53 protein-coding genes and 5 tRNA genes (1 of these 58 running past the window's edge) are annotated in these 57671 nt (G+C 59.8%); 11 read left to right on the top strand and 47 right to left on the bottom strand.

The annotated features are described in order from the left end of the window. The 3 genes in view from rpmI to thrS are tightly spaced (at most 60 nt apart) and all read right to left on the bottom strand, a layout consistent with a single transcriptional unit that may run on beyond the window. Positions 1–154, bottom strand: the 5' portion of a protein-coding gene (gene rpmI, locus V8J63_RS21570) for a 50S ribosomal protein L35 (protein ID WP_002553160.1). Its footprint begins 41 nt before the window's first position; the window shows 154 of its 195 coding nt (coding positions 1–154); the start codon lies at positions 152–154; the stop codon falls past the left edge of the window. A gap of 60 nt (positions 155–214) precedes the next feature. After that, positions 215–766, bottom strand: a complete 552-nt coding sequence (gene infC / locus V8J63_RS21565; protein WP_169432615.1) for a translation initiation factor IF-3 — start codon at positions 764–766, stop codon at positions 215–217. Then, positions 766–2688, bottom strand: coding sequence for a threonine--tRNA ligase (gene thrS, locus V8J63_RS21560; RefSeq protein WP_024012407.1), 1923 nt, complete (start codon positions 2686–2688; stop codon positions 766–768). The genes infC and thrS overlap by 1 nt, the downstream gene beginning before the upstream one ends. 370 nt (positions 2689–3058) lie before the next feature. On the opposite strand from thrS, the gene V8J63_RS21555 reads away from it, so the two are divergent. Beyond that, the gene (locus tag V8J63_RS21555) at positions 3059–3361 is read left to right on the top strand and encodes a hypothetical protein (RefSeq protein WP_016774048.1); all 303 of its coding nucleotides are present in this window, start codon (positions 3059–3061) and stop codon (positions 3359–3361) included. 290 nt (positions 3362–3651) lie between these two features. Next, positions 3652–3864: a cold-shock protein gene (locus V8J63_RS21550; protein ID WP_003179963.1), complete on the top strand. Its 213-nt coding sequence runs from the start codon at positions 3652–3654 to the stop codon at positions 3862–3864. Positions 3865–3929: 65 nt separating this feature from the next. Here V8J63_RS21550 and V8J63_RS21545 read toward each other — a convergent pair whose 3' ends face one another. Continuing rightward, positions 3930–4247: an I78 family peptidase inhibitor gene (locus V8J63_RS21545; protein ID WP_016774047.1), complete on the bottom strand. Its 318-nt coding sequence runs from the start codon at positions 4245–4247 to the stop codon at positions 3930–3932. Between the two features lie 166 nt (positions 4248–4413). Continuing rightward, positions 4414–4716, bottom strand: coding sequence for a hypothetical protein (locus tag V8J63_RS21540; protein WP_016774046.1), 303 nt, complete (start codon positions 4714–4716; stop codon positions 4414–4416). Between the two features lie 131 nt (positions 4717–4847). On the opposite strand from V8J63_RS21540, the gene V8J63_RS21535 reads away from it, so the two are divergent. After that, positions 4848–5048 carry a hypothetical protein gene (locus V8J63_RS21535; RefSeq protein WP_016774045.1) on the top strand — a complete coding sequence of 67 codons (201 nt, stop codon included), beginning with the start codon at positions 4848–4850 and terminating at the stop codon, positions 5046–5048. A gap of 34 nt (positions 5049–5082) precedes the next feature. Here the strand turns inward: V8J63_RS21535 and V8J63_RS21530 are convergent, their stop codons facing one another. The 8 genes from V8J63_RS21530 to V8J63_RS21495 all read right to left on the bottom strand — a co-directional run bounded on the left by V8J63_RS21530 (position 5083) and on the right by V8J63_RS21495 (position 12695). Continuing rightward, on the bottom strand, positions 5083–6111 hold the full coding sequence (locus V8J63_RS21530; protein WP_016774044.1) for a nucleoside hydrolase: 1029 nt from the start codon (positions 6109–6111) through the stop codon (positions 5083–5085). 31 nt (positions 6112–6142) lie between these two features. Then, a complete protein-coding gene (gene rbsD / locus V8J63_RS21525) occupies positions 6143–6547 on the bottom strand; it encodes a D-ribose pyranase (RefSeq protein ID WP_336464600.1) in 405 nt (134 codons plus the stop codon). Beyond that, positions 6544–7461, bottom strand: a complete 918-nt coding sequence (gene rbsK, locus V8J63_RS21520; RefSeq protein WP_110598888.1) for a ribokinase — start codon at positions 7459–7461, stop codon at positions 6544–6546. Before rbsK ends, rbsD begins: the two co-directional genes overlap by 4 nt. Positions 7462–7485: 24 nt before the next feature. Beyond that, positions 7486–8505: a LacI family DNA-binding transcriptional regulator gene (locus tag V8J63_RS21515; RefSeq protein WP_336464599.1), complete on the bottom strand. Its 1020-nt coding sequence runs from the start codon at positions 8503–8505 to the stop codon at positions 7486–7488. A 3-nt stretch (positions 8506–8508) separates the two neighbouring features. Further along, on the bottom strand, positions 8509–9486 hold the full coding sequence (locus V8J63_RS21510) for an ABC transporter permease (protein ID WP_123443190.1): 978 nt from the start codon (positions 9484–9486) through the stop codon (positions 8509–8511). Then, a complete protein-coding gene (locus tag V8J63_RS21505; protein WP_039762077.1) occupies positions 9483–11036 on the bottom strand; it encodes a sugar ABC transporter ATP-binding protein in 1554 nt (517 codons plus the stop codon). Before V8J63_RS21505 ends, V8J63_RS21510 begins: the two co-directional genes overlap by 4 nt. 55 nt (positions 11037–11091) lie before the next feature. Next, on the bottom strand, positions 11092–12048 hold the full coding sequence (locus V8J63_RS21500; RefSeq protein WP_024012403.1) for a sugar ABC transporter substrate-binding protein: 957 nt from the start codon (positions 12046–12048) through the stop codon (positions 11092–11094). A gap of 197 nt (positions 12049–12245) precedes the next feature. After that, positions 12246–12695: a hypothetical protein gene (locus tag V8J63_RS21495; RefSeq protein ID WP_016774037.1), complete on the bottom strand. Its 450-nt coding sequence runs from the start codon at positions 12693–12695 to the stop codon at positions 12246–12248. A gap of 336 nt (positions 12696–13031) precedes the next feature. Here V8J63_RS21495 and V8J63_RS21490 point away from each other — a divergent pair, with 336 nt between their 5' ends. From V8J63_RS21490 to V8J63_RS21480, 3 genes are all read left to right on the top strand, one after another. After that, the gene (locus tag V8J63_RS21490; protein WP_041478548.1) at positions 13032–14120 is read left to right on the top strand and encodes an asparaginase; all 1089 of its coding nucleotides are present in this window, start codon (positions 13032–13034) and stop codon (positions 14118–14120) included. A 197-nt stretch (positions 14121–14317) separates the two neighbouring features. Beyond that, positions 14318–14587 carry a DUF1654 domain-containing protein gene (locus V8J63_RS21485; RefSeq protein ID WP_016774035.1) on the top strand — a complete coding sequence of 90 codons (270 nt, stop codon included), beginning with the start codon at positions 14318–14320 and terminating at the stop codon, positions 14585–14587. 4 nt (positions 14588–14591) lie between these two features. Then, positions 14592–15281, top strand: coding sequence for an endonuclease (locus V8J63_RS21480; RefSeq protein WP_024012402.1), 690 nt, complete (start codon positions 14592–14594; stop codon positions 15279–15281). Between the two features lie 82 nt (positions 15282–15363). Here the strand turns inward: V8J63_RS21480 and V8J63_RS21475 are convergent, their stop codons facing one another. Next, entirely contained in the window at positions 15364–15729 is a 366-nt protein-coding gene (locus V8J63_RS21475; protein ID WP_122506441.1) for an SPOR domain-containing protein, read from the bottom strand. A 250-nt stretch (positions 15730–15979) separates the two neighbouring features. On the opposite strand from V8J63_RS21475, the gene csrA reads away from it, so the two are divergent. Next, positions 15980–16174: a carbon storage regulator CsrA gene (gene csrA, locus V8J63_RS21470; protein WP_003179932.1), complete on the top strand. Its 195-nt coding sequence runs from the start codon at positions 15980–15982 to the stop codon at positions 16172–16174. 219 nt (positions 16175–16393) lie between these two features. Here the strand turns inward: csrA and V8J63_RS21465 are convergent, their stop codons facing one another. Both V8J63_RS21465 and V8J63_RS21460 read right to left on the bottom strand, forming a co-directional pair. Next, positions 16394–16849 (bottom strand): DUF2214 family protein, encoded by a 456-nt coding sequence (locus V8J63_RS21465; protein WP_336464598.1) that lies wholly within the window; start codon positions 16847–16849, stop codon positions 16394–16396. A gap of 465 nt (positions 16850–17314) precedes the next feature. Next, positions 17315–17391 (bottom strand) — tRNA-Val (locus V8J63_RS21460). A 183-nt stretch (positions 17392–17574) separates the two neighbouring features. Here V8J63_RS21460 and V8J63_RS21455 point away from each other — a divergent pair. Next, complete coding sequence (locus tag V8J63_RS21455) at positions 17575–18858, top strand: NAD(P)/FAD-dependent oxidoreductase (RefSeq protein ID WP_130926926.1); 1284 nt, start codon at positions 17575–17577, stop codon at positions 18856–18858. A gap of 129 nt (positions 18859–18987) precedes the next feature. Here the strand turns inward: V8J63_RS21455 and V8J63_RS21450 are convergent, their stop codons facing one another. From V8J63_RS21450 to leuC, 23 genes are all read right to left on the bottom strand, one after another. Continuing rightward, complete coding sequence (locus V8J63_RS21450) at positions 18988–19959, bottom strand: XdhC family protein (protein ID WP_123443188.1); 972 nt, start codon at positions 19957–19959, stop codon at positions 18988–18990. A gap of 1 nt (position 19960) precedes the next feature. Beyond that, positions 19961–21196 (bottom strand): c-type cytochrome, encoded by a 1236-nt coding sequence (locus V8J63_RS21445; protein ID WP_130886969.1) that lies wholly within the window; start codon positions 21194–21196, stop codon positions 19961–19963. A gap of 2 nt (positions 21197–21198) precedes the next feature. Next, positions 21199–21738, bottom strand: coding sequence for a (2Fe-2S)-binding protein (locus tag V8J63_RS21440; RefSeq protein WP_016773947.1), 540 nt, complete (start codon positions 21736–21738; stop codon positions 21199–21201). Continuing rightward, positions 21731–24562, bottom strand: coding sequence for a xanthine dehydrogenase family protein molybdopterin-binding subunit (locus tag V8J63_RS21435; RefSeq protein WP_130886971.1), 2832 nt, complete (start codon positions 24560–24562; stop codon positions 21731–21733). Before V8J63_RS21435 ends, V8J63_RS21440 begins: the two co-directional genes overlap by 8 nt. A gap of 477 nt (positions 24563–25039) precedes the next feature. After that, positions 25040–25116: transfer RNA gene (locus V8J63_RS21430), tRNA-Asp, on the bottom strand. A gap of 93 nt (positions 25117–25209) precedes the next feature. Continuing rightward, positions 25210–25286, bottom strand: a tRNA-Asp gene (locus tag V8J63_RS21425). A gap of 55 nt (positions 25287–25341) precedes the next feature. Beyond that, positions 25342–25417 (bottom strand) — tRNA-Val (locus tag V8J63_RS21420). Between the two features lie 176 nt (positions 25418–25593). After that, positions 25594–26370, bottom strand: coding sequence for an SDR family oxidoreductase (locus tag V8J63_RS21415; RefSeq protein WP_130887041.1), 777 nt, complete (start codon positions 26368–26370; stop codon positions 25594–25596). Beyond that, entirely contained in the window at positions 26367–27578 is a 1212-nt protein-coding gene (locus tag V8J63_RS21410; RefSeq protein ID WP_016773944.1) for an O-succinylhomoserine sulfhydrylase, read from the bottom strand. The genes V8J63_RS21415 and V8J63_RS21410 overlap by 4 nt, the downstream gene beginning before the upstream one ends. A 68-nt stretch (positions 27579–27646) precedes the next feature. Beyond that, on the bottom strand, positions 27647–29152 hold the full coding sequence (gene purF, locus V8J63_RS21405; protein WP_016773943.1) for an amidophosphoribosyltransferase: 1506 nt from the start codon (positions 29150–29152) through the stop codon (positions 27647–27649). A gap of 41 nt (positions 29153–29193) precedes the next feature. Next, positions 29194–29754 (bottom strand): CvpA family protein, encoded by a 561-nt coding sequence (locus V8J63_RS21400; protein ID WP_016773942.1) that lies wholly within the window; start codon positions 29752–29754, stop codon positions 29194–29196. Positions 29755–29852: 98 nt separating this feature from the next. Next, entirely contained in the window at positions 29853–30515 is a 663-nt protein-coding gene (locus V8J63_RS21395; RefSeq protein ID WP_024012393.1) for an SPOR domain-containing protein, read from the bottom strand. Continuing rightward, positions 30499–31806 carry a bifunctional tetrahydrofolate synthase/dihydrofolate synthase gene (gene folC / locus V8J63_RS21390; RefSeq protein ID WP_130887042.1) on the bottom strand — a complete coding sequence of 436 codons (1308 nt, stop codon included), beginning with the start codon at positions 31804–31806 and terminating at the stop codon, positions 30499–30501. The genes V8J63_RS21395 and folC overlap by 17 nt, the downstream gene beginning before the upstream one ends. Beyond that, positions 31803–32723, bottom strand: a complete 921-nt coding sequence (accD, locus tag V8J63_RS21385) for an acetyl-CoA carboxylase, carboxyltransferase subunit beta (protein WP_016773939.1) — start codon at positions 32721–32723, stop codon at positions 31803–31805. The genes folC and accD overlap by 4 nt, the downstream gene beginning before the upstream one ends. A 199-nt stretch (positions 32724–32922) precedes the next feature. Next, positions 32923–33555 carry a phosphoribosylanthranilate isomerase gene (locus V8J63_RS21380; protein WP_056784388.1) on the bottom strand — a complete coding sequence of 211 codons (633 nt, stop codon included), beginning with the start codon at positions 33553–33555 and terminating at the stop codon, positions 32923–32925. Positions 33556–33619: 64 nt separating this feature from the next. Continuing rightward, the gene (gene truA, locus V8J63_RS21375; protein ID WP_016773937.1) at positions 33620–34444 is read right to left on the bottom strand and encodes a tRNA pseudouridine(38-40) synthase TruA; all 825 of its coding nucleotides are present in this window, start codon (positions 34442–34444) and stop codon (positions 33620–33622) included. A gap of 267 nt (positions 34445–34711) precedes the next feature. Then, positions 34712–37372: a FimV/HubP family polar landmark protein gene (locus V8J63_RS21370; RefSeq protein WP_336464597.1), complete on the bottom strand. Its 2661-nt coding sequence runs from the start codon at positions 37370–37372 to the stop codon at positions 34712–34714. 209 nt (positions 37373–37581) lie between these two features. Beyond that, complete coding sequence (locus V8J63_RS21365; RefSeq protein WP_125927227.1) at positions 37582–38592, bottom strand: aspartate-semialdehyde dehydrogenase; 1011 nt, start codon at positions 38590–38592, stop codon at positions 37582–37584. A 247-nt stretch (positions 38593–38839) separates the two neighbouring features. Next, the gene (asd, locus tag V8J63_RS21360; protein WP_016773934.1) at positions 38840–39952 is read right to left on the bottom strand and encodes an aspartate-semialdehyde dehydrogenase; all 1113 of its coding nucleotides are present in this window, start codon (positions 39950–39952) and stop codon (positions 38840–38842) included. A 66-nt stretch (positions 39953–40018) separates the two neighbouring features. Further along, positions 40019–41101 carry a 3-isopropylmalate dehydrogenase gene (leuB, locus tag V8J63_RS21355; RefSeq protein WP_016773933.1) on the bottom strand — a complete coding sequence of 361 codons (1083 nt, stop codon included), beginning with the start codon at positions 41099–41101 and terminating at the stop codon, positions 40019–40021. Between the two features lie 55 nt (positions 41102–41156). After that, positions 41157–41924 (bottom strand): class I SAM-dependent methyltransferase, encoded by a 768-nt coding sequence (locus V8J63_RS21350; protein ID WP_336464596.1) that lies wholly within the window; start codon positions 41922–41924, stop codon positions 41157–41159. Positions 41925–42019: 95 nt separating this feature from the next. Beyond that, a complete protein-coding gene (gene leuD / locus V8J63_RS21345) occupies positions 42020–42664 on the bottom strand; it encodes a 3-isopropylmalate dehydratase small subunit (protein ID WP_073474092.1) in 645 nt (214 codons plus the stop codon). Positions 42665–42676: 12 nt separating this feature from the next. After that, positions 42677–44095 (bottom strand): 3-isopropylmalate dehydratase large subunit, encoded by a 1419-nt coding sequence (gene leuC, locus V8J63_RS21340; protein WP_016773930.1) that lies wholly within the window; start codon positions 44093–44095, stop codon positions 42677–42679. Between the two features lie 139 nt (positions 44096–44234). Between leuC and V8J63_RS21335 the strand changes: the two genes are divergently transcribed. The 3 genes from V8J63_RS21335 to V8J63_RS21325 all read left to right on the top strand — a co-directional run bounded on the left by V8J63_RS21335 (position 44235) and on the right by V8J63_RS21325 (position 50253). Further along, a complete protein-coding gene (locus V8J63_RS21335; RefSeq protein WP_336464595.1) occupies positions 44235–45125 on the top strand; it encodes a LysR family transcriptional regulator in 891 nt (296 codons plus the stop codon). Between the two features lie 63 nt (positions 45126–45188). Then, positions 45189–48467, top strand: coding sequence for a PAS domain S-box protein (locus V8J63_RS21330; RefSeq protein ID WP_024012383.1), 3279 nt, complete (start codon positions 45189–45191; stop codon positions 48465–48467). 94 nt (positions 48468–48561) lie between these two features. Then, positions 48562–50253, top strand: a complete 1692-nt coding sequence (locus V8J63_RS21325; RefSeq protein WP_197890957.1) for a molecular chaperone HscC — start codon at positions 48562–48564, stop codon at positions 50251–50253. On the opposite strand, the gene V8J63_RS21320 is transcribed toward V8J63_RS21325, so the two are convergent. The 8 genes from V8J63_RS21320 to V8J63_RS21285 form a co-directional block, all read right to left on the bottom strand. After that, positions 50250–52940 (bottom strand): DUF805 domain-containing protein, encoded by a 2691-nt coding sequence (locus V8J63_RS21320; protein ID WP_336464594.1) that lies wholly within the window; start codon positions 52938–52940, stop codon positions 50250–50252. The two genes, V8J63_RS21325 and V8J63_RS21320, sit on opposite strands and share 4 nt — an antisense overlap. Beyond that, positions 52937–53632 (bottom strand): DUF1266 domain-containing protein, encoded by a 696-nt coding sequence (locus tag V8J63_RS21315; protein WP_130902130.1) that lies wholly within the window; start codon positions 53630–53632, stop codon positions 52937–52939. Before V8J63_RS21315 ends, V8J63_RS21320 begins: the two co-directional genes overlap by 4 nt. Positions 53633–53820: 188 nt before the next feature. Further along, a complete protein-coding gene (locus V8J63_RS21310; protein WP_016773925.1) occupies positions 53821–54267 on the bottom strand; it encodes an Hsp20 family protein in 447 nt (148 codons plus the stop codon). 119 nt (positions 54268–54386) lie between these two features. Then, entirely contained in the window at positions 54387–55346 is a 960-nt protein-coding gene (locus V8J63_RS21305) for a tRNA dihydrouridine synthase (protein ID WP_016773924.1), read from the bottom strand. 174 nt (positions 55347–55520) lie between these two features. Continuing rightward, the gene (locus V8J63_RS21300) at positions 55521–55964 is read right to left on the bottom strand and encodes an acyl-CoA thioesterase (RefSeq protein ID WP_125927219.1); all 444 of its coding nucleotides are present in this window, start codon (positions 55962–55964) and stop codon (positions 55521–55523) included. A gap of 46 nt (positions 55965–56010) precedes the next feature. Then, entirely contained in the window at positions 56011–56844 is an 834-nt protein-coding gene (locus V8J63_RS21295; RefSeq protein WP_130927896.1) for an alpha/beta fold hydrolase, read from the bottom strand. A 30-nt stretch (positions 56845–56874) separates the two neighbouring features. Then, positions 56875–57414 (bottom strand): TetR/AcrR family transcriptional regulator, encoded by a 540-nt coding sequence (locus tag V8J63_RS21290; protein ID WP_016773921.1) that lies wholly within the window; start codon positions 57412–57414, stop codon positions 56875–56877. A 181-nt stretch (positions 57415–57595) separates the two neighbouring features. Then, positions 57596–57671, bottom strand: a tRNA-Glu gene (locus V8J63_RS21285).

Genomic DNA, 57671 nt, shown 5'->3' with positions numbered 1-57671 from the left:
ACGGATGCAGCAAGCTGCTACCGCGCAGTTGACGCTTACGCTTGGTCGACATTTTAGTCAGGATGTGGCTCTTGAAAGCGTGCTTGTGCTTGATGCCGTTAGCAGTTTTCAGAAACCGCTTGGCAGCACCACTTTTGGTTTTCATTTTTGGCATGTTCGGATACTCCGCATTCAGTTGATAAACATAATCAGAAGGCCTGCCGTGCCCTGTTGATTACTTCTTCTTTTTCGGGGCGATGACCATGATCAGCTGGCGTCCTTCCATCTTAGGATGCTGTTCGACCGAACCGTACTCGAGCAGGTCTTGTTCAACCCGCTTGAGGAGTTCCATCCCCAGCTCCTGGTGGGCCATCTCACGGCCGCGGAATCGCAAGGATACCTTGGCCCTGTCCCCGTCACTCAGGAAACGTACCAGGTTGCGCAGTTTTACCTGGTAATCCCCTTCCTCCGTCCCTGGACGAAACTTGATTTCTTTAACCTGAATCTGCTTCTGGTTTTTCTTCGCCGCGGCAATCTGCTTCTTCTTCTCGAAGATCGATTTGCCGTAGTCCATCACCCGGCAAACAGGCGGGACTGCATCTGCGGAGATTTCCACCAGATCAAGCTTTGCTTCTTCAGCGATACGAAGCGCTTCATCAATCGAGACGATGCCAATCTGCTCGCCATCAGCGCCAATTAACCGAACCTCGCGTGCCGAGATATTCTCGTTGATCGGGGCTTTCGGTGCAGCTCGTTTATCTTGTCTCATTTCACGCTTAATAATAATTACTCCGAATCTGGGCGACCACGCCGGGAAACCGCTTGCGCGAGAAACTCAGCGAACTGGGCGACGGGCATCGAGCCCAGGTCAGCACCTTCACGAGTACGCACAGCGACAGTCTGCATCTCGACTTCCTTATCTCCGATAACCAAAAGATAGGGAACCTTGAGCAAAGTATGCTCGCGGATTTTAAAGCCGATCTTTTCATTTCTCAAGTCGGACTTGGCACGAAATCCGCTTTCGTTGAGAGTTTTTTCAACCTCTGCAACAAAATCTGCCTGTTTATCAGTGATATTCATGATCACCGCCTGGGTTGGCGCGAGCCACGCAGGGAAGGCACCTTCGTAGTGCTCGATCAGAATCCCGACGAAACGCTCGAACGAACCGAGGATCGCGCGGTGCAACATCACTGGGTGTTTGCGGCTGTTGTCTTCGGAGACGTATTCAGCGCCCAAACGGACAGGCAGGTTAAAATCGAGCTGCAAGGTACCACACTGCCAGACGCGACCGAGACAATCTTTCAGCGAAAACTCGATCTTCGGCCCGTAGAAAGCACCCTCGCCCGGCTGCAGATCGTACGGCAGGCCAGCAGAATCAAGGGCCGCAGCCAATGCTGCTTCAGCGCGATCCCACAGCTCATCGGAGCCGACACGTTTTTCCGGACGAGTGGACAGCTTCATCTCGACTTCGGTAAAGCCGAAATCGCGATAGACGTCCATGGTCAGCTTGATGAACGCAGCGGACTCGGCCTGCATCTGCTCTTCGGTGCAGAAAATGTGCGCGTCGTCCTGGGTGAACGCTCTCACACGCATGATGCCGTGCAACGCACCCGATGGCTCGTTACGGTGACAGGCACCGAACTCGGCCAGACGCATCGGCAACTCGCGGTAGCTTTTCAGGCCCTGATTGAACACCTGCACGTGGCACGGGCAGTTCATCGGCTTGATGGCGTAGTCGCGGTTTTCCGACTGAGTGGTGAACATGTTGTCGGCGTAGTTGGCCCAGTGCCCGGATTTCTCCCACAGGCTGCGGTCGACGACTTGAGGAGTCTTGATCTCAAGGTAGCCGTTGTCGCGCTGGATCTTGCGCATGTACTGCTCGAGCACCTGGTACAGAGTCCAGCCGTTCGGGTGCCAGAACACCATGCCCGGCGACTCTTCCTGAGTGTGGAACAGGCCCAGGCGCTTGCCGATCTTGCGGTGATCGCGCTTCTCGGCTTCTTCGATGCGCTGGATGTATGCCGCCAGTTGCTTCTTGTCGGCCCAGGCAGTGCCGTAAACGCGCTGCAACTGCTCGTTCTTGGCGTCGCCACGCCAGTAGGCGCCCGACAGTTTGGTCAGCTTGAAGGATTTCAGGAAACGCGTGTTAGGCACGTGCGGACCGCGGCACATGTCGACGTATTCTTCGTGATAGTACAGACCCATGGCCTGCTCGTTCGGCATGTCTTCGACCAGGCGCAGCTTGTAGTCTTCGCCACGGGCCTTGAACACTTCGATCACTTCGGCGCGCGGAGTGACTTTCTTGATGACGTCGTAATCCTTCTCGATCAGCTGCTGCATGCGCTGTTCGATGGCCGCCATGTCTTCCGGCGTGAAAGGACGCTCGTAGGCGATGTCGTAATAGAAGCCTTCGTCGATGACCGGGCCGATTACCATCTTCGCGGTCGGGTACAGCTGTTTGACCGCGTGGCCAACCAGGTGCGCGCAAGAGTGGCGAATGATCTCCAGCCCCTCTTCATCCTTTGGCGTAATGATTTGCAGGGTCGCGTCGCTGCTGATGATGTCGCTGGCGTCGACCAGTTGGCCATTGACCTTGCCGGCGAGCGTGGCCTTGGCCAGACCTGCACCAATGGATGCGGCGACCTCGGCTACGGAAACCGGGTGATCGAATGAACGTTGACTGCCGTCGGGAAGAGTAATAGTTGGCATGGCGCCTCCTCTCCTAGTGGTGACCCCTACCAAAGGTCACGTGGGTTGGGATGAGCCAGTACAAGATCCGATCCAGGCCATTCAATGACGAACGCCTGCCTTACAGCGGCAGGAGCCTTGCGGCCAACCGGAAAACCGAACCAGAGTGACTGGGATTCAAATCGGAAAAAATCGCACGCCGACCGCTTCGGGACTGAAGGTCATCCGAAGCCTGAGAACGCTTGAGCCCGGCATGCTAGCACAGATGAGCGGTCGCTCACGCCCTGATTTGGCAGAAGGCGAAATGTCCGATTTTATGCCAGAGTGCTGAACTTGATCGGCCCTTGCGCCCTCAGATAACAAGACATTGAACCACAAGGAGCATCCTCGCATGCGTCTGAAAAGCTTATTCGCCGTCGTCGCCCCCGTCGTCCTGCTGCTGCCACTGAGCGCCCATGCCGACTGGCCGAAAGGCGAGCGCGAAAAGTACATGGCCCAGTGCACTCAGGCTGCGACCCAGCAAATCGGTGCTGCTGCGGCGAAATCCCACTGCGCTTGCGGAGCTGACGCCATCAAGTCCTATCCGGCCAGCGACATTCAGGCGCTGATGGACAACAAGGCGACTCCTGAATTGCAACAGAAAGCCCTTGGCCAGATCGCCAAATGCAAGGCAAATACCGCCCCGAAAAAATAAGAAAACCGGGTATTAATATCGGCTGAAAGGCGGAAAAAAGTGCTGGAAATGAGCCTTTTCAGACGATTTATGCAGGTTTTACAGGTTTTTTTATCGTCTTTACGTTTCGCTGAAAGCCTTTCAAACCGGGGCTTTCAGCAGAAACGGGTGGTAAAGAAAACACGACTGATTGGCAAACAGCACGTCCGGGGGGCTCCCAAAGCGAACATTTCGACTATGATACCCGGGTGTGCCCAGTTGGCCTGAGCAGCACAGTACTACTGAAAATATATGTTTCTTGGAGATACACCATGTCTAATCGCCAAACCGGCACCGTTAAATGGTTCAACGATGAAAAAGGCTTCGGCTTCATCACTCCTCAAGGTGGCGGTGACGACCTGTTCGTACACTTCAAAGCTATCGAATCCGACGGTTTCAAAAGCCTGAAAGAAGGCCAGACCGTCTCTTTCGTGGCTGAGAAAGGCCAAAAGGGTATGCAAGCTGCACAGGTTCGCCCAGAGTAATTTCTCGGCGCACTAAAAAAACCCCGTCCTGGTGACGGGGTTTTTTATGCCTGACACAAAAGGACTCAGCCGCAGTTGACGCGAGTAACTACCAGGTTGTTGTCGGTGTTCAGGTTCAGGCGATCGGAGCGGTATTCCAGGGTGATCATGTCGTTTGGCTTGAGGAAGCGCGCATTTTGCGCCCCAGCCTTGGCACGTGCCTGATCCAGCAATTCAGGGGATGCCTTCTTGCCGATGGCGAATTGCGCTGCCGATGCTTCGCAGCGGCTGTTCCCCGATTCAGCAGCCACGGGTTCCTTTGCCGACTCGCTGGAGGTTGTGCTGCAACCAGCCAACAGCGCAGCGGCCATCAGTGCACCCAGTGTCGCGAACTTCAAAGGCATGAAGCCTCCTTGTTTTCAAATGTTTAAGCAGAGATCGTGCGACCGCCAATGCGGCGTTTGGTTTCAAGGCTCAAGCCATGCCCTGCCCCACGAGCGGAAAAATGCCGAGTTTGCCTGAGCTGCGCGCGGCGACTCAGCAAACAATCGTGACTGAATATTAACGACCTCAATAAACGTCGATGTAGTCATACGGCGGATTCGGCCAGTTGTCCTTGAGCGCGTTGAAAATCTGCATCACCCAGACTTCATCGCTGGCTGCGACGTTGCCCACATAGCCGGAGCCCTTTGCCCAGGTTTCCAGGCGAAACAGCAGACCGTCGATATCCTGCCCACCGGTCACGGTGGACAGATAGGCGATGCCGTCTTTGGTCACGCGCAATTGGTTGTGTACGTCGTCACTGGCTGAGGCGAGCAATTGGCGCACGGCATCGAGTGTGAGGCCGTCAGGGCTATTCAGATCGATCTGCACAACAGGGTCCTTGGTAAGCCGGAAAAGACCAAGTGTCGCATAGCGCTCCGCTCATGCCTAAGTCGCAGTGCCAAACGCCGCGCAAAATGGTTAACTCGAAAAACAGACACCCCGACCTTTCGAGCCTCCTCATGACCAGTGTAAGCATCGACGCCGCCATCAACGCCAAATGGGCCGAAGGACACAGCTCTTACAGCCCCGGCACGACGGAAGAACTGGCGCTGATCGGCATCGATTTACTGGTCAAGGAGTTGGGGATAGAAGCGGCGCAGCATTTTATCAATCAGGTATTTGAACGCTATCCGATCGGCCAGGCCGAACAGCCGCAGTGAAAACCCGCAGGCAAACTGCCTGCGGGTCGACGACTTATTTCAGGCGTTTCAGGCGCTCGGTCAGCAGATCAAAGAATCCCTGGGCGTCGCCATTTTCGACCCAGAATGCATTCTTCGGCGCTTTCAGGCCGTCATACCAGTCAACGATGGTCTGGCCGAATGTCGGTCCTTCACGGCTATCCACGACGACGTTGACCGCCCGACCGGTAAACAACTCGGGCTTGAGCAGATACGCCACAACGGTGGCGTCATGCACCGGGCCGCCGGGAATGCCGTAGTGCTCCATATCGCCCTTGATGTATTCGTTGAGAATGTCGCCGACGATCTTGCTCGCATTGTTGTTCAGCGCGGCGATCTGCTTCAGGCGCGCGTCACTGGTCAAGATCTTGTGGGTCACGTCCAGCGGCAGATAGGTGAGTTTCACCCCGCTCTTGAGCACCACCTCGGCAGCCTGCGGATCGGCGAACAGGTTGAATTCAGCCACAGGGGTGATGTTGCCACCGTTGAAATGCGCCCCGCCCATGATCACCACTTCCTTGATGCCCTGAACGATCTCCGGTTCCTGGATCAACGCCAGAGCCAGGTTGGTCTGCGGGCCGAGCATGGCGATGGTGATGCTGTGCGGTTTGGCCGATTTAAGAGTGTCGATCAGATAATTGACCGCATTACCTTTCGCCAGGCCTTTCTTCGGTTCGTGAACCGTGACGCCCGACAAGCCTTCCTTGCCATGAATGTTCTCGGCGTAGATCGGCGTGCGCATCAGTGGCTTCGGTGCGCCAGCGTAAACCGGCACGTCTTCGCGCCCTGCCCATTCGCGAGCCAGCCGCGCGTTACGCGAAGTCTTGTCCAGGCGCACGTTGCCAGCGACGGTGGTCAAGGCTCGGATATTCAACTCATCCGGCGAAGCGAGGGCAAAGAGCAAGGCGACCACGTCGTCAGCGCCCGGATCGGTGTCGATGATCAGGTCGATCTTTTCCGCCGCCTGAGCGCCGGTCGCAGTTATCACGGACAAAAGCAGCAGACCCCGAAGCAGTTGATGGAGTTTTTCAGCATAGCGTTGCATAGCGCATTCCTTGTGCAGGTGAAATCGGAAATCAGAATGTAACCCCGGCGACCAGAACGATGTTGCAGTACGGCTGACATTCTCCTGTACGAATGATCGCCCTGGCTTGTCGGCTCATTACCTTGAACTGCTCGTGAGTGAGCAGATCCCTACGGCCCAGCGCGCCCTCTTCGTTCATCGCGTCCAGATCGGCCAGCGCCGAGGGCTGCTTATCGAAGATCTCTTTGGCCAACACATGGCTTTCCACCTGCATCTCGCTGAATACAACTTTCAGCGTGCTGACGAAATCAGGGATGCCATGGGTCAGTGCCAAATCAATCAGCTCGACACCAGGCGGCACGGGCAAACCGGCGTCGCCAATCACGACCATGTCACCGTGGCCAAGCGAAGCGATCAGTCGCGACAGCGCGACGTTGAGTAATGGAGTCTTTTTCATGCGGGTCTAAACGCCTGTACTTCGGACATGGTTGGAATCGACGGTTGTGCACCGGCACGGGTAACCGACAGTGCAGCGGCGATCTGACCGTAGCGGATCGCCTCGTCCTCGGATTTGCCATCGGCCAGCGCTGCGGCGAAACCGCCGACAAAGGTGTCGCCTGCGGCCGTGGTATCGACCGCCTTCACGGTCGGCGCGGGGAAGTGTTCGAAGCCCTTGCCATTGGCGAACAGCGAACCCTGCGCGCCCAACGTGACAATGACTTTACCGGCGCCCATGGCAATCAATTGAGTGGCAGCCGTTTCTGCCGACTGCAACGAGTCGACAGCGAGCCCGCTCAACGCGGCGGCTTCGCTCTCGTTAGGAATCAGATAGTCGATCGCCGCGAACCAGTCTGCCGGCAAAGGACGGCTCGCCGGCGCCGGATTGAGGATGACGGTCTTGCCCAGTTCACGTGCACGCTTGAGCGCATGCCCGACCGTCGCATCGGGAATCTCGAGCTGACAGATCACCACATCGGCGGCTTGCAAAACCGCATCAAAACGGTCAATTACTGCTTCCGTCATTGCGCCGTTGGCACCGGCGACAATCACAATGGCGTTCTGGCTGTTGTCATCCACCACAATCAGCGCCACGCCACTGGAATCTTCTACGACGCTGACAGCCTGGCAGTCGATGTGCTCGGCGAGCAAGGCATCGCGCAATCGCACACCGTAGTCGTCATTTCCCACACAACCGATCATCGCCACCTGCGCGCCCAGACGAGCAGCGGCAACTGCCTGATTGGCGCCCTTGCCGCCCGACACAGTGGCAAAGGAATGACCGATCAGCGTTTCACCGCCGCGCGGCAGCCGTGGCGCCCGGGTGACCAGGTCCATGTTCAGGCTGCCTATTACCACTACATTTGCTGGCATACATCACTACTCATCAATTCGGTTTCAGCGATATTCGGTGAACACGCCGGACAGCGGCGCGGTCGATTCGCGCAGGACAATACTCGGGGTCACGATGCGTTGATCAGTGCCCGATTCCGGCGCAGCAATTCTGCGCAACAGCACTTCGGCGGCCATCTCGCCCAGTTGCAGGATCGACTGGCCGACCGTGGTCAGCGCCGGATAGACATAACGACTCATCTGAATGTCATCGAAGCCGATCACCGACAGCTCGGCCGGCACCCGAACATTCCGTTCAGCCGCCGCACGCAGCACACCGATGCCAATCATGTCGTTGCCGGCAAAAATCGCACTGGGCGGATGGCTTTCAAGCAGCCGGGCAGCGGCGTTGTAACCGCCGGTGCTGGTGAAGTCGCTTTCGAGCATGCGCTCCTCACGCACCTCGATTCCCGCTTCTCGCAGCGCTCGGCAATAACCGGCCTGACGCATTTGCGCCACGCTGGTACTGGCCGGACCGCCGATCATGGCGATGTCGCGATGCCCCAACTCGAGCAGGTGACGGGTTGCCAGATAAGCACCGTATTCGTGGTCGATGCGCACCAGATCGGCATTTACACCTTCCAGGCCCCGGTCGACGATGACCATCGGCGTCTTCACGCCTGCCAGCCCTTGCGCCAGACCAGTGTCACCGCCGGCGGAGGCGACGATCAAACCGTCGATGCGCTTTTCCAGCAACACACGCAAATAACTGCGCTGCTTGTCCGGGTTGTCGTCGGAGTTACAGAGGATCACGCAATAGCCGTTGCGCTCGCAGTAATCCTCGATTCCGCGCGCCAATTCAGCGAAGTACGGGTTGAGACTATTAGGTACCAGCAAACCGATGGTCGCGGTGGTCTTGGCTTTCAGCGAGCGCGCCACGGCACTGGGAACGTAGTCGAGGCTCTTGATCGCCGCCTCGACTTTGCGCCGCACTTCCTGACTGACCGGGCGGGTGTTGTTCACCACGTGCGACACGGTCGTGTAGGAAATGCCCGCGAGCGCCGCTACATCCTTGATCGTTGCCATGGTTCAGCCCCGGCGACTGGCGCGTTGACTGCGATAGGTGTCGAGCACCACAGCGATAACGATTACCGCGCCGGTGATGATGCGCTTGGTCGGCTCCGTCGCACCAATCTGCGCGAGACCGGCTGCCAGAACGGAAATGATCAACACACCAAAGAAAGTACTGATCACCGAACCGCGCCCGCCCATCAGGCTGGTGCCGCCGATTACCACCGCTGCGATCACTTGCAGTTCCAGGCCCGAACCTGCGTTCGGGTCAGCCGCTTCCAGACGCGAAATCTGAAACAGTGCGGCAATGCCTGCCAGCAGCCCCATCAGGCTGAACACCAGAATCTTGTAGGGCTTGGGATTGATCCCGGCCAGCCGCACGGCTTCTTCGTTGGTGCCGATGCCGATCAGGTAGCGGCCGAAAACCGTGCGGGTCAAAACTGCCTGCGCGATGAAGATCACCAGCAAAGCGATGATGAACGACGGGGAAATGCCGAACGCGATCGGATTCGACAGCCAGGCGAACGCATCGCCAATGTAGGCAGTGCGCGACCCGGTCATCTGATACGCCACACCGCGGGCCATTTCCAGCACGCCGAGGGAGACGATGAACGACGGAATCCGCCAGGCCACGGTGATCGAGCCAGTGATGGTGCCGGCCAGAGCCGCCACCGCCATGCCGAGCAGCGCCGCTGGCAAAACGCTCCAGCCCCAGCCGAGAATCGCAACGCTGACCGTCGATGCGGCCAGCGCGAGGACCGAGCCGACGGACAAATCGATGCCGCCGATGATCAGCACAAAGGTCATGCCCACCGCCAGCACCATCAGGTCGGGAATCTGGTTGGCCAGGGTGCTGAAGGTGTTGTACGAGAGGAAATGGCTGCTCAGGACCGAGAACAGAGCAATCATCGCCAGCAAGGCACCGGCCAGGCCCAGATAAGTACCCAGGCCGAAGAAATTGCCACTACGTTTAATGGCAGAAGATGCAGGTTTCATGGGAGATCCCTAGGCGCTGCTTCATTGAGCAACGCATCACGTTTCTGGTAGCCGGCGAAAGCGGCGGCAAGCAAATCATCCTGGGTCCAGCTGTCGCGCTCGAAGGTGTCGATCAGACGTCCCGCCGAGAGCACGCCGATCCGGTCGCAGATCAGCATCAACTCACGCAAGTCACTGGACACCACGACCAATGCCTTGCCCTGGCGGGTCAACTCGCCGAGCAAACCGTAAATGTCGAACTTGGCACCGACATCGATTCCGCGAGTGGGCTCGTCGAACAGCAGCACCGAACAGTCGCGCTCCAGCCAGCGGCCGATCACGACCTTCTGCTGATTGCCGCCGGACAGTTCCGAGACCAACTGCGTCGGGCTAGAACTGCGGATACGCATGGCTTCGATCTGACGCTGCGCCAGGGAAATTTCGTCGCCGTTGTTGACGAAACCACCACTGGAGATTTCCGGCATGTTGCCCAAGGCGATGTTGGCGCTGATCGACTGACTGAGCAGCAGCCCTTCGCCCTTGCGATCCTCGGTGATCAACGCGATGCCATTGCGTACGGCATCGACTGGCGAGCGGACACTCACGACCTTGGCCGGGGAGCCGAGCGCGATGGTGCCGCTGTCGGCAGCATCGGCACCGAATATCAGCCGCAGCAATTCCGTGCGCCCTGCCCCGATCAATCCGGAAATACCGAAGATCTCCCCGGCACGCACTTCGAAGGAGACGTCGCGGACTTTGTCCGAACGCGTCAGCCCTTTGACCGTCAACGCCGGAGCGCCGATCTTGCGCGGCCCCATGTCGATGTGTTCGCCCAGTTCGCGACCGACCATCAAGGTGACCAGTTGCTCGCTGTTGTAGTTGGCCATCGGCTCGACGCAGACCAGATTGCCGTCACGCAGCACAGCAATACGCTGCGCCACCCGCGCCAGTTCTTCGAGACGATGAGAGATATAGATGATGGAAACGCCGCGAGCCTGCAATCGGGTGATCTGCTCGAAGAGCATTTCGACTTCGCGCGCCGTGAGCATCGCGGTCGGCTCATCGAGGATCAGCACGTGGCAATCGCCAATCAGGTTGCGCGCGATTTCGACCATCTGTTGATGCCCGATACCCAACTCGCCAACCAGCGTGTCCGGGTCGATCGCGTCGAGGCCGACCTGCGCCATGGCTTCGATCGCCGCCTTGCGCAACTGCTTGCGGCTGATCCAGCCCGCGCTGCTCGGCAGATTATCCAGAAACAGGTTTTCCGCCACCGACAGCGTCGGCAACAGATTGAGTTCTTGCATGACCATGCGCACGCCAAGCTCTTCAGCCTGGGTACGGCTGCCCGGACGATAGTCCTTGCCGTGGAATTGCATCTGGCCGGTGGTTGGCGTGACCAGACCACCAATGATCTTCGACAGGGTACTTTTGCCGGCACCGTTTTCGCCGGTCAGCGCCAGTACTTCACCGCGCATCAGCGTCAGATCGATGCCGGTGAGCACCGGTTGCGCATAGGTCTTGCCGATACCGCTGACCGAGAGGACAGCGTTCGGGGCGGAAACTGACATAGAAATCTCCATGCGCTCGCCCGGACGGACGAGCGCCGTTGTGTCGCCAGATGACTTACTGGGTGACCAGTTCGACCGGTGTTTCGATCACGCCGTTGGCACCGCTGTCGACTTTCTCGCCTTTGATGATCTTCAGTGCGGTTTCGATGCCGAACACGGCCTGCTTGGCTGCAAACTGGTCAGCAGTGGCCAGCACGCGGCCGTCCTTGAGCATTGGCTTGATCGCATTGATGTTGTCGTAACCGACGACTTTCACCTGCCCAGCCTTACCAGCGGCACGGACTGCGGAAACGGCGCCGACCGCCATGCTGTCGTTACCGGCCAGCAGTGCTTTGACATCCGGGTATTCACTGAGGATCGAAGCGGCAACCTTGTTGCCCTTGTCGATTTCCCAATCACCGGATTGCAGCGAGACCACTTTGATCTGCGCGGCTTCCATCGCGTCCTTGAAACCGGCCGTGCGCGCCTGTGCGTTGGTGGTAGTGGACACGCCTTCGATGATGCCGACCTCGTCGCCCGCCTTCAGTTGCTTGGCCAGGTATTCGCCAACCAGACGTGCACCTTTGCGGTTGTCCGGGCCTACGAAAGGCACGTTGATGTTTTTACTTTTGACTACGGCGGGATCGAGCTGGTTGTCGATGTTGATCACCGTGATACCGGCGTCTACGGCCTTCTTGATAACCGGCACCATGGCTTTGGAGTCAGAAGGCGCGATCACCAGTGCATTCACCTTGGCCAGGATCATCTGTTCGACGATGCGAGTCTGGCCGGCGGTGTCGGTTTCGTCTTTGATACCGTTGGAAATCAGATCGAAATCGGCGGAGTGTTCTTTCTGGTAGGCTTTGGCGCCGTCTTCCATGGTCAGGAAGAATTCGTTGGCCAAGGATTTCATGACCAGCGCGACTTTGGGTTTTTCTGCGGATTCGGCGAAAGCCGAGGAGACAGGTAGTGCGGCGGCTGTGGCAGCCAGCATAGCGACAGCAAGAAGACGTGCGGCGAATGGCAGCTTCATGGGTTCACTCCGATCTTATGATTATTGTGAGCAACGTTTGCGCTGACGTAAGCTACGTCACGGCTCCGGGAGAAAATCCCTTCCAAGCCGCGCAAACGTTTGCGTAGACCGAACTATGAGAATCCCGCCGGCATTTGTCAACAATCCGAAATCGTCTTTTGTTGTAGGCCGAATCGCCGAATTGGCAATTTGGCGCTTCAGGCAGTCGTATTGACCAAGCCGCCGCTGGGAGCGCTTTTCGACATCTCCTTGACCAACGCACCCGCCACTTCCGCCAGTGCGGCGCTGGTTTGCGCGATCTGGCCCTGAATCGACATCACTGCCTGGGATTTCGCTTCGGGAGTCGGATAGCTTGCGGCCTGAGCCGCAGCCAGTTGCTGCTGCTGCTCCTGAAGTTGCTTTTGCAATTCCTTCATCCGCTTGAGCAGTGTCTTGACGGTGATGCTGAGATTGCTGTCAGCCTCGGTTTCACTGTTTTCCTGCACAGGACCACCACCGGTTCTGACCTGATTCTTCTCAGTCTTCTCGGTACCCAGCGCCTGCGCCGAAGCCTCATTGGTCGCGTCGTTCAGGGTGTTGATCGTGGCTGCAGTTTTACCGCCGATGGTGACTGCAGCGGGATTGGCAAAACCGACCGTCAATGACATGTGAACTCCTAAGATTTGGTTTCCTTGAGGACGCATCGGCCTGGGAGCACATTTCTTTAGCAGGGATTTGTCACCCGCCTGGCTTTTCAGAGATTGCCTATCGGCGAGCCGAACAAGAATCCCGCTGTCGTTCGGAATCCCGGATGGGTGGGTCCTCAACGATGCTCCAGCCACCGACAAATATTGATTTAAATCATTGGGTTAAACATTTTCCGCCAGCACATTACGCATGGTATGAATCCTGCTCCCGTCCTTGCACCTCAAGCATTCAGATCGGCTTGGGGCGCATCTAGATGAACCTGCATCAGCACCGTCTCACGACTAGAGAGAAAAATAATGAAATCTGCTTTCAATACCTTGATTCCGGGCGCATTGGCCCTCCTCCTGCTCTTACCTACTGCCCTTCAGGCAAAAGAAGCCGAAACCCAGACGAAACTGGCCAACGTCGTCGTCCTTGCCACAGGCGGCACCATCGCTGGCGCCGGCGCCAGTGCTGCCAACAGCGCCACTTATCAGGCAGCAAAAGTCGGTATCGAACAACTGATTGCTGGCATTCCCGAGTTGAGCAAACTGGCTAACGTGCGTGGCGAACAAGTCATGCAGATCGCTTCGGAAAGCATCACCAACGACAACCTGCTGCAATTGGGTCGTCGCGTTTCCGAACTGGCTGACAGCAAGGACGTGGACGGCATCGTTATCACCCACGGCACCGACACCCTCGAAGAAACCGCTTACTTCCTGAACCTGGTCGAGAAAACCGACAAGCCGATCATCGTCGTCGGTTCGATGCGTCCGGGCACTGCCATGTCGGCAGACGGCATGCTCAACCTGTACAACGCCGTCGCCGTGGCGAGCAGCAAAGAAGCGCGCGGCAAAGGTGTGCTGGTGACCATGAACGACGAGATCCAGTCCGGTCGCGACGTCAGCAAAATGATCAACATCAAGACCGAAGCATTCAAGAGCGCCTGGGGTCCACTGGGCATGGTGGTCGAAGGCAAATCCTACTGGTTCCGCCTGCCGGCCAAGCGGCACACCATGGATTCGGAATTCGACATCAAAAACATCAAGAGCCTGCCTGACGTAGAAATTGCCTATTCCTACGGCAACGTCAGCGATACCGCCTACAAGGCATTGGCGCAAGCCGGCGCCAAAGCCATCATCCACGCCGGCACTGGCAACGGTTCGGTATCCTCTCGCGTGGTTCCATCCCTGCAAGCCCTGCGCAAGGATGGCGTGCAGATCATTCGCTCGTCCCACGTCAACGCTGGCGGCTTTGTCCTGCGTAACGCCGAACAGCCTGACGACAAATACGACTGGGTTGTCGCTCACGATCTGAACCCGCAAAAAGCCCGCATCCTGGCGATGGTCGCGCTGACCAAGACCAACGACAGTAAAGAGCTGCAACGGATGTTCTGGGAATACTAATTGAACATCGCCTGATCACGTCTCGATCGGGCAATTGCGCATCACCTGCCAGCTTGGCAGGTGGTGCCCCGCTTACACCCTTCCAATACTTTTCCCACAAAAATCTCGACAAGCCCTACACCAAAACCGGAAACCCGCTGTCAGAGGATTTTCTTGAATTTTAAGCAGTTGCGAAATCGCTTACAGTTAAATACTGTATGCACGTACAGCTTAATAAGGATAACCTCGTGGCCACCTCTCCTGCTGCTCCTGACGCTTACGAACGCATGGGTATGCGCGTTCAGAAAATCATCAATTCCCCCACCGCACAAAAAGCCAAAGCCGCACTGATTTTCCGTCTGCCGGATGAGCCGATGGATGACTGGGAGCGCTTGCTCGAGGAAATCGACGAGAACGACAACGTTACCCTCGCTTATCGCGATGACGGTGGCGTGCAGATTTTTTGGGTTGTGCCGAAGGAAGATTGACTCAATGAGTGTCCGCTGTGTTGCTTTGCTGTTGTTGTTTTTCGCCATGGGCGCCCAGGCTGGCGCCCCACGTACATTTTCCGAAGCCAAGAAAGCCGCGTGGAAACTTTATGCACCGCAATCCACGGAGTTTTACTGCGGCTGCAAGTACACCGGCAACAAGGTCGACCTGAAGGCTTGCGGCTATGTGCCTCGCAAGAACGCCAAGCGTGCATCGAGAATCGAATGGGAGCACATCGTGCCGGCCTGGCAGATCGGCCATCAGCGGCAGTGCTGGCAGCAAGGCGGACGCAAGAATTGCACGCGTTACGATCCTGTTTATCAAAAGGCCGAAGCTGACTTGCACAATCTGGTGCCGAGCATTGGCGAGGTCAACGGTGACCGCAGCAACTTCAGCTACGGCTGGTTGCCGGTGCAGTCCGGCCAATATGGCTCCTGCCTGACGCAGGTCGACTTCAAGGCCAAGAAGGTCATGCCCCGCCCTTCGATTCGCGGCATGATCGCCCGCACGTATTTTTATATGAGCAAACAATACGGACTGCGCCTATCGAAGCAGGATCGGCAGTTGTACGAAGCGTGGGACAAGACCTATCCAGTGCAGGATTGGGAACGTCAGCGCAACCAGAGCGTGGCGTGCGTGATGGGGCGCGGCAACGAGTTTGTCGGCTCGGTAAATCTGAAAGCCTGCGGCTGATTGCAGCGGAAATAAAAAGGCCTCGAGCGTTATGCTCGAGGCCTTTTTAATGTCTGTTCAGCGTGTTTTGAAGGCGCTTCGCTTATGGCGTTAGCGGATGCTCGATCACCACCGATTCGATATTTTGTTTCTTGGCTTTTACCAGCGCTGCATCGACCTGCACCTTGCGCGCCTCGGCGTCAGCCTGGGAATTGAACGGACCGATCAGAATTCGTGTTTTACCGCTGCCGTCCTTGACGACCGTCGGAACGAAAGCATGCTCGATCAACCAGCCGCTCAGGTCACTGACGGCCTGAGGGGTCTCGCCCCGAACTTCCAGATCCCACTGTGGCGCGGCGGCCGCCGGCGCTGCCGCTACCTTTGCCTCAGGCTTTGGCGCATCTACATTCTTGCCTTCACCGCAGCCTGCCAATGCCAGTGCCGCTACCAGCCAAACCAATTTGCGCACAACGCTTCCCTCGGAATTCGTAAAGCGGCGATCTTATCATTCAAAAATACTTCGCGAGCCCCGCAAAATGGGCACAAAACAACGAGAATGATGATTGCAGCCTCTGTATAGTTACGCCCTGGGAATTAATGCCGCTTCTGCGCGTCAGAAAGAGGCACCCAAACCGTGAGACTTCGCACTAATCTATAGATACCACCGACCTCTGCACTGTCTGAATCAGGTGCCCTACAAAGCAATCAAGGAGAAGACCATGCTGATACTCACCCGCAAAGTCGGTGAAAGCATAAACATTGGTGATGACATCACGATCACCATCCTCGGAGTCAGCGGCCAACAAGTCCGCATCGGTATCAACGCTCCGAAAAACGTGGCAGTGCACCGTGAAGAAATTTACCAACGCATCCAGGCCGGCCTGACCGCTCCGGACAAGCCGCAAACGCCCTGAGCCACTTTGCATTACGTAGCCAGTCCTATTGCCGTCGCGCAAGACTGGCTAAAGATTCACGCGCCGTTTAGCCATCCGCATTTCACCCCGCTGGGCACGGCGCCTGAAGCATGCTGACTCCTTTCACTTGCCCCTCCCTCCTTTCTTGCGCCGATATTACCTTTCACTCCTGGAGCTGGCTGTCGGACGTTTCCGATAGAGCACGGCGAATTTCGCCTTCTAAGCGAATATCACGCCACGCGCCATGCCTGTCGCCGCGACCATCATCAGGATCAGCAGCAGCGCTTCAACATGACTGATTCGCGCGTACAACTTCGCACGTCCGCTATCAAGCGCCGCACCGCGCGAGGATGCGATGCGCCATTTGATCAGCGTAATCATCGGTGCCAGCTCCATCAGCAGGATCAGCAAGAACAGCGTCATCTTCAGATGAAACAGCGGCTGATGCAGGTAATAGTCAGAGCCTTTCTCGTAACCACCAAACGCACGCATTGCTCCGGTGATAAGCAGCGTCAAAGCTGAAAGCCCCCAAAGGTTATCCGCGAGCAGAACGCGCTTGACCTCTCCCGTGCCCGCCGAGAGCTTTCGGAAAGCTGTGCCGCGCGTCAGCGCCGCCCAGAAAGCCAAGGCAAACGCGAATAGATGAATAGCGGCCAGGACCCACTGACTCAGCATCGACGCACTCCCTTATAAAGAGTTGAAAATCGGCCAGTCAGTAGTAGACGAAAAAACCGCGCCTCGCTTGGAGGTGATGGAGGAATAGGCGCCCAAACGCCAAATCGCAGGCAAAAAAAATCCCAAGCAGCTGATGGAAGCTTGGGATTTAAAAATGCATAAACCGTGGTGGTGAACGCGGAACGCATGTTACTTAAATTCCCAACATGCAACAAGGCTTTTTCGATAACCGGTTGGAGAAAAAGAGCTGTAAGCCTTTGGATATTCAGGTGTTTTCAACAACGAAATGGAAGAAGAATGCACCAAAATGGCGCTTGATCATTTTGCGCAAACAGTAATGAATGGAGAGCTGATCAGAGCGAAGCGGAAAAGACCGGGACCAAGCGTTGCGCAAATCGCAGACAACAAAAAAGGGCTCACCTTTCGGTGAGCCCTTCCAGACCGCCCAGCAGAGCGGATTTTGTTTGGTAGGCGCGATTGGACTCGAACCAACGACCCCCACCATGTCAAGGTGGTGCTCTAACCAACTGAGCTACGTGCCTGCTGTGAGGCGGCATTCTACGGAATTCCGGAGGGGTGTCAACACCTTTTTTTCACCTAACCCTATGAATATGCAAAATATTTAATTTCGCCTCAGCGACGAAGAGTTTCCGGTGGCTGGCGGAGGTTTTTCAACTCGGGTAGGATCGACGCACTCGTAAAATATATTAAACAGAGGCGGCAGGATGGCGAACACCCAATACCCAGAGTCTTATTACGCTGCGTCGGCCAATGCCGTACCACCACGCCCTGTGCTGCAGGATGATGTGGAGACGGACGTCTGTGTGATCGGCGCCGGGTATACCGGGCTGTCGTCCGCCCTGTTCCTGTTGGAGAACGGTTTTCGCGTAACCGTGCTGGAAGCGGCGAAAGTCGGTTTTGGCGCCTCGGGCCGAAACGGCGGGCAGATCGTCAACAGCTATAGCCGCGACATCGACGTCATTGAACGCACGGTCGGCCCCAAGCAGGCGCAACTGCTCGGCGAAATGGCCTTTGAAGGTGGCCAGATCATTCGCGAGCGCGTGGCCAGATACAATATTCAGTGCGACCTGAAGGACGGCGGTGTATTCGCCGCCCTTTCCGCCAAACAAATGGGGCACCTGGAATCGCAAAAGCGCCTGTGGGAGCGCTTCGGCCACACCCAGCTGGAATTGATGGATCAACGCCGCATTCGTGAAGTGGTGGGTTGCGATCAGTACGTCGGTGGCATGCTCGATATGAGCGGCGGCCACGTCCATCCGCTGAATCTGGCGCTCGGAGAAGCGGCGGCAGTCGAGTCTCTCGGCGGCACCATCTATGAGCAATCACCTGCCGTGCGCATCGAGCGCGGCGCCAATCCGGTTGTGCATACGCCGCAGGGCAAGGTCAGGGCCAGGTTCATCATCGTCGCCGGCAACGCCTACCTCGGTAATCTGGTACCGGAACTGGCGGCCAAATCGATGCCGTGCGGCACTCAAGTGATCACTACCGAGCCACTGGGCGATGAGCTGGCGAAGGCGCTATTGCCGCAGGATTACTGCGTAGAGGACTGCAACTATCTGCTCGACTACTATCGCCTGACCGCCGACAAGCGCTTGATCTTCGGTGGCGGCGTGGTTTACGGCGCTCGCGATCCGGCGAACATCGAAGCGATCATCCGCCCGAAGATGCTCAAGGCTTTCCCGCAACTCAAGGATGTGAAGATCGATTACGCCTGGACCGGCAACTTCCTGTTGACCCTTTCGCGCTTGCCGCAGGTCGGGCGCCTGGGCGACAACATCTATTACTCGCAGGGCTGCAGCGGTCACGGTGTCACCTACACGCACCTGGCGGGCAAGGTCCTCGCCGAAGCGTTGCGCGGTCAGGCCGAGCGCTTCGATGCCTTTGCCGACCTGCCGCACTATCCCTTCCCCGGCGGGCAATTGCTGCGCACACCGTTTGCCGCGCTGGGTGCTTGGTATTACGGGCTGCGCGATAAGTACGGCCTATAAACACCATTGTGGCGAAGGGATTTATCCCCGTTGGGGGTGCGCAGCGCCCCCTCTTGAGCAGGAGGGAACTGCTGCGCAGTCCAACGGGGATAAATCCCCTCGCCACAGTAGATTCAGCAAGGCTTAGGATCAGAGCTGATCCCGAGCGATCCCGCTACGAATCCGCAGGATATCCGCCAGCACCGCCAGCGCAATTTCCGCCGGTGTCTTGCTGCCGAGGTTGAGGCCGATCGGCGCATGAACCCGCGCCAGCTCTGCCTCACTCAAGCCACCAATGCGGCGTAAGCGCTCGAAGCGTTTCTGCGACGTCTGCTGCGATCCCATCACACCGATGTAAAACGCTTCGGTGCGCACCGCTTCCATCATCGCCAGATCGTCGATGCGCGGATCATGGGTCAACGCCACTACCGCCGTATCGCGATGACAACCACCGTCGGCAATGAACACCGAAGGCAACTGTCGACGGATTTCCACGCTATTGAGCACCACGCCTTCAAGCACTTCATCACGCGGATCGCACAGAATCACTTCGAAGCCAAGCCCTACCGCGAACTCGGCACAGGCCTGCGCCACACTGGAGTACCCGGCGAGCAACAAGCGCTGTGCTGCACCGACACGAATGCGCACCCGATCGATCTCACGCTCGATCCGCGCGCCCTGCTCGCGATCAGCAAACAGAGTGCGCGCACCGCTGGCCAGATCAACTTCGCGAAGCAGACGACGCTGACCCAGCAGCGCCGATTCCAGTTCACGCAGGTGCGCCTGCACCGCGCAGTCGGCGTCAAGTTTCTCAACCAGCACATCAAGAATGCCGCCGCAAGGCAGACTGACCCGCGAGCGCGGATCATCGCCTTCGCCGTAACGCACGACGCTTACCGCTTCGAGAAACGCACCTTCGGCGACGCGCTCAAGGAAATCCTCCTCGACGCAACCGCCCGATAGCGAACCGATCCACTGCCCGCCTTCGTTCACCGCGAGCAGCGAACCCGGCGCGCGCGGTGCCGAGCCGTAAGTGGTCAGCACCGTGCACAGCCAGATTCGCTGCCCGGCCACCGACCATTCCAGCGCCCGACGCACCACTTGCAGATCGAGATGCTGCATATCAGTGGGCCTTGTGCTCGACGCTCGGCGCGTCGGCTTGCAGCTTCTGCACTTCGCTCACCGCCAGTTCAGCGCCCTGCCCGCCCCAACCCTGACGCAGGTAGTTGAGCAGATCGGTCAATTGCTCAGGACTGAGCTTTTCAGCAAACCCCGGCATCGGCTGCATGTGCTCGAACCCGGAGAACTTCTGTTCGCCGATACCATCCTCGATCACTCGCAACAAGTTGCGCGGATCTTCCAGGCGCAACGTCGTGTTGCCACGCATGGCCACGGCGATGTGCGGTTTGCCTTCACCGCCAGCCGCGTGACAACCGGCGCAGACGTTCAGGTATTCCTGACGCCCGCGCTGAGCACTCGGGCTGAGCTTGTCGAGCGGCACCTCGACGAGCTCTTTGGCTGGCGGCGGTTGCTCGCCGAGCAGGAATGTCGCCATTGCCGCCAGGTCAGCATCGCTCAGACCTTGAGTGCTGTTGTGAAACACCGGGAACATTTCGTTGAACATCGTTCCTTGCGCGCTCATGCCATGCTTCAGAAACGTGCTCAGATCCTGCTGATTCCAGCCGCGCGCGGCCAGGTCGGTGGCCAGCAGGCTCGGTGCCAGATAACCATTGAGGATGCCGCCGGTCATGCGCTTGTCCATTTGCATCGCGCCGGGCAGGCCGCGTGGCGTATGGCATTCGCCGCAGTGACCGAGAACGTCGACCATGTACTGGCCGCGCTTCCACGCCTCACTTTTGCCTTCGGCCGGCTCCAGCTTGACGTCTTTGCCGTAGAGCATGTTCCAGCCGGTCAGACCCAGACGCACATTGAACGGAAAGCTCAGGCTGGTCACCGGCGCGGCGCGTTCGATCGGCTCGATGGTTTTCAGATACGCGTGAATCGCATCGGAATCGGCGCGCGGCATCAGGTGATACGAGGTGTACGGCATCGCTGGATACAAATTCGCACCGTCGCGCCGCTTGCCTTCGGTCAGCGCAGCGAAGAACTCGTCATCGTTGTACAGACCGATGCCGTGCTCTTTGCTCGGAGTGATGTTGGTGCCGTAGATCGTGCCGAATGGCGAGACGATCGGCAGGCCGCCGGCATAGGGCGCGCCACCGGGTGCGGTGTGACAAGCCATGCAGTCAGCGGCGCGGGCGAGGTATTCGCCGCGCTTGATCTGATCCTCGGCGTGGGCCGCCAAAAGCGGCGCAGCCAGTCCGAGCGCGAAAGCCAGGCGGGTCAGTAAACGCTTCATGCTCAACCCTCCTTGACCAGACCAAGATCGGTCAGCACGTTGCGCGTGGCGTTGTAATAACGCACGTACCCGGTGCAGCGGCAGACGTGATGGCCGAGGCTGTCCTCGATCACCTGTTCCAGCTGACTTTTGACGATCGGCTGGCGCTGCAGCTTCTCGACCAACACGGTCGCGGCGTTGACGAAGCCTGGCGCGCAGTAGCTGCACTGGAAGGCGAACTCGTCGACAAAGCGCTGCTGGATCGGATTGAGCTCGGTGACCTGGCCCTGCTCGTCGCGAGTGGCGTGGCCTTCGATGGTGCGGACTTTCTTGCCCTCGAAGTAATGCGCACCGGTGATGCAGGTGCGCACTTCTTCGCTGGTGCCGTCGGGGTTATCGACGATCACCACACAGGCGTGGCAGATCCCCTGACCGCAACCCAGCCGCGAGCCGGTGAGGTTTTTGTATTCGTGCAGGTAGTCGATCATCGGCAGGTCATCAGGGATGTCCACCGGGCCGACGGATTGACCATTGAGGGTCAGTTGAAGCGGACGGTTAGCCATTGAGGGCCTCCTTGATGCGCGCAGCGGTGATAGGCAAGTCACGAACACGTTTCCCGATGGCGTGCGCCACGGCGTTACCGATGGCACCGACAATCGGGATCATCACCACTTCGGCGATGCCCTTGGACGGATCGCTCGGCGACAGCGGCGGCAGGATCTCCGCGGTCTGCTTCCACACCGCAACGTGACGCGCCATCGGCAGGCGGTAACGGTTGAAGTTCCAGTCACCCTCCCCCGGCCCGCCTTCGTACAACGGCATCTCTTCCATCAGCGCATGACCAATACCCATGGCGATACCGCCTTCGAGCTGGCCCTTGACCAACTCTTCAACCAGCACCCGACCACACTCGATCCACGAATGGTGGTTGAGCACCTGAACTTCCGCCGAGCCTTTATTGACCTTCAACTCGACCAGCGTCGCGACCGGGCTGTAATAGGTCACGGCAGCGTTGTTCAACTGCACTACCGGGTAGTTGACGTTCTGCCGATCAAGCAAGTGAAAGCCGGCGCTGTTCATCTGCGCTTTCTTCGCTTGCGGCGCACCATCGCCGTATTTCACCGCCAGACCGTCGAGCGGCAGGCGCTCGCGCACGCCGTCGATGCTGTACTCGGCCTCGGCCCAGCTCCAGCGGTTGAAACCATGCACCGTAGCGCCCGTCACCAGCCCGCGTTCGTGGGCGCGCTTGGCCAGCTCCTCGAAACTCAGCGGCTGCATACCGTTGGCGGTCAGCTTGCCATCGACCCAATGCGCATCTTCGCGGCGCACCACGTAAGGGTTAGCCTGGCCGCCGTACGGACCCTGACGCCAGATCTCCAGCGCCGCCGGCCACAAGCCGTGGTTGAACAACACGCGTGCCGCTTCACGGGTGGCATGGCTGAAGTAATACGCGGAGTTGGTCGCCGAAGACGCCGACGCCAGCTTGCCGACCCAGCGCGGGTTGCGCAGCAGATTGTCCTGCTCGGCCTGACTCATGATGTAAGGGTTGCCGCTGGTGATCAGCTGCATTTCCTGCCATTCGGTTTCGCCGGTCTTCACCTCGTGCGCCGGGCTGCCGAGGAAATCGGCGACGACCAAGGCTTGCGAAGTGGACATGCCGGTACCGATTTCGATACCGATGTGGCGCAGGGTAATGCGCCCGTCTGCGGTGAATTGGATGCTGGCCATCGGCGCTTCGGAGCCGGTGCCGAAGTCTTTCTGGCAGATGGCGAAACCGACGCCGTACCAGTTATCCGGGTCTGCCGCTTCACGTTGCTGCTTGATCGCGTCGCGGTTTTTCCAGACTTCGTGCACCGAGGCCTTGTCGAGAATTTCATGCAGGCGCAGTGCACCGGCCGGGATTGCGCCCTGGGTGTTTTTCATGCCGGAACGCAGGGCATTCCTGCGGCGCAAATCGATGGCGTCGACACCCAGGCGATTGGCGATTTCGTCGACCATCATTTCGGTCGCCGCCATGCTTTGAAGAGTGCCGTAACCGCGCATCGAACCCGCCTCGACCGCGCGCGAGTGATACGCGGTGACCTGCAGATCGTTCTGCGGCATGTAGTAGATCGACTGCGCAGCCGTGGCGCCAACCGCCGCCACCGATGGGCTGTAGTTGACCCGACCGCCGCCGTCGACGCTCATTTCCGCGCGGAAAATCTTGAAGGTGTAGTCATTCTTGTCCACGGCCAACTGGTAGCGGATGTCGAACGGGTGACGCTTGATGCCGCTCTGGAACTGCTCGTAGCGGTCGTTGGCCAGACGCACCGGCACACCGGCGCCGTACAGCGCAGCCAGGGCTGCGTAGTAGACAAAAATGTTGTGGTCTTTGGAGCCATAGCCGACGGTATAGCCCGGGTGCATGTTCAGATTGGACAAGCCGAAACGCGACGGCCCGATCATCTTCGCGGTCTCGGTCGCGACTTCCAGCGGGCACTGCGTCGCCACGACGAAATGCAGGGTTTTGGTTTTCGGGTCGTACCAGCCGTTGCCGTTGTCCGGCTCGAGGGCGGCCGGTTCGATCGACGGCGTCTTGTAGCGCTCATCGAACACCAGCCAGTTGTCTGGCGGCGTGTCGATTTCCTGCTTCATGCGGTCGGCGTAGAACAGGCCGCGCTCGGTGAGGTTGCCATGCAGGTTCGGCGATGCATTCCAGACTGGACGGCGGTTCTTCAGCATCGGGAACAGGATCGAATCCTTGAGGCTGGCGAACTCGTCTTCGTCCGCCGAGGTCGCGCCGCCGACGCGCACGTAGCGGAAGCTGCCGTAGGGATCGCCTTCGTAGAACGGCACCTTGGCGCCGTAACGAATCGCTTTGTCATTGAATTTGAGTTGATTCTTGGCCTGACGGAAACGCTCGAAGTCGTTCCAGATCAGAATCGCTACCGGGTGACCGATGAACATCGGCACTTTGCCTTCCGGCAGCAATGGATCAGGCGCGTGCTCTTCGGGGAAGACGATACCGTCCTTGTCCAGATCGGCAGCGGTAACGATGCGGTCCGGCTGCAGATCAGCGCCGAGCCACGACAGGTCGTAGCCTGCGTAGATGCGGTCGGCCTTGATGGTTTTCAGCAGCATGGCGTGGCCTTGTTGCTCAGGCCAGCCAGGCATGTCCTTGGCGCGGATGTCGCGGGCAAACACCTTGCTGCCGCAGACCTTGGACAAGGCATCGTTACGTTGCCGCGCCTTGCCGTTATTGCCGAGCCATTTCTCGGACGGCACGGTGACGCTGTTTTCCATCAAGGCAGCCAGCGCATGACTGCTGAGCGGCGTAAGCGTAACGCTCACACCCGCCACCAGCCCGCCCTGGAGGAACGAGCGCCGGGATATTTCACGGTTGGACATGGATCATCCTCTGGGCGGTTATAGGTCCGCCCTTGTGGTTATCTACTGGGGATCTCGAGTCGTGCAGAAGCTCTTTCTGGCGAAGCAAAGAGCTGTGTTGACAGTGCAAAGCTGACCGAAAGGTTAACTTTAAAGGTTTCTGCGCCCACAGCAAACAACCAGTTACAAAAACCTGACTAAATAATCAAAAAAATCAATGCGACGTGGCACCGCAGTAGGCTTGCAGAGATTCTTGTAGGAGCTGTCGAGTGAAACGAGGCTGCGATCTTTTGATCTGGATTTTTTAAGAGCAAGATCAAAAGATCGCAGCGTGCCGCAGCTCCTACGGGACGATTTGCGCAGGAGTTCGAGAGGGGAATAACCAAATTTCAGACACAAAAAACCCCGGTCTTTCGACCAGGGTCTTTGCTATCGATCCGATTCAGCCTATGACTGGTTTCGGCGCTTCAAGGCGTTCAGTGGTCCTTGAAACTGATATGGCGCAGCGGACGGGACTCGAACCCGCGACCCCCGGCGTGACAGGCCGGTATTCTAACCGACTGAACTACCGCTGCGTATCGCTTTGAGCTTGCGCTCAAGTAACTCGTTTTGATTACCGGCTTCGGTGCCTGGCAATCGCGAACCAGATCAATCTGACTCGTAAAATATGGCGCAGCGGACGGGACTCGAACCCGCGACCCCCGGCGTGACAGGCCGGTATTCTAACCGACTGAACTACCGCTGCGCGTCGGTGCAGGCACTTTCAGCCTACTCTCTTGCTTGCGCAAGCTTCTCGGGAGTGGTGGGTGATGACGGGATCGAACCGCCGACATTCTGCTTGTAAGGCAGACGCTCTCCCAGCTGAGCTAATCACCCGTTTGCATCTCCGAGGCCGCGAAATTTACGCAGGTGGCGAAGCTAAGTCAATAGCAGGATTGGAGTTTTTTTCAAAAACGGGTTTTAGCTGCAAGCTGCAAGCTCCAAGAAAAAGCAGGATCACCTAAAGCAGGCACACCAGCGTCTTGCTTTAGCTTGCACCTTGAAGCTGCCTTTCACTGCTCGTAGATCATTTTCTTGGTCATGCCGCCATCGACGACAAATTCCTGGCCGGTGACAAACCCGGCATTCCTCGACAGCAACCACGCCACCATCGCCGCCACGTCCTCGACAGCCCCTACCCTGCCCGCCGGATGCTGAGCATGATCGGCATCGGCCAAAGGTTCGGCGCGACGCACCGAGGGATCACGGGCATCGATCCAGCCCGGACTGACTGCGTTCACGCGGATTTCCGGTCCAAGGCTGATTGCCAGCGCATGGGTCAGCGCCAACAGCCCGCCCTTGCTCGCAGCGTAGGCCTCGGAGTCCGCCTCCGACTGTCGCGCGCGGGTCGAGGCCAGATTGACGATCGAACCGTTGTGCGCACGCAGATACGGCGCACAGTGCTTGGCCAGCAACATCGGCCCGCTCAAATTCACCGCCAGCACCCGATTCCAATACGCCAGATCGAGGCTCTCCAGGGTGATGTTGTGCGGATCGGCCACCGCCGCGTTGCAGACCAATGCATCTAGGCGACCGAACTGCCCCAATACCTCGGCCACGCCCAGCGCGACCTGATTTTCGTCGGCGACGTCCATGGCGATGAACCAGGCGTTCTCGCCCAGCACCTTCGCCACTTTCGAACCACGCACCCGATCAAGATCGGTCAGCACCACCTGCCAGCCTTCGCTGACCAGCCAAGCGGCGATTCCGAGGCCAATACCGCGCGCAGCCCCGGTGACCAGCGCCACGCGGCCATGGGTGTTGGCCGCGGGTGTGGACAACTCGATCACAATGCCGCCAGACCGCGCGCCAGATCAGCTTGCAGGTCAGCCACGTCTTCCAGACCGACCGCAACGCGGATCAGACTGTCACGAATGCCTGCCGCTTCACGCTCCTGTGGCGCCAGACGGCCGTGGGAGGTGGTGCTTGGATGGGTGATCGTGGTTTTGCTGTCGCCGAGGTTGGCGGTGATCGAAATCAACCGCGTGGCATCGATAAAGCGCCAGGCGCCTTCTTTGCCGCCCTTGACCTCAAAGCTGACAACCGCACCGAAGCCCTTCTGCTGGCGCTGGGCCAGCTCGTGCTGCGGATGGCTCTTCAGACCGGCGTAATGGACCTTCTCGATGCCGTCCTGCTGCTCCAGCCATTCGGCCAGCGCCTGAGCGTTGGCGCAATGCGCTTTCATGCGCAGGTTGAGGGTCTCGAGGCCTTTGAGGAAGATCCACGCGTTGAACGGGCTGAGGGTCGGCCCGGCGGTCCGCAGGAAACCCACCACTTCTTTCATCTGCTCACCGCGCCCGGCGACAACGCCGCCCATGCAGCGGCCCTGACCGTCGATGAACTTGGTCGCCGAGTGCACGACAATATCCGCGCCGAGCTTCAGCGGCTGCTGCAACGCCGGGGTGCAGAAGCAGTTGTCGACCACCAGCTGCGCGCCCTTGGCATGCGCGATTTCTGCCAGGGCGGCGATATCCACCAGCTCGGCCAACGGATTGGACGGCGACTCGACAAAAAGCAGCTTGGTATTGGACTTGATCGCCGCGTCCCAGGCCGACAGATCGGCCAGCGGGACGTAATCGACTTCGACACCGAAGCGTTTGAAGTACTTCTCGAAGAGGCTGATGGTCGAGCCGAACACGCTGCGCGACACCAGCACATGATCGCCAGCACTGCACAGGCTCATCACCACCGCCATGATCGCGGCCATGCCGGTTGCCGTGGCGACGGCTTGCTCGGCGCCCTCCAGCGCGGCAATGCGTTCTTCGAACGCGCGCACGGTCGGGTTGGTGTAGCGCGAATAGACGTTGCCCGGCACTTCGCCGGCAAAGCGCGCCGCTGCATCGGCAGCGGTGCGGAACACGTAACTGGAGGTGAAGAACATCGGGTCACCGTGTTCGCCTTCCGGCGTGCGGTGCTGACCGGCACGGACGGCCAGGGTATCGAACGCTACGCCTTCGAGGTCGCTGTCCAGCCGACCGGCATCCCATTCCTGACTCATGCTGCTCTCCTTTGTTCACGAACAATAAATATCAGATACAAAACCGGCCCCTCAGGGCCGGTGGAAACTCAGTTGTTGTACAGATCGATGATCGCACTGACTGCCTGGGTCTTGACCTTCGAGGCATCGTTGCGCGCCTGTTCGATCTTGTTCAGGTAAGCCTCGTCGACGTCACCGGTCACGTACTTGCCGTCGAACACTGCGCAATCGAAGTGCTCGATCTTGATCTTGCCGCCACCGACCGCTTCGATCAAGTCAGGCAAGTCCTGATAGATCAGCCAGTCAGCGCCGATCAGATCGGCCACGTCCTGAGTCGAACGGTTGTGCGCGATCAGTTCGTGAGCGCTCGGCATGTCGATACCGTAGACGTTCGGGAAGCGCACCGCAGGCGCCGCCGAGCAGAAGTAGACGTTTTTCGCGCCGGCTTCGCGGGCCATCTGGATGATCTGCTTGCAAGTGGTGCCGCGCACGATCGAGTCATCGACCAGCATGACGTTCTTGCCGCGGAATTCCAGCTCGATGGCGTTGAGCTTCTGGCGTACCGACTTCTTGCGCGCAGCCTGGCCCGGCATGATGAAGGTGCGACCGATGTAACGGTTCTTGACGAAGCCTTCGCGGAATTTCACGCCCAGGTGATTGGCCAGTTCCAGCGCTGCGGTACGGCTGGTGTCCGGAATCGGGATGACCACGTCGATGTCGTGCTCAGGGCGCTCGCGCAGGATCTTCTCGGCAAGCTTCTCGCCCATGCGCAGACGTGCTTTGTACACCGACACGCCGTCGATGATCGAGTCCGGACGCGCCAGGTAGACGTGTTCGAAGATGCACGGGGTAAGCGACGGGTTGGTTGCGCACTGACGGGTGTGCAGCTTGCCATCTTCGGTGATGTACACCGCTTCGCCTGGCGCGAGATCGCGGATCAGGGTGAAACCGAGCACGTCCAGGGAAACGCTTTCCGAGGCGATCATGTACTCGACGCCTTCGTCAGTGTGACGCTGGCCGAACACGATCGGGCGAATGCCGTGCGGATCGCGGAAACCGACGATGCCGTAACCGGTGACCATCGCCACCACGGCGTAACCACCCACGCAGCGGTTGTGCACATCGGTCACAGCGGCGAACACGTCTTCTTCGGTCGGCTGCAGCTTGCCGCGCTGGGCCAGCTCGTGGGCGAACACGTTGAGCAGCACTTCCGAGTCGGAACTGGTGTTGACGTGACGCAGATCGGATTCGTAGATCTCTTTGGCCAACTGTTCAACGTTGGTCAGGTTACCGTTGTGCGCCAGGGTGATGCCATACGGCGAGTTGACGTAGAACGGCTGGGCTTCGGCCGACGTCGAGCTGCCGGCAGTCGGGTAACGGACGTGGCCGATACCCATGTGGCCGACCAGACGCTGCATGTGACGCTGCTGGAACACGTCACGCACCAGGCCATTATCCTTGCGCAGGAACAACCGGCCATCATGGCTGGTCACGATACCGGCAGCGTCCTGGCCGCGGTGCTGGAGCACGGTTAGCGCGTCATACAGCGCCTGATTGACGTTCGACTTACCGACGATACCGACGATGCCACACATGCGACGCAACCCCTACTTAATGGATCTGAACTGAACAGCACTCACTGAGGCGTTTTCGCCGTCGGCAAGAGCTGCTCCTTGAACGGAATCTCAGCGGGTACGCTGATTCCGCTGGCAAGCCACTGACTGCTCCACCCGAGTATCAGGTTTTTGGACCAGTCGGCGACCAATAGAAACTTGGGCACGAGCTGTGATTCTTTCCACCACCCGTCCTGCTGTACCGGCCCCAGGCTCAACAGCCCGACCGCCACGACCACCAGCAACACGCCACGCGCTGCGCCGAAGGCCATGCCGAGGAATCGATCGGTCCCGGATAACCCGGTGACGCGAACCAACTCGCCGATAAGATAATTGATCATTGCGCCCACGATCAGTGTGGCGACAAACATGATGGCACAGCCCGCAATCACGCGAGCCGATGGGGTTTCGATGTATCCGGCGAGGTACTCGGACAGTGAGCCACCAAACATCCAGGCAACCGCTCCTGCGATGATCCAGGTCAGCAGCGATAACGCTTCCTTTACGAAGCCGCGGCTCAGACTGATCAATGCGGAGATGGCGATGATTGCAACGATCGCCCAGTCAACCCAGGTAAATGGCACAGTGCAGCCTACAGACGGATAAGGCGGCGCATTTTAGCAGAGCGCATGGCTGTCGGTAAGCTGCGATTGTCAGTGCTTTTCAATCGAGGTGATAGATTTCAGCCACGTTCAGGCTGAAAACGGACAACGAAGCCCTTGAGGTTCTGTTGACGGCTCAGCAGATCACGCAGACGATCGGCCTCGGCACGCTCGATCAGCGGACCGACGAACACCCGATTCTTGCCATCGGCCGAACGAATGTAGGCGTTATAACCCTGGCTGCGCAGGTTCTTCTGCAGGCTTTCGGCGCTGGCGCGGCTCGACAGACTGGCCAGTTGCACCGACCAACTCACCGACAGACCGTTGGCATCGACGCGGCTCTGCGTGGTGTCAGGCTTGCTGGTTGCGGAGGTGATTGGCTGAGCCGGCGCCGGAATCGGCTTGGCCACCGGTGGCGGCGTTGCCGGGCGGGCAATCTGCGCCGGGATGGTCGGTGCCGGGGCGGCCGGAGCAGCAGCCGGAGCAGCAGGCACCACTTCTTCAGCGACCTCTTCGTCCGTTGGCACCGGCTCTTGCGGCAAAGCCTGGGGCTCAGGCACGGCGACCGGGTCCATTTGCACTTGCGGCATGGCCGAAGGCTGAGGCGCAGCCGGGGCCTCGACGGTCACCTGACGCTGCTCGTCCTGACGGGAAAACAGCATCGGCAGGAAGATCACCGCCAGCGCCACCAGCACCAAAGCGCCGACCATGCGCTGCTTGTACGCTTTATCCAGCAAAGCCATTTGCCGCTTCCTCCGTGGAGCGCCGGGCCAGCCATTCAAGGGCCTCGGCGACACAATAAAATGATCCGAACAACAGAATCTCGTCGTCGCTGGTTGCTATAGCGCACTGCCCTTCCAGAGCGGCCGCAACGCTGGCATAGGACGTAACCGAAGCACCAAGGTTCTGCAGCGCTGCCTCAAGCTCAGCTACGGGACGCGCACGCGGCGAATCCAGCGGCGCGACAGCCCAATGCGCGACACTAGCATTCAATTCGCCAACAACACCATCGAGATCCTTGTCCGCCAGCAACCCGAACACCGCCAGACGCTTGCCAACCGGCGGCCGCGCAGCCAGACGTCGCGCGAGATATTCAGCGGCATGCGGATTGTGACCAACATCCAGCAACAGGTTCAGGCGCTTGCCGTTCCATTCGAACGAACGACGATCGAGGCGCCCGACCACGCGCGTCGCCTGCAACGCCGCGACAATCTGTTCGGCATTCCACGGCAAACCTGTCAGCAGATAGGCTTGCAGCGCCAGCGCGGCGTTTTCCATCGGCAGATCAAGCAGTGGCAAATCACGCAATTCGACCGCTTGGCCCTGCGCGTCGGTACCGCGCCACTGCCAGTGCTGCTCAGTGATGCCGAGATCGAAATCGCGACCACGCAGAAAAAACGGGCAAGCCAGTTCGCGTGCCTTGTCGAGCAGCGGTTGCGGAGGATTCAGGTCGCCACACAAGGCCGGTTTGCCCTGACGGAAGATACCGGCCTTCTCGAAGGCGACGGATTCGCGGGTATCGCCCAGATAATCGGCGTGATCGACGCCAATGCTGGTGACCAGCGCAATATCGGCATCGACCACATTGACGGTATCCAGACGCCCGCCCAATCCCACTTCGAGCACAACAGCGTCAAGCGCGGATTGTTGGAACAGCCAGAACGCCGCCAGGGTGCCCATTTCGAAGTAAGTCAGGGAAGTGTCGCCGCGGCCCGCCTCGACCGCAGCAAAGGCTTCGCACAGCTGCGCGTCAGTGGCTTCGACGCCATTGAGCTGCACCCGCTCGTTATAACGCAGCAGGTGCGGAGAATTGTAGACGCCAACGCTCAGGCCCTGCGCACGCAGCAACGAAGCCACGAACGCGCAGGTCGAACCCTTGCCGTTGGTGCCGGTGACCGTGATCACCCGAGGCGCCGGCTGGCCCAGCCCCATGCGGGACGCTACCTGTTGCGAACGCTCCAGGCCCATGTCGATGGCCGAAGGATGCAACTGCTCGAGGTAGGCGAGCCATTCACCAAGGGTGCGCTGGGTCATACGTTGGCAGGCACCGGCGGAACCACGATCGGCTCGATCGGCGCGGCGACGAACTTCGGCGTCGGCTTGCCAGTCATCTGTGCCAGCAGGTTACCCAGACGTGGGCGCAGTTCCTGACGGTGGATGATCATGTCGATGGCGCCGTGTTCCAGCAGAAACTCGCTGCGCTGGAAGCCTTCCGGCAGTTTTTCGCGCACGGTCTGCTCGATTACCCGCGGACCGGCGAAGCCGATCAGGGCTTTCGGTTCGCCAACGATGACGTCACCGAGCATCGCCAGACTGGCGGAAACGCCGCCGTAGACCGGGTCGGTCAGTACGGAGATGAACGGAATGCCTTCTTCACGCAGGCGCGCCAGCACGGCCGAGGTCTTGGCCATCTGCATCAGCGAGATCAGCGCTTCCTGCATGCGCGCGCCACCGGAAGCGGCGAAGCAGATCATCGGGCAGCGGTTTTCCAGTGCGTAGTTGGCAGCGCGCACGAAGCGCTCACCGACGATGGCGCCCATGGAACCGCCCATGAAGTTGAATTCGAATGCCGAAACCACTACCGGCATGCCCAGCAGGGTACCGCTGACCGAGATCAGCGCATCTTTCTCGCCGGTCTGCTTCTGCGCAGCGACCAGGCGGTCCTTGTACTTCTTGCCGTCGCGGAATTTCAGACGGTCAACCGGCTCCAGGTCAGCACCCAGTTCGTTGCGGCCTTCCGGATCGAGGAAGATGTCGATACGCGCACGTGCGCCGATGCGCATGTGGTGGTTGCACTTGGGGCAAACGTCCAGGGTCTTTTCCAGCTCCGGACGGTACAACACCGCCTCGCAGGATGGGCATTTGTGCCACAGACCTTCAGGCACCGAGCTCTTCTTGACCTCCGAGCGCATGATCGAAGGGATCAGTTTGTCTACTAACCAGTTGCTCATGCTTTCTTTCTCCAGTACCGGCGGCCCGAACGCTCTGGTTCGCAGCCCCGCGTATGCCCTTGAGCTAAATTCATGTGTGTGGCGATGGTTGATGAACAGTCGCGGTCAGCGCGGAACATGACCTGCGTACGATTCAGCAACCCTCAGCCGCGCCTGCTTTGTGCAAGTGCATTGATGGACGGCGGCAGACTGCCAGCCGTCACATCGACGATGTATTGCCGCGCACCGCGTTGATGAATGCGCGAATCTTGTGGTGATCCTTGATGCCTTTGCTCGCTTCTACCCCGCCGCTGACATCCACCGCGTAGGGCTTGACCCGCGCTACCGCATCAGCAACGTTCTCCGGCGTCAGGCCACCGGCCAGAATCAGCGGCTTGCTCAGGTGTTGCGGAATCAGTGACCAGTCAAACGCCTCGCCGGTTCCGCCAGGCACCCCTTCGACATACGTGTCGAGCAGTACGCCACTGGCGCCGGGAAAGGCATCGCAGGCAGCGGCGATGTCATCGCCGGCCTTGACCCGCAGCGCTTTGATGTACGGACGATGCCAGCCTTCGCACTCCTCCGCGCTTTCGTCCCCATGGAATTGCAGCAGATCAAGCGGCACCGCATCGAGGATTTCTCCCAGCTCGCAACGACTGGCGTTGACGAACAGCCCCACGGTGGTGACGAACGGCGGCAACGCCTTGATGATCGCCCTTGCCTGCTGCACATTCACTGCACGCGGGCTCTTGGCGTAAAACACCAGACCAATCGCATCGGCGCCGGCTTCGACGGCGGCCAGCGCATCTTCGATGCGGGTAATGCCGCAGATCTTGCTGCGAACAGCTGACATGTCAGGAAAACCTCAAGGCAAAATCCGAAAACGTCCCGGATGGTAACAAAAGCGTCCGAGGGCGTCAGCCGTCAAGTTCGGAGAAACCCGTAAGGAAATGTGGCCCGATAAAGCGCTCGGGTAACGGGAATTCGTCGTGGTACTCGACCTGCACCAGATAGAGCCCATATGGATGCGCCGTCACCCCGCCGGAGCGACGCTCGCGACTCTCCAGCACTTCTTTCATCCACTCCACCGGGCGCTCACCGGCACCGATGGTCATCAGCACACCGGCAATATTGCGCACCATGTGATGCAGGAAGGCATTGGCACGAATGTCGAGCACGATCATCTTGCCGTGTCGGGTCACGCGCAGGTGATGCATCTTTTTGATCGGCGACTTGGCCTGGCACTGACCAGCCCGGAACGCGCTGAAGTCGTGGGTACCGATCAGGTACTGCGCGGCCTCGGCCATGCGCTCGGCGTCGAGCGGGCGGTGATTCCAGGTGATTTCTTCGTTGAGGTGCGCCGGGCGAATCTGATCGTTGTAGATCACATAGCGATAACGCCGGGCAATGGCCTTGAAGCGCGCATGAAAATGCGCCGGCATGACCCTGGCCCAACTGACGCTGATGTCGTGAGGCAGATTGATGTTGGCGCCCATGACCCAGGCTTTCAGCGAGCGATCAACCTGGGTGTCAAAGTGCACCACTTGGCCGCAGGCATGCACGCCGGCGTCGGTACGCCCGGCGCATTGCAGGGAAACCGGTGAATTGGCGACTTTCGACAGAGCTTTTTCAAGCTCTTCCTGCACCGTCGCCACACCGGTCAACTGACGCTGCCAGCCGCTGTAGCGCGAGCCTTTGTACTCAACGCCCAGCGCGACGCGGTAAAAGCCGTCGGGCGCCATTTCGGCGACCGGGTTATCTATGTTTGCCAAGGTGGTACAGCCTGCTGATTTTGCAAAGGCGGGCATTATAAGGCGGTGGGCCGGGGATGCCAGAGTTCTCTATCGGCAGTACCGCCGGCTTCGCGAGCAGGCTCGCTCCCACATTTGCAATGCATCCCCCTGTGGGAGCGAGCCTGCTCGCGAAAGCAATCGATCAGACACCCCCGAATCCGGCGCAAACAAAAACGGCAGCCCCACCGGGCTGCCGCTTGTTGTTTACCGCTGAACTTACGCCAGGTTGGAAAGCATTTCCTTGGCCTCGCCCCGCTGCTTCTCGTCACCCTCGGTCAACACTTCGTTGAGGATGTCACGGGCACCGTCGGCGTCGCCCATGTCGATGTAGGCCTGGGCCAGATCGAGTTTGGTCGCCGCTTCGTCGGTGCCGGCGAGGAAGTCGAAATCGTCTTCGCCCAGATCGTCACCCATCGCCGCGTCCGCTTCGGTGAAGCTCGGCTCGGCCATGCTTTGCGACAGGCGATCCAGCTCGGCATTGACGTCGTCCAGCTCGGCCGAGAAGGCATCCGGCTCAGCAGCCGGGTTGCTGTCCATTTCGTCCGCCAGCGACAGGTCGAAATCAGCTGGCAGCTCCAGATCGTCCTGCGGCACGTCAGCGACAACCGGCGTCTCGACCGGGGGCAAGTCCTTCACGCCGTCGTCCAGATCCAGCAGGAAGTCATCTTCAGCCAACGTGGCCGGCGATGGTTCGGCGCCCAGATCCATATCCAGATCGAAGTCCGACAGATCGTCGAGATTGTCTTTCATCTCGGTCTGCTCTTGCAGCACCGAAGCGAAGCTCAGGTCGTCTTCGGCCGGAAACGCGTCGAGCTCGACCGGCGCTTCTGGCTCGGCTACTGGTGGAGGATTGACCGGGGTGATGTTGTCGAGGTCGTCCAGGCTCAAATCGAACGCGGTGTCGAGGTCGTCAGCGGCGGTCTCGGGCGCTTGCGGCTCGTCTTGCAGCAGTTCCTTAACGTACTGCGCGTCCAGCTCGGCAGCGACGGCGGCAGCCGCCAGTCCACCGGCAGCAACCACGGCCATGGCCGGGAAGCGGCTTTTCAGTGCTTCGACCTTGGCGAAGTTATCGCCATTAGCCACCAGTTGACGCTCTTGCGCAACGAACGCATCGCGATCGCCCTGCTGGCCGTAGACTTCCATCAGCTTCAGGCGCAGATCGCTGCGTTCCGGCTCAAGGCTGACGCCCTCTTCCAGCAGCGCGGCGGCTTGATTGAGGCGACCGGCATTGATGTGCGATTGCGCTTTGTCGAGCACGTCATCCGATCGCTCGCCGGCCGGGGCCACCAGTGGTGCGGCAATCGGCGCAGCCATCACCACCGGAGTGACGACCGGTGCTGGAGTTGGCGCAGGTGCCGGAGCTGGCGTATTGAGCTTGACGCTGGCCGCTGGGGTTTCGAGACCAGAGAAGCTGCTTTCCGGCAGTTCCTGCTCAGCGGAGAATTCTTGCTCTTCAGCCAGAGCGCGGGCCATGCGCAGGTGCTTTTCAGCTTCCTGCTGGGCTTTGCGACGGCGCGCCAGCAGCAACAGCAGAAGCAGCAGAACCACCGCACCGCCGCCGATCAGGCCGAGCAGGATCGGATTGGTCAGCAGTTCATTGAAGGCTTTGTCGTCATCGGCGGCAGCAGGCGGCGTAGTTTCGACCACCGGCTCGACGACTGGCTCAACCGGGGTTTCCGCTGGCGGCGCGATGGCCGACTCTGGAGTCGGTGAAGCCGCTGCGGCGTCGGCCGGAGTGGCTGGCGGTGTCGCGGCCAGATCGGCAGTGATCGCCGGCACCGGCGGCACAGCAGCAGTGGCGCCAGGCGCAGCGCCGGCGCCGTCGGCCTGCATCTTCGCCAGTTGATTGTTCTTCAGCTCGATCAGCTTTTGCAGCTTGTCCAATTGGCTCTGCAGATCCGCCATGCGGCTTTTCAGTTCCTCGTTGTCACGACGGGTCGTGTCGAGGTTTTCCTGGGTGATTGCCAGTTTGTTGCTCAGCGCCTTGGCGTCGCCGGCCGGGCCTTTCGCACCGGGCTTGGCACTTTCTGCCGAGACCAGGCTCAGGTTGTCCTGAGTGTTGGCCGCTGCACCGGTATTGCCACGGCCACGATTGGTCGCATCCAACTGCTGCTGACCGGTGCCAGGCTTGGCCGCGTAACGACGGCCCTGACGCCAGGCTTCGTTCTGCGCCGCCACTTCAGCGATGGCTGCCGACTGCGGCAGCGCGGTGCTTTGTACTGGGTCCGGCAGACGCAGCACCTGGCCGGTTTTCAGACGGTTGATGTTGCCGTCGATAAAGGCATTCGGATTGAGCGCCTGAATCGCCAGCATGGTCTGCTGGACCGAGCCACCATTGCGCGCCTTCGCGGCGATTTCCCACAGGGTGTCGCGCGGCGTGGTGGTGTATTGATTGCGATGGGTGGCACCAGTGGTTGGCGCGGTGATGGTCTGCGACGGCGCCGGTTGCGCGGCGGCGTCAGCGGTCTGCGGCGAGAACTTCGACGGATCGAGCAGCACGCTGTAATCACGCAGCAGGCGGCCATTGGGCCACATCACCTGCACGAGGAACTTCACCATCGGTTCCGACAGCGGTTGGCTCGAGGTCACGCGCAACACGCTTTTGCCGCTGGCATTGAGTACCGGGGTGAACGTCAGGTCATTGAGAAAGGCCTGCCGATCAACGCCAGCCTTGGCGAAGTCTTCAGGGGAAGCCAGGCTCGGCACCACCTCGGCGGCGGTGAGATCCTTGACGTCGAGCAGCTCGATTTCAGCCACCAACGGCTGGTTCAGGGTCGACTTCAGGGTCAGCTCCCCGAGCCCGAGGGCATGCGCCATACCGGAGGACAGCGCCGAGGCGGCCGCTATTGCTAACACCAGTTTGCGAACTTGAACCATAGCCTCATCCTTTGTTTGAACGTTCCTCGGCCAGCGAGAAGCTTTTGAATACCGCTGCCGTAAGGCATTGCGCGCGACGACGGGGGTCGCCGCGCGCGATCATTTCTGTGCTGCCCCGGAAAGTCCCGGAGGGTGACTCGTCATCGACGCGCTTCGGGCAAGCATAGCGCTCACCTAGAATCAGTCGACAAATTGTTGCCAAGTATCTTTTACAGCAGGTCTTTTATCAACAACTCAGCCAGTTGCACGGCATTGAGCGCCGCGCCTTTGCGTACGTTATCTGACGTCAGCCAAAGATTTAGTTCCGCCGGGTCGTCGACACCACTGCGCACGCGGCCGACATAGACCACGTCCTGCCCCACCGCATCGCCGACCGCGGTCGGATAATCGCCAGCCTCGACCAGCTCGATGCCCGGTGCTGCCTCGAGCGCGGCGTTGACTTTTTCCAGGTCAACAGCGCTGCCTGACTGCAAGGTCACGCTAAAGCTATCGCCAAAAAACACCGGGGCTTGAACGCAAGTGGCAGAAATCTTCAATAAAGGTTTTGCCAGGACCTGACGCAACTCGCGTACCAGACGCTTTTCCAGCAGCGTATGGCCTTGCGCATCAGGCGCACCGACTTGCGCCAGCAGGTTGAACGCCATCTGCCGGTCGAAGAACGTCGGTTCCAGCGGACGCATGTTGAGCAGCTCGGCGGTCTGCCGCGCGAGCTCGGTGACCGCCTCGCGGCCTTGCGCCGAAACGGCCAGGTTGGCGGTGACGTTGACGTATTGCAGATCGAGCAGATCGAGCAACGGCGCCAGCACCACGGCAAGCGTAGTGGCCGACGGGCTTGGGCTGCTGACCTGGAACGGGCTTTTCAGACTGGCGAGAATATCGGCATTGGCCTCGGGCACCACTTGTGGCGCCTGATCGGCAGGCAAGGCGCCAGACAGGTCGATCAACGAGCAACCGGCAGCATGGGCGCGAGCGGCGTAGCTCAGCGACACCGCAGCGCCAGCGGCGAAGAACACCAGTCTGACCTTGCTGAAATCGAACTCGTCGACCTCGCGCACGCGGACGTTTTTGTTGCGGAACAGCACCGAGCTGCCGGCCGATTCGCTGCTGGCCAGCAGGTGCAGATTGCCGACCGGGAAGTCGCGCTCTTCGAGAATCTGTACGAGGGTTTCGCCGACAGTACCGGTGGCGCCGATAACGGCGATATCGAAAGTCTGGGTCATGGAGCTACCTCTGGCAAAACGGGGGGAGCGGCACTTTACCGGGTGGGTGGCGCACAGGCAATTTCTGCCCGTACCGATCGTTCCGACGCTCTGCGTGGGAATGCCTCAACGGACGCTCCGCGTTCTGCTTCGGAAGGGACGCAGAGCGTCCCGGGATGCATTCCCACGCGGAGCATGGGAACGATCATTACGCATAAAAAAACCCGCACCTCTTTCAAGGCACGGGCTCTTTCACAACTTCAAGCGATCAACGCTCCAGCAGGATCCGCAGCATGCGGCGCAGCGGTTCGGCCGCGCCCCACAGCAGTTGGTCGCCGACGGTAAAGGCGCCGACGAATTGCGAACCCATGTTCAGCTTGCGCAGACGACCGACCGGTACATTCAGGGTGCCGGTGACCTTGGTCGGGCTCAGCTCCTGCATGCTGATCTCGCGGTTGTTCGGTACCAGCTTGACCCACGGGTTGTGCTGGCTGATCAGCCCTTCGATATCGGCGATCGGTACGTCTTTGTTCAGCTTGATGGTCAGCGCCTGGCTGTGGCAGCGCATGGCGCCGATGCGCACGCAGATACCGTCGACCGGGATCGGGCTCTTGAAGCGACCGAGGATCTTGTTGGTCTCGGCCTGGGCCTTCCACTCTTCGCGGCTCTGGCCGTTCGGCAGTTCCTTGTCGATCCACGGGATCAGGCTGCCGGCCAGCGGTACGCCGAAGTTCTCGGTCGGGTACGCGTCGCTGCGCATGGCTTCGGCCACGCGACGGTCGATGTCGAGGATCGCGCTGGCCGGGTCGGCCAGTTGATCGGCGACAGCGGCGTGGGTCGCGCCCATCTGCTTGATCAGTTCACGCATGTTCTGCGCGCCGGCACCGGAAGCCGCCTGATAGGTCATGGCGCTCATCCATTCGACCAGACCGGCCTCGAACAGACCGCCCAGACCCATCAGCATCAGGCTGACGGTGCAGTTGCCGCCGATGTAGTTCTTGGTGCCCGCGTCCAGTTGCTGGTCGATGACCTTGCGGTTGACCGGGTCGAGAATGATCACCGCGTCATCGTTCATGCGCAGGCTCGACGCCGCGTCGATCCAGTAACCCTGCCAGCCGGCTTCACGCAGCTTGGGGAATACTTCGCTGGTGTAGTCGCCGCCCTGGCAGGTCAAAATCACGTCGAGGGTCTTCAGCTCGTCAATGCTGTAAGCGTCCTTGAGCGGAGCAATGTCCTTGCCCACGGACGGGCCTTGGCCACCGACATTGGACGTGGTGAAAAACACCGGCTCGATAAGATCGAAATCCTGCTCTTCCAGCATCCGCTGCATGAGCACGGAACCGACCATCCCGCGCCAACCGATCAGACCTACACGTTTCATCGCAACTACACCTTCTTGAAAAGTGGGCCGCTGCTTTGTATTGAATTTCGCAGCGGGCCCGAGAGATTACAGATTCCGCAGCGCGGCGACTACTGCGTCGCCCATTTCCTGCGTACCGACTTTGGTACAACCGGCCGAGTGGATGTCGCCGGTGCGCAAGCCCTGATCGAGCACGACGCTGACGGCTTTTTCGATGGCATCGGCAGCGTCGTGCAGATTGAAGCTGTAACGCAGCATCATCGACACCGACAGGATCGTCGCCAGCGGGTTGGCAATGCCTTTACCGGCAATGTCCGGCGCCGAACCGTGGCACGGCTCGTACATGCCCTTGTTGTTGGAATCCAGCGAGGCCGACGGCAGCATGCCGATCGAACCGGTGAGCATCGACGCTTCGTCGGAGAGGATGTCGCCGAACATGTTGTCGGTGACGATCACGTCGAACTGCTTGGGTGCGCGCACCAACTGCATGGCGGCGTTGTCGACGTACATGTGGCTCAGTTCGACTTCCGGGTAATCCTTGGCCACCTGCTCGACCACTTCACGCCACAACTGGCTGGATGCCAGCACGTTGGCCTTGTCCACCGAGCAGAGCTTCTTGCCACGAACCATGGCCATGTCGAAACCGACACGGGCGATGCGGCGAATTTCGCTTTCGCTGTACGGCAGGGTGTCGTAGGACTGACGCTCGCCATTGTCCAGCGTACGGGTACCACGCGGCGCGCCGAAGTAAATGCCGCCGGTCAGCTCACGGACGATGAGGATGTCCAGACCGGCAACGATTTCCGGCTTCAGGCTCGACGCGTCGGCCAGTTGCGGATAGAGGATCGCCGGGCGCAGGTTGCCGAACAGGCCCAGTTGCGCACGGATTTTCAGCAGACCGCGTTCAGGGCGGATATCACGCTCGATGGTGTCCCATTTCGGGCCACCGACAGCGCCCAGCAGCACGGCGTCGGCAGCGCGGGCGCGATCAAGGGTTTCGTCGGCCAGCGGCACGCCATGCTTGTCGATGGCCGCGCCACCGATCACGTCGTGGCTCAGCTCGAAGCCCAGGCTGTACTTGTCATTGGCCAATTCCAGCACCTTGACCGCTTCGGCCATGATTTCCGGACCAATACCGTCACCCGGGAGAATCAGAATCTGCTTGCTCATGCTTTCCTCGTGTCTTCAAGCGGTGCGCCAGTGAACGGCGCGCCGGGAAAAATTCTTATCGCTCAGCCATCAGTACGATTACATCGGTACTGAACGAGCCGTCGGCATCTATCTCAAAATACTCACGCACTTCGTTGCCCATCGACTGCTGCAACTGGCGGATCGCCGCGCGCATCACGTCAGGTGTGCGCATGCGCTCGACCCAACTGCTGTACTCCAGACGCAGGCGCTGCCGGGTGGTACTGCGCACATGCAGACCGGCTTCGCTGACCTGGCGCAGCCACTCGGCGGCGGAGTAGTCGCGGACATGGCTGGTGTCGCGCAACACTTCAACGCTTTGCAGGTAAGTGTCGAACAACGCACTGCCCGGTGACAACACATCAACGAACGCCGCCACCCCGCCCGGCTTCAGCACCCGACGCACTTCGCGCAAGGCCTGACCGAGGTCGCTCCAGTGATGCGCCGAATAGCGGCTGAACACAAAATCGAACTCGCCATCGGCGAACGGCAAGCGCTCGGCAGCACCGTTGACGGTAATGATGTTGCTCAAGCCGCGATCGACGGCAGCGCCGGCAACCACATCAAGCATTTGCTGCGACAAGTCGTAAGCCACCACTTCCCTGACCAGCGGCGCGACATGGAAACTGACGTGACCGGCGCCACAGCCCAGATCCAGCACCCGCGCTCCACCCTGCCCGGCCAGTTCAGCCTGGAGCAGCGCGAATTCGCTGCCTTGGGCGTGAACCGCGCTGCTCAGGTAAGCGGCTGCCTGTTCGCCGAATTGCTTCTGGACGACCTGGGTGTGCTGGGCGGTGCTGGTCATGGATCACATCCTGTAAGCAGTGTTATTTGAAATACATTCCCTGTGGGAGCGAGCCTGCTCGCGAAGAGGCCCGCCCTGACTACATCAATCCCGAATCAAGCGTCGCGAAACAACCACGGCTGACTAACCCGATGCTTGGCTTCGAACGTCGCAATCGCATCGCCGTCCTGCAAGGTCAGGCCGATATCGTCAAGACCATTGAGCAGGCAGTGCTTGCGGAACGCGTCGACCTCGAAGCTGTAGACCTTGCCATCCGGGCGGGTCACGGTCTGCGCTTGCAAGTCGATCTGCAATTGATAACCCGGCTCGGCTTCAACCTGCTTAAACAGTTCATCAACTTCTGCATCGCTGAGGATGATCGGCAGCAGGCCGTTCTTGAAACTGTTGTTGAAGAAAATGTCGGCGTAACTCGGCGCGATGATGCTGCGGAAACCGTACTCTTCCAGCGCCCACGGCGCGTGTTCACGGCTCGAGCCGCAGCCGAAGTTCTCGCGGGCGAGCAATACGCTAGCACCCTGATAGCGCTCGGCGTTGAGGACGAAATCCTTGTTCAACGGGCGCTTGGAGTTGTCCTGGTACGGCTGGCCGACATCCAGATAACGCCACTCGTCGAACAGGTTCGGACCGAAACCGGTGCGCTTGATCGACTTCAAGAACTGCTTGGGAATGATCTGATCAGTGTCGACGTTGGCACGATCCAGAGGCGCGACAAGACCAGTGTGCTGGGTAAAAGCTTTCATGCTGCGCTCCTTTTAGATCAATTCACGAACGTCGATGAAACGGCCGTTCACTGCTGCTGCGGCAGCCATGGCCGGGCTGACCAGGTGGGTACGGCCACCGGCGCCCTGACGGCCTTCGAAGTTACGGTTGGAAGTCGAGGCGCAATGCTCGCCGGACTCCAAACGGTCCGGGTTCATCGCCAGGCACATCGAGCAACCCGGCTCGCGCCATTCGAAACCGGCCTCAAGGAAAATCTTGTCCAGCCCTTCGGCTTCCGCCTGCGCCTTGACCAGACCCGAGCCCGGCACGACGATCGCCTGCTTGATGGTCGAGGCCACCTTGCGGCCCTTGGCGATCACCGCAGCGGCGCGCAAGTCTTCGATGCGCGAGTTGGTGCAGGAACCGATGAACACGCGATCAAGCTGAATGTCGGTGATCGCCTGATTGGCGGTCAAACCCATGTATTTCAAGGCGCGGACGATCGAGTCGCGCTTGACCAGATCCATTTCCTTGGCCGGGTCCGGCACGTTCTGATCAACAGCCAAAACCATCTCAGGCGAAGTGCCCCAGCTGACTTGCGGCTTGATTTGCGCGGCGTCGAGCTCGACCACGGTGTCGAATTTGGCATCGGCGTCGGAGACCAGGTCTTTCCAGGCTTCGACGGCCATGTCCCACTGCTCGCCTTTCGGCGCGAATGGACGACCTTTGACGTAGTCGATGGTCTTCTGATCCGCCGCCACCAGGCCGACGCGGGCGCCGGCTTCGATGGACATGTTGCAGATGGTCATGCGGCCTTCGACGGACAGATCACGGATCGCGCTGCCGGCAAATTCGATGGCATGGCCGTTACCGCCGGCGGTGCCGATCTTACCGATCACCGCAAGGACGATGTCCTTGGCGGTCACGCCGAACGGCAATTGGCCTTCGACGCGCACCAGCATGTTCTTCATTTTTTTGGCGACCAGGCACTGTGTGGCGAGGACGTGCTCGACCTCGGAGGTGCCGATGCCGTGGGCCAACGCACCGAATGCGCCGTGGGTCGAGGTGTGCGAATCGCCGCAAACCACGGTCATGCCCGGCAAGGTCGCGCCCTGCTCCGGACTGATCACGTGAACGATGCCCTGACGCACGTCGTTCATCTTGAATTCGACGATGCCGTATTCATCGCAGTTGTCGTCGAGGGTCTGCACCTGCAAACGCGAAACCTGATCGGCAATGGCTTCGATGCCGCCCTTGCGCTCAGGGGTGGTCGGTACGTTGTGGTCCGGGGTCGCAATGTTGGCATCGATGCGCCAAGGCTTGCGCCCGGCCAGACGCAAGCCTTCGAAAGCTTGCGGCGAAGTCACTTCGTGGATGATGTGACGATCGATGTAGATCAGCGCCGAGCCATCGTCGCGCTGCTTGACCAAATGCGAATCCCAGAGCTTGTCGTAGAGCGTTTTGCCGGCCATCAGACGGTTCCTCATCAGCTTGTTTCTATGCCCTGGGCTTATCAATAACCCTTTGGCTTGTGAGGCCGATCCTATGGGGTTAGATTAAATAACTCAAATTCATATTTTTTATGCTTTGGATAACCAACTGGAATGCGACATGGACTTGGCTAACCTCAACGCTTTTATTGCCATCGCCGAGACCGGCAGCTTCTCCGGCGCCGGCGAACGCCTTCATCTGACCCAACCGGCGATCAGCAAGCGCATCGCCGGTCTTGAGCAGCAATTGAAGGTGCGCCTGTTCGACCGCTTGGGCCGTGAAGTCGGCCTGACCGAGGCCGGTCGCGCCCTGCTGCCACGGGCTTATCAGATTCTCAACGTGCTCGACGACACCCGCCGCGCCCTGACCAACCTGACCGGCGAGGTCAGCGGTCGCCTGACGCTGGCCACCAGTCACCACATCGGCCTGCATCGCTTGCCGCCTCTATTAAGGGAGTTCACCCGCCGCTACCCACAGGTTGCGCTGGATATTCAGTTTCTTGATTCGGAAGTGGCCTACGAGGAAATTCTCCACGGCCGCGCAGAATTGGCGGTCATCACCCTCGCGCCAGAGCCGCATACCTTGGTCAAAGCCACGCCGGTGTGGGACGACCCGCTGGATTTCGTCGTCGCCCCGGAGCATTCGCTGATCAACAACGGTGCCGTCAGTCTGGCGGACATCGCCGGCCACCCCGCGGTTTTCCCCGGCGGCAACACCTTTACCCACCACATCGTCCAGCGTTTGTTCGAAGCCCAGGACCTGACGCCGAACATCGCCATGAGCACCAACTACCTGGAAACCATCAAGATGATGGTCTCCATTGGCCTGGCCTGGAGCGTGCTGCCGCGCACCATGCTCGACGAACAAGTGGCAAGCATCGCATTGCCGGGCATACAGCTCACTCGCCAGCTAGGCTATATCTTGCACACCGAACGGACGCTATCGAATGCAGCACGCGCCTTCATGGCCCTGCTGGATGCACAAATCGATCGGCCAGGGATCCCGGCCTGACTTGTGCTACTCCTATAGAGCCGCTCCTGTGCCTAACGCCACTCAGCTCAAGGCCCGCTGACAATGCCGAAATCTGTTGACCGAACTCCGCCGATGCCGCGAATCCAGGCCGTCGATCCGCGCCATTCCGAGCAGAGCTGGGAAAGCGCGCCGCAATTGCTCGCCGCGCTCAACGGCGCGCGGCTCGGCGCCTGGTATTGGGACATCGAGCGTGGGCAGATCAGCTGGTCGCGGGGCACCCAGGCGTTGTTCGGTTTCGATCCACGGCAGCCGTTGCCCGCCGATTTGGAATACCTCGACCTGTTGCCGCCGGAAGACCGCGCGAAAACCGTGCGTGCTTTCCACGCGGTGATCGCCGGCGCGCCGCTGGAGCAGGCGATGCATCACCGCATCCGCTGGCCCGACGGCAGCCTGCACTGGCTGGAGATCAGCGGCAGCCTGCTGCCAGACAAGAACGGCCGGCCCCGAATGATCGGGGTGATTCGCGAAATCACCCACCAACGCCAGCGCGAGCAGGCCTTGAGCAGCTCGGAGAAACGTTTCGCTACACTTTTCCACCTATGCCCGAACATGGTTCTGCTGACCCGTCAGGATGACGGTCTGATCAGCGAGGCCAACCAGTATTTCGAAAGCCTGTTCGGCTGGCCGGTGCAAAGCGCAATCGGCCGCACCACCCTGGAACTGGGCTTGTGGGTGCACCCCGAGCAACGCGCCGAACTGGTGAAAAAAACCAAAGCCAAGGGCGAGCTGATCAGCATGGAAGTGCAGTTCCGCGCCAGCAATGGCCAGGTGCACGACGGCATCCTCAGCGCGCAGAAGGTCGAGCTCGAAGGCCAGCCCTATCTGCTCAGCACGTTTCTCGACACCACCGAACGCAAAGCCGCCGAACTGGCCTTGAAGGACAGCCAGGAACGCCTCGACCTGGCGCTGGACTCGGCGCAACTCGGCACCTGGGACTGGCACATCCCCAGCGGCATGCTTTACGGCTCGGCGCGCGCTGCGCAATTGCACGGGCTGGAGCCGATTCCATTCCATGAATCATTCGAGGAGTTTTTCGAAGGCGTGCCGGGCGAGGAACGTGACAGCATGCGCGATGCCTACCGCAGCCTGCGCGAAGGTCCGGCCGGCAACTATCAACTGACCTATCGCGTGCAATTGCCCGACGGCAGCTCGCGCTATCTGGAAAGCCGCGCGCGTCTCTATCGCGACGACAACGGCGCGCCGCTGCGCATGGCCGGCACGCTGCTGGACATTACCGATCAGGTCGAGCGCGAGCAGCGGCTGGTCGCCTCGGAAGAGAAATTCGCCACGCTGTTTCAGGTCAGCCCCGATCCGATCTGCGTGACGCGCCAGGAAACCGGGGAATTCATCGAGATCAATTCCAGCTTCAGCCAGACCTTTGGCTGGAGCGCCGCCGATGTGATTGGCCACACCGCCGAAGAAATCGGCCTGTGGGACGCCTCGGCAAAGAGCCTGCAACGCATCGAACGAGTGATCCGCGAACAAGGCCTGAGCAACGTGGCCATTCTCGTCCAGCACAAGGACGGCCAGTCGCTGACCTGCGTGATTTCCAGCCGGCAGATCAGCGTCGGCGACCAGCCGTGCATCGTCACCACCCTGCGCGACATCACCCAGCAACAACGCTCGGAAGCAGCGCTGAAGGCCAGCGAAGAAAAATTCGCCAAGGCGTTTCACTCCAGCCCCGACGCCATCACCATCACCGAGCGCGACACCGGGCGTTATCTTGAGGTCAACGATGGCTTCTGCCGCCTCACCGGCTATCGCGCCGACGAAGTGGTGGGCAAAACCGTTTATCAGGTGGGGATCTGGGCGGAAGAGAAACAACGCTCGACCTTACTCGCCGAGTTGCAGATCAAGGGCCGCGTGCATCATCAGGAAATGCTCGGGCGCAACAAGCGCGGCGAGTTGCTCACCGTTGAGGTCTCGGTCGAGCCGATCACGCTCAATGAAACCGCGTGCCTGCTGCTGACCGCGCGCGACGTCAGCCTGTTGAAGAACGCCGAAGCGCAGATTCGTCACCTGGCCTATCACGACCCGCTGACCAACCTGCCCAACCGCGCCCTGCTGATGGATCGCCTGAGTCAGCAGATCGCCCTGCTCAAGCGCCACAATCTGCGCGGCGCCTTGCTGTTTCTCGACCTCGATCACTTCAAGCACATCAACGATTCCCTCGGCCACCCGGTCGGCGACACCGTGCTGAAAATCATCACCGCGCGGCTCGAAGCCAGCGTGCGCATGGAAGACACGGTGGCGCGCCTCGGTGGCGATGAGTTTGTGGTGTTGCTCAGCGGCCTCGAAGGTTCGCGCAGTGAAGTCAGCGAGCAAGTGCGCGCGCTGGCCGACACCATTCGCGAATTGCTTTCGGAGCCGATGTTCCTTGATGGCCAGCGCCTGCAAGTGACGCCGAGCATTGGCGTCGCGCTGATCCCCGATCACGGCTCGACCCCGACCGACCTGCTCAAACGCGCCGACATCGCCCTGTACCGGGCCAAGGATTCCGGGCGCAACACCACGCAGATGTATCACAACACCATGCAGAAAGCGGCGAGCGAACGCCTGCGCATGGAGACCGACCTGCGTCTTGCGCTGTCGCGCGGCGAGTTCAACGTGCACTTTCAGCCACAGGTCGATGCCCGCGACAACCGCATCATTGGCGCCGAAGCCCTGGTGCGCTGGAACCATCCCGAACTCGGCGCGCAATCGCCCACCGAGTTCATCAAGGTACTGGAAGATAGTGGCCTGATTCTCGAAGTCGGCACGTGGATCCTCGATGAAGCCTGCAACGCCTTCAAACAACTGATCGCGTTGAAACTGGTCGACCCGCTCAACTTCAGCCTGTGCGTGAACATCAGCCCCCGGCAGTTCCGCCAGAACGATTTCGTCGAACGCATCGAACACAGCATGACCAGCCACGGCCTGCCCTGCTCGCTGCTGAAACTGGAAATCACCGAAGGCATCGTCATCCAGAATCTGGAAGACACCATCAGCAAAATGCGCCGCCTGAAAAAGCTCGGCGTGAGCTTCGCCATGGACGACTTCGGCACCGGTTATTCGTCGCTGACTTATTTGAAGCGCCTTCCGGTAGACACCCTGAAGATCGACCAGTCGTTTATCCGCGATGCGACCACTGACTCCAATGTTGCCGAGATCATTCGCGCAATTGTCGCGATGGCGCGCAGCCTTGAGCTGGAGGTCATTGCCGAGGGCGTGGAGACGCCAGCGCAACTGGCGTTTTTGCAGGGCCTGGAATGCCATTTGTATCAGGGTTATCTGCACAGCCGGCCGGTGGGGTTGGAGGATCTGAAAAAACTGCTGCCCTGAATCGGCGGTCGCACAGACTGGCAACAGAGCAACAATTGCCACGGTTTGCGTCAGCCTGTAGGGTCGCTTTTTTTGCGCCGCTTCGAGATCAACCATGCAGGATGCATCCCTTCCCCGCCCGGCCCTGCTGGGCATCGACCTTGGCACCACCAACAGCCTGATCGCCGTCTGGCGTGAAGGCCGCGCCGAACTGATCCGCAACGCCCTCGGCGATGTGCTGACACCGTCGGTGGTCAGCCTTGATGAAGACGACACGATTCTGGTCGGCAAAGCCGCCCGCGCCCGCCTGACCACGCACCCGGAACGCACTGCCGCCGCGTTCAAGCGCTTCATGGGCAGCGACAGGCAAATCCAGCTCGGCTCTCGCCAGTTCAGCCCGGAAGAGTTGTCGGCGCTGGTACTTGGCTCACTCAAGCAAGACGCAGAAGTCTTTCTCGGCCAAGCGGTCACAGAAGCGGTCATTTCCGTACCGGCATATTTCAGTGACGAGCAGCGCAAGCGCACCTTGTTCGCCGCCGAACTGGCCGGGCTGTCGGTGACGCGCCTGATCAATGAACCAACCGCTGCCGCCATGGCGTACGGCCTGCACGAACAGAAGTTCGAACGCACGCTGATATTCGATCTCGGCGGCGGCACGTTCGACGTCACCGTGCTCGAATACGCATTGCCGCTGATCGAGGTGCACGCCTCCACTGGCGACAACTTTCTTGGCGGCGAAGACTTCACCGCCGCCCTGTTGCAGGCCTGCCTGAAACACTGGCAACTCGCCCCCTCAACGATCGATGCACAAGCCATGGCCAGCCTCGGTGATGCCCTCGAACAGCTGAAATGCAAACTCGGCGAAGGGGCGCAGCACTTGAGCTGGCGGTATGCCGAGCAGACATTCGAATGGGAACTGGATGAAGCCGCTGCGGTGAAAATCTGGGAGCCGTTGCTGGCCCGCTTGCGCGCGCCAATCGAACAGGCTCTGCGCGATGCCCGACTGAAACCGCGCGACCTCGACAGCCTGGTGCTGGTCGGTGGCGCCACGCGCATGCCGGCGGTACAGCAAATGGTCGCCACGTTGTTTGGACGCCTGCCTTATCGGCATCTTGATCCGGACACCATCGTGGCGCTGGGCGCAGCGACGCAGGCGGCATGCAAGGCGCGGGACGGTGCGGTCGAGGAATTGATTCTGACGGATGTCTGTCCGTATACGCTGGGGATTTCGACCAATCGTGGCGAAGGCGTCAGTGGCGCGTTCTCGCCGATCATCGAACGTAACACGGTGATTCCAACGTCACGGGTGCAGCGTTACTCGACGACGTTTGCGCAACAGACTGAAATTCGGATCGCGGTGTATCAAGGGGAACGCCCGTGGGTACGCGACAATATTTTCATCGATTCTTTCGACATCCAGTTCACCCCTAGTGAGCAGCTGCAGAGCCTCGATGTGCGTTTCAGTTATGACATCAACGGCCTGCTGGAAGTAGACGTCACGCTTCTGGAAACCGGCGAACGTTACGGCCACAGCATCGACCGCAGCCCGACCGGACTGGATGAACAGGCGCGCAGAGACAGCCATGCCCGGCTCGCGACGCTCAAAGTTCACCCTCGCGACGCCCTGCCCAACCGCACCCTGCTCGCACGGCTGGAGCGAGCATGGATGCAAAGTCTGGGCGACGAGCGTGCGCGCATTGCCGAGTGGATGGACACCTTCAACACCGTGCTTGCCGGCCAGCAAGCCAGCGAAATCGCCAGCCACCGCTCAGCGCTGAATGATGCGCTGGATCAGATGCGTCTTTAACCGTTCAGTTGCCGTAAAGCAGCCTGCAACCCGCCGGACAACATATCTGCCCCACTGTCCGGCGGCACGCCATAGCGGTTAGGCAGTTTGTCTCCCGGAAAGCCGAACAACACCAGCGGCAGGAATGGCAGAAACGGCGACAATCCAAGAAATATCAGCAGTGTCGGTATGCCCCGGCCCATATCGTGCAACCGCCGTAGAACTGCCGCGAACAACAGCAGCACGCCAAGCAAAAAGATGAGCATCCCGCCAATCGTCGTGCCCGTTATCAGCCCGGCTATTGGGGTTACCACTACGCATCCCAGGACCTGAGCGATGAAAGCCTTGCGCCCCAGCCGTGATCCGAGGCGCCAGAACGCTTTCGCTGGTACTGGCTGGACATCACTGTTGGCTAACAGCAACCGCTCCGACCACGACAGCAACGCGCACAGTGCCAAGCGCAAACCGACGCTGTTCTGCACGTCATCCTTACCTTGCTGCAGTTGCCGCAATACTCGCGTTTTCGGCACACCGGCAGCGCCGTAGCGAATCAAGCTTTTGAGCGCATCCAGCGCCTCATAGGCCAATAGTTTGTCGACACCGAAATCCGTCAACACCTTGCGCGGTGGCCACACCGGTTCGCCCTTGATCAGACCGTCGCGAAAGCCTTCGAACCAGTCATCCTCGCAACTGACCGCTTCAATCGACTGCAACAACGCCCGGTGCTGCTCGGCGCTCAGGCCTGGATCGTGGTAGAGCACGCCCCAGAACATCAACAAGCCCAGCAGGTCATCGCCGCACGCCGCACGGTCACTTTCGACGCAGGTGTAAAGCAGGGTATTGGCGGGCAGCCTGGCGCTGTCGAGAGCCTGCTCGACACTGAACAACTGTTGCACCAGCAAACCGTGCACAGGATCGTCACCCTGCAGCCAACCCAGCAAACCGGCGCCATTGCCCTGCTCACGCAGCAAGCGCCGCAATAGCGGCTGCAGTCGGCTCAAAGGATGCGCAGGATTGAACGGCAAACGCTCCAGACACTGCGCATCAATCAATTGCAACCAGCGCTCGGGTTGTTCCAGCAATGCCAGAAAAAACACGGTTTGAGCGTGCCAATCCCAGATGGCCGCTCCCAACCCGATCGGCGGCAAACCTGTCGCGCGCCGACTCAACTGGAGCATGAGATCAAGCTCCGAGAGGTCATTGCCGTCTTTGACCGCACTCAGCTCGAACGCGTCGGCAATGCGTGCAAGCGCCGTGTCGCTATAGGGCCGTAAGCGCTGCAACCACAGACGACAAACCTTGTGCAGCGCACCTTCGGACAACGCGAGCGGCAATTGCGGTGAAAGTGTTTGCGAGTCAGTGAAAGCGCTCATGGCCTGCGCAACAGGCGCCTTGGCCAGCCAATGCAGATGTTGCCTGGCCTGATACTTCAGGCCGCTCAAAACCAGGCATTCCAGCGCGTCCACCGGCAGCGGTTCGTCGACAATCTGCTGCAACAAGGCCGAATCACCACGATGCAGCGCCCAGGCGTGCCGGTACAGACGCAGCAAACGGCTGTCGTGGTTTTCGCCGATCAACTGCGCGAGCAATGGCAACTCGTCGCCCGCCATGCGCCAATCAACAAAGCTTTGCGCCAGTGCATCAAGCTTGAGCCGTCCGACACCCAACCAACGGGTCAAGGTCTCGGGCCGTTGTGACGGACTGCCATACACTTGGCACTCAGCACCCAGTTCGTCCGGCCAAACGGCGCAGTCCTCCAGACGATCGAACGCCTGAATCAGCAACGGCAGAAAGGTCGGCTGACGCTTGGCACACAGCTCCAGCAAGCGACTCTCTGCCGCGGGATGGCGATGTTCGCTCCAGAGCCGAATCCAGCATGGAAACGCTTGATCGTCGTGCCCCAACAGACTGTACTGACACGCCAGCAGGTACAGCCAGTCGACGTTATCCGGCGCGGCATCGTGCTGTTCGGCACAGCATTGCAGGAACGTCGGCGCGCCCATCCCCGCTTGGGTGAACTGCACCAGCAACCGCTTGAGGTACGCGGCATCGTTGGGCAACGGCAAGCACGTGTGCCGACTGGCGAACTCGGCGAACTCGTGAAGCGGACGCTGAGTAAAGATGAAATCGAGGCTACGGGCATACCACAGCGACTCGGTCTGTGCCGGCTCTGACCAGGCGCTCATCAGATCCGTGTCGAACGGGTCGGGCGTCTTGATGCGCTGCAAAAAGCCTTCTACCGCTTGCGCATCGTCGAATGCCAGATCGAGCAATTGCTGGTCCCAGGCCATGCGCTGCGCCAACAGATTCGCACAACGGTAGGACAACGGACCGGCGCCGGACAGTCGGTGGTACAAGCCCCAGTTGAGGTCATCTAAAACCTCCAGTGACAATTCATCCAGCGTCCGGACGAATGCCTGCCACGCCGTGTGATTGAATCGTCGCGCGGGATCATCCAGCAGCGCACAGAAATCCAGGAAAGCTTGAGGCGCCCGAACGACATTGGCTTGTGCAGCGTCGATCTCGTCTCCAGCCTCTTCCTCCTCTTCACGGGCCAGACGCAGGGCACTCTCGTAGGCCATGCGTAGCGCTTGAAAACCTTCCGGATCGGTTTCCGGATGGTGCGCCGGCAAGCGGGCGCGATAGGCGCTGCGAATCAGGGTTTCGTCAGTAGTCGGTTCAATGCCCAGTCGAATCCAGCAACTCATGACCAGTCGAACTCCCCAAGCGATGCCGGACGAGACGGCGGATCAATATCCATGTGCCAAGGCAGATCAGCGAGAAAGTGTGGAATGTTTTGCGCAAGACCTCGGGCAATCCTGGTGTTGAAAGCGCTGGTGCCCTCACGACTCATCTCGACCGCCAGTTCATCATCGCTTTTACTCATGCAGCACCAAAAGGTTCGTCCCACCAGAAAGCCGTTGAAGTAAGCCATCCAGCTGCCGTAATGAAACTGCGCCCTCAACGCCAGACGACTGTGCAACCAGTTGCTCTCGGCCAGATCGATCCATTGATTACGTACGGCGCAGCGCAACAGAAAGCCCATCCGGCCGTAATCCCAGGACAAGATGCCGCCGGGACCACAGCTGCCGAAGGTACGGCTGGCAAATTCATGCAGGACGCGCTCGCGCGGGCTCAGCTCATTGAGCAACGACTGCCATTCACTCGGCAGGGATCGCTGCCACGCCAGATAGGCCGCACTGAGGTGTTTGGCATGGCCGTCGTCGGTCATCCATCCGAGCATGTCGAACAACTGTTGCCGATCATCGATACCCCAACTTTCCTTGAGGTTGATGTAACGATCGTTGCAGAACGCCGGGTCGTCATACCCGGCGCCGGTGTTGAGCGCGGCCATTGGTGCGGACAACGCGCACAGCCAGCGCTGTTGAATCTCGTCCATGAAAAAAGGCTCCAGGCCGACCGCTGGGAAATGGGGGCCGGCAAAACTGCGCCGATTGTAAAGAGCCCCGCCAACAGCGGCAAACCCTGCATCGCTTTGACTGCGCGCACAAAAAAGGCCCCGACGTATCGGGGCCTTTCGTTCAGCGGCTTATCGCCGGTTCGGGCGATTGTGTGTCAGCACATGAATCAATGCTGCAACGCCGGCTGCTGCGCTCCATTGATCGGGATGCGCTTGGCTTTCGCTTCTTCCGGGATCACACGGAGCAGGTCGATGCTCAGCAGGCCGTTGCGCAGCGCAGCGTCCTTGATCTCGATGTGATCGGCCAGACGGAACGACAGCTTGAAGGCTCGCTGGGCGATGCCTTGATGCAAGAACGTGACGCTCTCGTCAGTGTCACGCTTGCCGCCACTGATGGTCAGCACACCCTTCTCGACTTGCAGGTCCAGGTCTTCTTCCTGGAAACCGGCGGCCGCAACGACGATACGGTATTGGTCATCACCGTGTTTTTCGACGTTGTAAGGTGGATAGCTGCTGCCTGGCTCGTTGCGCAGGGCGGTTTCGAACAGGTCGTTGAAACGGTCGAAACCTACCGAGGAACGGAACAGTGGCGCGAGAGAAAATGCAGTACTCATGGTTCAAATCTCCTGAAAACAATCAGCAAGGTTTTGTGTCTCCGCGACCCGAATTCGGCATCGCGTAACCCTTAGATAGGGACCGCTGTTTTGATTTCAAGAGATTATTTTGAGATTTTTTATGCGGCCTCGACGAGCGGCAATCCGAGCAGACGCGAGACTTGATCCGGCTCGGTTTCACGGCGCAGAACGGTGAAAAGCTCGGCGGCTTCCGGGTAGTTCCGTGTCAGCATGGCCAGCCATTGCTTGAGGCGACCAGGCGATTGGCGCGCGGTCATTTGCGCCTTGGCCTGCAGCCAGAAGTCCTGAATCAGCGGCATCAGCTCGGCCCAAGTCATCTCGACGACCTCTTCGCCAGCGCGCGCCGCAGCGATCTGCCGAGCGAGATCCGGGCGGGAGACCAGACCCCGACCGAGCATAATGTCTTCCACGCCACTGATTTCGCGGCAACGGCGCCAGTCTTCGACGCTCCAGATATCGCCGTTGGCGAACACCGGCACCTTGACCACGTCCTGCACGCGCGGGATCCACTCCCAATGAGCCGGCGGTTTGTAGCCGTCCATTTTCGTCCGCGCATGTACGACGATGTGCTCCGCCCCGCCTTCGGCCAGCGCCGTGGCGCAGACCAGCGAGCCGTCAGGACTGTCGAAACCCAGGCGCATTTTCGCGGTGACCGGGATGTGCGCCGGTACGGCGCGACGGACATGCTCGACGATCTGGTTGAGCAGCTCCGGCTCCTTGAGCAGCACGGCGCCGCCGCGGGATTTGTTGACGGTCTTGGCCGGGCAGCCGAAGTTGAGGTCGATCACCTCAGAACCGAGTTCGCAGGCCAGCGCAGCGTTTTCCGCCAGGCATACCGGATCAGAACCGAGCAATTGCACGCGCAGCGGCACGCCGGACGCGGTGCGAGCGCCGTTGAGCAGCTCGGGGCCGAACTTGTGGAAGTACGCCGGGGTGAGCAACTGGTCGTTGACCCGAATGAATTCGGTCACGCACCAGTCGATGCCGCCAACGCGGGTCAGCACGTCGCGCAGGATGTCGTCGACCAACCCTTCCATGGGCGCCAGAGCAATTTGCATGGGAAACACTACTTGAAGAAAAAACGTGCGGCAGTTTACTGGATATCGTGGAAGACCGCAGAACAACACATCTCTCTGTGGGAGCGAGCCTGCTCGCGAAGGCGGCCTGTCAGTTCATGCATGTGTGACTGACCTGACGCTTTCGCGAGCAGGCTCGCTCCCACAGGGTGAGATTTACATCGCCTCTGCAATCTGGATCGCCGGGCCATAGCCTTCGATGAATTCAGCCGGCATGCGCTTGGGCTTGCCGGTCGACAGTTCGATGCAGACAAACGTGGTCTGCGCGCGCAGCAGGGTGGCGTTGTCGCTGGGGCGTTTGAGCTGGAAATGCCGGGTCATTTTCAGGCGCTGATCCCAGTCGACGATCCAGGTCGCCAGCTGCAGTTCATCGCCTTCATAGGCGGCGGCCAGGTAATCGATTTCGTGGCGGACAACCGCCATCGCCCGATCCAGCCGCCGGTATTCGACCAGGTCCAGGCCGAGGCGCTGCGAATGGCGCCAGGCGCAGCGCTCGAGCCAGGTCACGTAAACGGCGTTATTGGCGTGCCCGAGCCCGTCGATGTCTTCGGCGCTTACTTGCAGATCAATGGTAAACGGCGTTGCCCGATCCCAGCCCATGCCCCACTCCCGGTCAAAGTATTCAACCGGGACAGTGTAACGGAGCTCAGGCCGATTGGCGCGTTTGAAGGCTGCGACCGGCAAGCAGTGATAACACACCATCAATCACTCGAGGGTCGGCCAGCACCCGCTGATGGCCGCCGCTTTCCAGGCGCAGCAGGCGGCTGTCGAACCAGGCTTCGTGAATCAATTGCGATTCTTTGACCGAGACAAAATTGTCGTCCTCGGCATGCACGATCAGGCCGGGCATATCCAGTTGATAGTGGGCCACGTCCAGCGTAGCGGCGCGCATGCCGACGTCCTGCTCGACTTGGCGGATAAAGGCCGAACGCGCGCGCGGCGGCATGCCGACCATTCGCGCAAAACCGCGCAGAACGCCGAGAATCCGCGACGGTGCGGCGATGCTTACCAGAGTTTCGGTGCGCAGGCCCAATTGCACGGCGAGCATCGCGCTGGCGCCGCCCATGGAATGGCCGATAACCGCTTGCAGCGGCGGCAATTCGGCAGATGCTTCAAGCATGGCGCGGGCGAACAGCACTACATTGGCTTCTCGCCCAGGGGAGCGACCGTGGGCCGGACCGTCGAGCGCGACGACGGTATAGCCGGCATCGACCAGCGCATTGATCAGCGAGGCGAACTGCGTTGGCCGCCCTTCCCAACCATGCATCAGCAACACTGTCGGGCCTTGGCCCCAGCGCAGCGCCGACAGGCCGAAGCGCAACGTGATGCGTTCGGAACTGGCCAACAGCGGCAGCTCCCAATCGCGCAGCGGTAGCGCGCGGGGCGTCATGAATGCCAGACGCATTTTGCTTGCCACCAGCTTCGGTGCAAACCAGCCCAAGGTACCGTTAACGCCACGAACCCACTTCAACGCGTTCATCGCACTCTCCTCAGGCTTGTTGCCTTCAGGTCAACGCACCGCCGACTTGGCGGCGCGCAGCAATCGATCGGATAACTCTCCCGGACCCAGCGCCCTGGCCAAGGCCAGACCACCGACCATCAACGCGACATCGGCCAAAGCCTTGTCGGTGTCTTCAGGGCTGGCCGCCAGTTGCGCGACCATCAGCTCCAGATGCTCGTTCAGCGCGATGCGGAACGACTCCGGCAAACGCCCCAATTCGCCAATCGAGGCCGGAATCGGGCATGCGGCTTCGCTGGAATCCCGGTGTTTGCGCGACAGGTAGAACGCAGCGACCAAAGCGCGACGCTCTTCGCCGGTCAGATCGGCGTCCATGTCGGCAATCAGGTCGCGACGCCGGCCCAGCAGTTGCTTGAACGCTTCGAGCATCATCGCGTCCTTGCTTTCGAAGTGGGCGTAGAAGCCGCCGACGGTCAGGCCGGCTGCGCCCATCACTTCGCCCACGCTCGGGTCAGCCGGGCCGCGCTGAATCAGTGCGGCGCTGGCAGCCTTGAGGATGCGTTCGCGGGTTTGAGCTTTTTTATCGTTCATCGTTGCCTCCGAATATTACGACTAGAATATTATTCGCATAATAATATTCCGCAAGTCATGAATATGACCGCTGGTCTGAAGCACAGTGTAAGGAAAAAGGAGAGTTGGCCAAACGCCAGACAAACAAAAGGGCCATTCAATAATTGAATGACCCTTATAAATCCCGCAGAGCGGGTAATCGTGGCGTCCCCTAGGGGACTCGAACCCCTGTTACCGCCGTGAAAGGGCGGTGTCCTAGGCCACTAGACGAAGGGGAC

This window comes from Pseudomonas sp. CCNWLW23, from assembly GCF_037095675.1.
GTDB lineage: Bacteria > Pseudomonadota > Gammaproteobacteria > Pseudomonadales > Pseudomonadaceae > Aquipseudomonas > Aquipseudomonas atacamensis.
This window is presented reverse-complemented; position numbering and strand designations above follow the sequence as displayed.

Excerpts from the sequence above, each read along its gene's own strand:
- V8J63_RS21330 (WP_024012383.1), top strand. The coding sequence starts at position 45,189 with ATGCCGAAATCTGTTGACCGAACTCCGCCGATGCCGCGAATCCAGGCC.
- V8J63_RS21505 (WP_039762077.1), bottom strand. The coding sequence starts at position 11,036 with ATGTCAGTTTCCGCCCCGAACGCTGTCCTCTCGGTCAGCGGTATCGGC.
- V8J63_RS21380 (WP_056784388.1), bottom strand. The coding sequence starts at position 33,555 with ATGTCAGCTGTTCGCAGCAAGATCTGCGGCATTACCCGCATCGAAGAT.
- purF (WP_016773943.1), bottom strand. The coding sequence starts at position 29,152 with ATGTGTGGCATCGTCGGTATCGTCGGTAAGTCGAACGTCAATCAGGCG.
- V8J63_RS21315 (WP_130902130.1), bottom strand. The coding sequence starts at position 53,632 with ATGGACGAGATTCAACAGCGCTGGCTGTGCGCGTTGTCCGCACCAATG.
- V8J63_RS21305 (WP_016773924.1), bottom strand. The coding sequence starts at position 55,346 with ATGCAAATTGCTCTGGCGCCCATGGAAGGGTTGGTCGACGACATCCTG.
- V8J63_RS21550 (WP_003179963.1), top strand. The coding sequence starts at position 3,652 with ATGTCTAATCGCCAAACCGGCACCGTTAAATGGTTCAACGATGAAAAA.
- V8J63_RS21495 (WP_016774037.1), bottom strand. The coding sequence starts at position 12,695 with ATGTCATTGACGGTCGGTTTTGCCAATCCCGCTGCAGTCACCATCGGC.
- csrA (WP_003179932.1), top strand. The coding sequence starts at position 15,980 with ATGCTGATACTCACCCGCAAAGTCGGTGAAAGCATAAACATTGGTGAT.
- V8J63_RS21530 (WP_016774044.1), bottom strand. The coding sequence starts at position 6,111 with ATGCAACGCTATGCTGAAAAACTCCATCAACTGCTTCGGGGTCTGCTG.
- V8J63_RS21535 (WP_016774045.1), top strand. The coding sequence starts at position 4,848 with ATGACCAGTGTAAGCATCGACGCCGCCATCAACGCCAAATGGGCCGAA.
- V8J63_RS21435 (WP_130886971.1), bottom strand. The coding sequence starts at position 24,562 with ATGTCCAACCGTGAAATATCCCGGCGCTCGTTCCTCCAGGGCGGGCTG.
- V8J63_RS21465 (WP_336464598.1), bottom strand. The coding sequence starts at position 16,849 with ATGCTGAGTCAGTGGGTCCTGGCCGCTATTCATCTATTCGCGTTTGCC.
- V8J63_RS21350 (WP_336464596.1), bottom strand. The coding sequence starts at position 41,924 with ATGACCAGCACCGCCCAGCACACCCAGGTCGTCCAGAAGCAATTCGGC.
- V8J63_RS21295 (WP_130927896.1), bottom strand. The coding sequence starts at position 56,844 with ATGAACGCGTTGAAGTGGGTTCGTGGCGTTAACGGTACCTTGGGCTGG.
- V8J63_RS21450 (WP_123443188.1), bottom strand. The coding sequence starts at position 19,959 with ATGCAGCATCTCGATCTGCAAGTGGTGCGTCGGGCGCTGGAATGGTCG.
- V8J63_RS21455 (WP_130926926.1), top strand. The coding sequence starts at position 17,575 with ATGGCGAACACCCAATACCCAGAGTCTTATTACGCTGCGTCGGCCAAT.
- rbsD (WP_336464600.1), bottom strand. The coding sequence starts at position 6,547 with ATGAAAAAGACTCCATTACTCAACGTCGCGCTGTCGCGACTGATCGCT.
- leuC (WP_016773930.1), bottom strand. The coding sequence starts at position 44,095 with ATGGCCGGCAAAACGCTCTACGACAAGCTCTGGGATTCGCATTTGGTC.
- thrS (WP_024012407.1), bottom strand. The coding sequence starts at position 2,688 with ATGCCAACTATTACTCTTCCCGACGGCAGTCAACGTTCATTCGATCAC.
- V8J63_RS21545 (WP_016774047.1), bottom strand. The coding sequence starts at position 4,247 with ATGCCTTTGAAGTTCGCGACACTGGGTGCACTGATGGCCGCTGCGCTG.
- V8J63_RS21485 (WP_016774035.1), top strand. The coding sequence starts at position 14,318 with ATGCACGTACAGCTTAATAAGGATAACCTCGTGGCCACCTCTCCTGCT.
- V8J63_RS21510 (WP_123443190.1), bottom strand. The coding sequence starts at position 9,486 with ATGAAACCTGCATCTTCTGCCATTAAACGTAGTGGCAATTTCTTCGGC.
- leuB (WP_016773933.1), bottom strand. The coding sequence starts at position 41,101 with ATGAGCAAGCAGATTCTGATTCTCCCGGGTGACGGTATTGGTCCGGAA.
- asd (WP_016773934.1), bottom strand. The coding sequence starts at position 39,952 with ATGAAACGTGTAGGTCTGATCGGTTGGCGCGGGATGGTCGGTTCCGTG.
- V8J63_RS21290 (WP_016773921.1), bottom strand. The coding sequence starts at position 57,414 with ATGAACGATAAAAAAGCTCAAACCCGCGAACGCATCCTCAAGGCTGCC.
- V8J63_RS21440 (WP_016773947.1), bottom strand. The coding sequence starts at position 21,738 with ATGGCTAACCGTCCGCTTCAACTGACCCTCAATGGTCAATCCGTCGGC.
- V8J63_RS21515 (WP_336464599.1), bottom strand. The coding sequence starts at position 8,505 with ATGGCAACGATCAAGGATGTAGCGGCGCTCGCGGGCATTTCCTACACG.
- V8J63_RS21490 (WP_041478548.1), top strand. The coding sequence starts at position 13,032 with ATGAAATCTGCTTTCAATACCTTGATTCCGGGCGCATTGGCCCTCCTC.
- folC (WP_130887042.1), bottom strand. The coding sequence starts at position 31,806 with ATGACCCAGCGCACCCTTGGTGAATGGCTCGCCTACCTCGAGCAGTTG.
- V8J63_RS21300 (WP_125927219.1), bottom strand. The coding sequence starts at position 55,964 with ATGGGCTGGGATCGGGCAACGCCGTTTACCATTGATCTGCAAGTAAGC.
- V8J63_RS21500 (WP_024012403.1), bottom strand. The coding sequence starts at position 12,048 with ATGAAGCTGCCATTCGCCGCACGTCTTCTTGCTGTCGCTATGCTGGCT.
- truA (WP_016773937.1), bottom strand. The coding sequence starts at position 34,444 with ATGGCGCCCGACGGCTTTTACCGCGTCGCGCTGGGCGTTGAGTACAAA.
- V8J63_RS21320 (WP_336464594.1), bottom strand. The coding sequence starts at position 52,940 with ATGAGTTGCTGGATTCGACTGGGCATTGAACCGACTACTGACGAAACC.
- V8J63_RS21480 (WP_024012402.1), top strand. The coding sequence starts at position 14,592 with ATGAGTGTCCGCTGTGTTGCTTTGCTGTTGTTGTTTTTCGCCATGGGC.
- V8J63_RS21310 (WP_016773925.1), bottom strand. The coding sequence starts at position 54,267 with ATGAGTACTGCATTTTCTCTCGCGCCACTGTTCCGTTCCTCGGTAGGT.
- V8J63_RS21555 (WP_016774048.1), top strand. The coding sequence starts at position 3,059 with ATGCGTCTGAAAAGCTTATTCGCCGTCGTCGCCCCCGTCGTCCTGCTG.
- leuD (WP_073474092.1), bottom strand. The coding sequence starts at position 42,664 with ATGAAAGCTTTTACCCAGCACACTGGTCTTGTCGCGCCTCTGGATCGT.
- rbsK (WP_110598888.1), bottom strand. The coding sequence starts at position 7,461 with ATGCCAGCAAATGTAGTGGTAATAGGCAGCCTGAACATGGACCTGGTC.
- V8J63_RS21445 (WP_130886969.1), bottom strand. The coding sequence starts at position 21,196 with ATGAAGCGTTTACTGACCCGCCTGGCTTTCGCGCTCGGACTGGCTGCG.
- V8J63_RS21370 (WP_336464597.1), bottom strand. The coding sequence starts at position 37,372 with ATGGTTCAAGTTCGCAAACTGGTGTTAGCAATAGCGGCCGCCTCGGCG.
- V8J63_RS21395 (WP_024012393.1), bottom strand. The coding sequence starts at position 30,515 with ATGGCTTTGCTGGATAAAGCGTACAAGCAGCGCATGGTCGGCGCTTTG.
- accD (WP_016773939.1), bottom strand. The coding sequence starts at position 32,723 with ATGAGCAACTGGTTAGTAGACAAACTGATCCCTTCGATCATGCGCTCG.
- V8J63_RS21365 (WP_125927227.1), bottom strand. The coding sequence starts at position 38,592 with ATGACCCAGACTTTCGATATCGCCGTTATCGGCGCCACCGGTACTGTC.
- V8J63_RS21325 (WP_197890957.1), top strand. The coding sequence starts at position 48,562 with ATGCAGGATGCATCCCTTCCCCGCCCGGCCCTGCTGGGCATCGACCTT.
- V8J63_RS21335 (WP_336464595.1), top strand. The coding sequence starts at position 44,235 with ATGGACTTGGCTAACCTCAACGCTTTTATTGCCATCGCCGAGACCGGC.
- V8J63_RS21410 (WP_016773944.1), bottom strand. The coding sequence starts at position 27,578 with ATGAGTCAGGAATGGGATGCCGGTCGGCTGGACAGCGACCTCGAAGGC.